General features: G+C 62.0%; 45 protein-coding genes and 3 pseudogenes (1 of these 48 running past the window's edge). 24 read left to right on the top strand and 24 right to left on the bottom strand.

The window, feature by feature from the left end; genetic code table 11:
* From BLO80_RS14460 to BLO80_RS30635, 5 genes and pseudogenes are all read left to right on the top strand, one after another.
* A protein-coding gene (locus tag BLO80_RS14460; protein WP_092328535.1) for a DUF1631 domain-containing protein crosses the window boundary here: on the top strand, window positions 1-280 show its end. It extends 1,934 nt beyond the left edge of the window; 280 of the gene's 2,214 nt are visible here — the last part of the coding sequence; its start codon lies off the left edge, out of view; its stop codon occupies window positions 278-280.
* A 64-nt stretch (window positions 281-344) separates the two neighbouring features.
* Window positions 345-905, top strand: a complete 561-nt coding sequence (ampD, locus tag BLO80_RS14455) for a 1,6-anhydro-N-acetylmuramyl-L-alanine amidase AmpD (RefSeq protein ID WP_092328533.1) — start codon at window positions 345-347, stop codon at window positions 903-905.
* Window positions 902-1,738, top strand: coding sequence for a regulatory signaling modulator protein AmpE (ampE, locus tag BLO80_RS14450; protein ID WP_092328530.1), 837 nt, complete (start codon window positions 902-904; stop codon window positions 1,736-1,738). The genes ampD and ampE overlap by 4 nt, the downstream gene beginning before the upstream one ends.
* Window positions 1,739-2,049: 311 nt before the next feature.
* Window positions 2,050-3,189, top strand: a pseudogene (locus BLO80_RS30640) (HAMP domain-containing protein); the annotation flags it as partial.
* Between the two features lie 285 nt (window positions 3,190-3,474).
* A pseudogene (locus BLO80_RS30635) lies at window positions 3,475-4,047 on the top strand (methyl-accepting chemotaxis protein); the annotation flags it as partial.
* A gap of 119 nt (window positions 4,048-4,166) precedes the next feature.
* Here BLO80_RS30635 and BLO80_RS14440 read toward each other — a convergent pair.
* Both BLO80_RS14440 and cra read right to left on the bottom strand, forming a co-directional pair.
* Complete coding sequence (locus tag BLO80_RS14440; RefSeq protein WP_092328523.1) at window positions 4,167-4,943, bottom strand: TatD family hydrolase; 777 nt, start codon at window positions 4,941-4,943, stop codon at window positions 4,167-4,169.
* 20 nt (window positions 4,944-4,963) lie between these two features.
* A complete protein-coding gene (cra, locus tag BLO80_RS14435) occupies window positions 4,964-5,959 on the bottom strand; it encodes a catabolite repressor/activator (RefSeq protein ID WP_092328521.1) in 996 nt (331 codons plus the stop codon).
* Between the two features lie 289 nt (window positions 5,960-6,248).
* Here cra and ptsP point away from each other — a divergent pair, with 289 nt between their 5' ends.
* The 4 genes from ptsP (at window position 6,249) to BLO80_RS14415 (ending at window position 13,567) form a co-directional block, all read left to right on the top strand.
* Window positions 6,249-9,113, top strand: coding sequence for a phosphoenolpyruvate--protein phosphotransferase (gene ptsP, locus BLO80_RS14430; RefSeq protein WP_092328518.1), 2,865 nt, complete (start codon window positions 6,249-6,251; stop codon window positions 9,111-9,113).
* Window positions 9,113-10,054, top strand: coding sequence for a 1-phosphofructokinase (gene pfkB, locus BLO80_RS14425; protein WP_092328516.1), 942 nt, complete (start codon window positions 9,113-9,115; stop codon window positions 10,052-10,054). Before ptsP ends, pfkB begins: the two co-directional genes overlap by 1 nt.
* A gap of 14 nt (window positions 10,055-10,068) precedes the next feature.
* The gene (locus BLO80_RS14420; RefSeq protein WP_092328513.1) at window positions 10,069-11,811 is read left to right on the top strand and encodes a PTS fructose-like transporter subunit IIB; all 1,743 of its coding nucleotides are present in this window, start codon (window positions 10,069-10,071) and stop codon (window positions 11,809-11,811) included.
* 214 nt (window positions 11,812-12,025) lie between these two features.
* Entirely contained in the window at window positions 12,026-13,567 is a 1,542-nt protein-coding gene (locus BLO80_RS14415) for an alkaline phosphatase D family protein (protein ID WP_092328511.1), read from the top strand.
* Window positions 13,568-13,701: 134 nt separating this feature from the next.
* Here BLO80_RS14415 and BLO80_RS14410 read toward each other — a convergent pair whose 3' ends face one another.
* The 6 genes from BLO80_RS14410 to BLO80_RS14380 form a co-directional block, all read right to left on the bottom strand.
* Complete coding sequence (locus BLO80_RS14410; RefSeq protein ID WP_175459504.1) at window positions 13,702-16,227, bottom strand: PepSY domain-containing protein; 2,526 nt, start codon at window positions 16,225-16,227, stop codon at window positions 13,702-13,704.
* A 330-nt stretch (window positions 16,228-16,557) separates the two neighbouring features.
* A complete protein-coding gene (locus tag BLO80_RS14405) occupies window positions 16,558-17,721 on the bottom strand; it encodes a type III PLP-dependent enzyme (protein WP_072411286.1) in 1,164 nt (387 codons plus the stop codon).
* Window positions 17,722-18,196: 475 nt separating this feature from the next.
* The gene (locus BLO80_RS14395) at window positions 18,197-19,354 is read right to left on the bottom strand and encodes an osmoprotectant ABC transporter ATP-binding protein OsmV (protein ID WP_072411274.1); all 1,158 of its coding nucleotides are present in this window, start codon (window positions 19,352-19,354) and stop codon (window positions 18,197-18,199) included.
* Window positions 19,351-20,004, bottom strand: a complete 654-nt coding sequence (locus BLO80_RS14390; protein ID WP_060739198.1) for an ABC transporter permease — start codon at window positions 20,002-20,004, stop codon at window positions 19,351-19,353. The genes BLO80_RS14395 and BLO80_RS14390 overlap by 4 nt, the downstream gene beginning before the upstream one ends.
* 15 nt (window positions 20,005-20,019) lie before the next feature.
* Window positions 20,020-20,922, bottom strand: a complete 903-nt coding sequence (locus BLO80_RS14385) for a glycine betaine ABC transporter substrate-binding protein (protein WP_092328502.1) — start codon at window positions 20,920-20,922, stop codon at window positions 20,020-20,022.
* Between the two features lie 25 nt (window positions 20,923-20,947).
* On the bottom strand, window positions 20,948-21,664 hold the full coding sequence (locus BLO80_RS14380; RefSeq protein ID WP_092176970.1) for an ABC transporter permease: 717 nt from the start codon (window positions 21,662-21,664) through the stop codon (window positions 20,948-20,950).
* A 331-nt stretch (window positions 21,665-21,995) separates the two neighbouring features.
* Between BLO80_RS14380 and BLO80_RS14375 the strand changes: the two genes are divergently transcribed.
* Both BLO80_RS14375 and BLO80_RS14370 read left to right on the top strand, forming a co-directional pair.
* The gene (locus tag BLO80_RS14375) at window positions 21,996-23,579 is read left to right on the top strand and encodes a peptide chain release factor 3 (RefSeq protein WP_092328500.1); all 1,584 of its coding nucleotides are present in this window, start codon (window positions 21,996-21,998) and stop codon (window positions 23,577-23,579) included.
* Window positions 23,580-24,042: 463 nt separating this feature from the next.
* Window positions 24,043-24,300 carry a hypothetical protein gene (locus BLO80_RS14370; RefSeq protein WP_092328497.1) on the top strand — a complete coding sequence of 86 codons (258 nt, stop codon included), beginning with the start codon at window positions 24,043-24,045 and terminating at the stop codon, window positions 24,298-24,300.
* 137 nt (window positions 24,301-24,437) lie between these two features.
* Here the strand turns inward: BLO80_RS14370 and BLO80_RS14365 are convergent, their stop codons facing one another.
* From BLO80_RS14365 to BLO80_RS14325, 9 genes are all read right to left on the bottom strand, one after another.
* Window positions 24,438-25,418, bottom strand: a complete 981-nt coding sequence (locus BLO80_RS14365; protein ID WP_092328495.1) for a peptide ABC transporter ATP-binding protein — start codon at window positions 25,416-25,418, stop codon at window positions 24,438-24,440.
* Entirely contained in the window at window positions 25,418-26,386 is a 969-nt protein-coding gene (locus tag BLO80_RS14360; protein WP_053118412.1) for an ABC transporter ATP-binding protein, read from the bottom strand. The genes BLO80_RS14365 and BLO80_RS14360 overlap by 1 nt, the downstream gene beginning before the upstream one ends.
* A gap of 10 nt (window positions 26,387-26,396) precedes the next feature.
* Window positions 26,397-27,308: an ABC transporter permease subunit gene (locus BLO80_RS14355; RefSeq protein WP_072411260.1), complete on the bottom strand. Its 912-nt coding sequence runs from the start codon at window positions 27,306-27,308 to the stop codon at window positions 26,397-26,399.
* Window positions 27,309-27,318: 10 nt separating this feature from the next.
* Complete coding sequence (locus BLO80_RS14350) at window positions 27,319-28,329, bottom strand: ABC transporter permease subunit (RefSeq protein ID WP_030139822.1); 1,011 nt, start codon at window positions 28,327-28,329, stop codon at window positions 27,319-27,321.
* Window positions 28,330-28,402: 73 nt separating this feature from the next.
* Window positions 28,403-29,998: an ABC transporter substrate-binding protein gene (locus BLO80_RS14345; RefSeq protein ID WP_092328493.1), complete on the bottom strand. Its 1,596-nt coding sequence runs from the start codon at window positions 29,996-29,998 to the stop codon at window positions 28,403-28,405.
* A 75-nt stretch (window positions 29,999-30,073) separates the two neighbouring features.
* Complete coding sequence (locus BLO80_RS14340) at window positions 30,074-31,489, bottom strand: OprD family porin (protein ID WP_092328491.1); 1,416 nt, start codon at window positions 31,487-31,489, stop codon at window positions 30,074-30,076.
* A gap of 171 nt (window positions 31,490-31,660) precedes the next feature.
* A complete protein-coding gene (locus BLO80_RS14335) occupies window positions 31,661-33,262 on the bottom strand; it encodes an ABC transporter substrate-binding protein (RefSeq protein WP_092328488.1) in 1,602 nt (533 codons plus the stop codon).
* Between the two features lie 397 nt (window positions 33,263-33,659).
* On the bottom strand, window positions 33,660-35,285 hold the full coding sequence (locus BLO80_RS14330) for an ABC transporter substrate-binding protein (protein ID WP_092328486.1): 1,626 nt from the start codon (window positions 35,283-35,285) through the stop codon (window positions 33,660-33,662).
* A 255-nt stretch (window positions 35,286-35,540) separates the two neighbouring features.
* Window positions 35,541-37,142: an ABC transporter substrate-binding protein gene (locus tag BLO80_RS14325; RefSeq protein ID WP_092328483.1), complete on the bottom strand. Its 1,602-nt coding sequence runs from the start codon at window positions 37,140-37,142 to the stop codon at window positions 35,541-35,543.
* Window positions 37,143-38,363: 1,221 nt separating this feature from the next.
* Between BLO80_RS14325 and BLO80_RS14320 the strand changes: the two genes are divergently transcribed.
* Both BLO80_RS14320 and BLO80_RS14315 read left to right on the top strand, forming a co-directional pair.
* The gene (locus BLO80_RS14320; protein ID WP_092334452.1) at window positions 38,364-38,609 is read left to right on the top strand and encodes a hypothetical protein; all 246 of its coding nucleotides are present in this window, start codon (window positions 38,364-38,366) and stop codon (window positions 38,607-38,609) included.
* A gap of 284 nt (window positions 38,610-38,893) precedes the next feature.
* On the top strand, window positions 38,894-39,139 hold the full coding sequence (locus BLO80_RS14315) for a hypothetical protein (protein WP_092334454.1): 246 nt from the start codon (window positions 38,894-38,896) through the stop codon (window positions 39,137-39,139).
* A gap of 129 nt (window positions 39,140-39,268) precedes the next feature.
* Here the strand turns inward: BLO80_RS14315 and BLO80_RS14310 are convergent.
* Window positions 39,269-39,556, bottom strand: a pseudogene (locus BLO80_RS14310) (SIMPL domain-containing protein); the annotation flags it as partial.
* Window positions 39,557-39,765: 209 nt separating this feature from the next.
* Between BLO80_RS14310 and BLO80_RS14305 the strand changes: the two are divergent.
* On the top strand, window positions 39,766-40,182 hold the full coding sequence (locus BLO80_RS14305) for a hypothetical protein (RefSeq protein WP_092334446.1): 417 nt from the start codon (window positions 39,766-39,768) through the stop codon (window positions 40,180-40,182).
* Between the two features lie 587 nt (window positions 40,183-40,769).
* Entirely contained in the window at window positions 40,770-41,162 is a 393-nt protein-coding gene (locus BLO80_RS14300) for a DUF6124 family protein (protein ID WP_092334444.1), read from the top strand.
* Between the two features lie 95 nt (window positions 41,163-41,257).
* Here the strand turns inward: BLO80_RS14300 and BLO80_RS14295 are convergent, their stop codons facing one another.
* Complete coding sequence (locus BLO80_RS14295) at window positions 41,258-41,974, bottom strand: SIMPL domain-containing protein (RefSeq protein WP_092340924.1); 717 nt, start codon at window positions 41,972-41,974, stop codon at window positions 41,258-41,260.
* Window positions 41,975-42,344: 370 nt separating this feature from the next.
* Here BLO80_RS14295 and BLO80_RS14285 point away from each other — a divergent pair, with 370 nt between their 5' ends.
* The 4 genes from BLO80_RS14285 (at window position 42,345) to BLO80_RS14270 (ending at window position 47,010) form a co-directional block, all read left to right on the top strand.
* Complete coding sequence (locus BLO80_RS14285; protein WP_092334287.1) at window positions 42,345-43,604, top strand: ATP-binding protein; 1,260 nt, start codon at window positions 42,345-42,347, stop codon at window positions 43,602-43,604.
* On the top strand, window positions 43,601-44,161 hold the full coding sequence (locus BLO80_RS14280) for a response regulator transcription factor (protein WP_003177957.1): 561 nt from the start codon (window positions 43,601-43,603) through the stop codon (window positions 44,159-44,161). Before BLO80_RS14285 ends, BLO80_RS14280 begins: the two co-directional genes overlap by 4 nt.
* Window positions 44,162-44,257: 96 nt before the next feature.
* On the top strand, window positions 44,258-45,985 hold the full coding sequence (locus BLO80_RS14275; protein ID WP_092334289.1) for an ABC transporter ATP-binding protein/permease: 1,728 nt from the start codon (window positions 44,258-44,260) through the stop codon (window positions 45,983-45,985).
* 278 nt (window positions 45,986-46,263) lie between these two features.
* A complete protein-coding gene (locus BLO80_RS14270; RefSeq protein ID WP_092334291.1) occupies window positions 46,264-47,010 on the top strand; it encodes a FadR/GntR family transcriptional regulator in 747 nt (248 codons plus the stop codon).
* Between the two features lie 218 nt (window positions 47,011-47,228).
* On the opposite strand, the gene BLO80_RS14265 is transcribed toward BLO80_RS14270, so the two are convergent.
* Complete coding sequence (locus BLO80_RS14265) at window positions 47,229-47,585, bottom strand: hypothetical protein (protein WP_092171489.1); 357 nt, start codon at window positions 47,583-47,585, stop codon at window positions 47,229-47,231.
* A 369-nt stretch (window positions 47,586-47,954) separates the two neighbouring features.
* Between BLO80_RS14265 and kdgD the strand changes: the two genes are divergently transcribed.
* From kdgD to BLO80_RS14235, 5 genes are all read left to right on the top strand, one after another.
* Window positions 47,955-48,866, top strand: coding sequence for a 5-dehydro-4-deoxyglucarate dehydratase (gene kdgD / locus BLO80_RS14260; RefSeq protein WP_092334293.1), 912 nt, complete (start codon window positions 47,955-47,957; stop codon window positions 48,864-48,866).
* A gap of 129 nt (window positions 48,867-48,995) precedes the next feature.
* The gene (locus tag BLO80_RS14255) at window positions 48,996-50,441 is read left to right on the top strand and encodes an aldehyde dehydrogenase family protein (protein WP_092334295.1); all 1,446 of its coding nucleotides are present in this window, start codon (window positions 48,996-48,998) and stop codon (window positions 50,439-50,441) included.
* Between the two features lie 86 nt (window positions 50,442-50,527).
* The gene (locus BLO80_RS14250) at window positions 50,528-51,892 is read left to right on the top strand and encodes an MFS transporter (protein WP_092334297.1); all 1,365 of its coding nucleotides are present in this window, start codon (window positions 50,528-50,530) and stop codon (window positions 51,890-51,892) included.
* Window positions 51,893-51,905: 13 nt separating this feature from the next.
* A complete protein-coding gene (gene garD, locus BLO80_RS14245) occupies window positions 51,906-53,459 on the top strand; it encodes a galactarate dehydratase (protein ID WP_092334299.1) in 1,554 nt (517 codons plus the stop codon).
* A 259-nt stretch (window positions 53,460-53,718) separates the two neighbouring features.
* The gene (locus BLO80_RS14235) at window positions 53,719-54,660 is read left to right on the top strand and encodes an AEC family transporter (protein WP_092334303.1); all 942 of its coding nucleotides are present in this window, start codon (window positions 53,719-53,721) and stop codon (window positions 54,658-54,660) included.
* Between the two features lie 135 nt (window positions 54,661-54,795).
* On the opposite strand, the gene BLO80_RS14230 is transcribed toward BLO80_RS14235, so the two are convergent.
* The 4 genes from BLO80_RS14230 to gatB form a co-directional block, all read right to left on the bottom strand.
* On the bottom strand, window positions 54,796-55,176 hold the full coding sequence (locus tag BLO80_RS14230) for a carboxymuconolactone decarboxylase family protein (RefSeq protein ID WP_025211835.1): 381 nt from the start codon (window positions 55,174-55,176) through the stop codon (window positions 54,796-54,798).
* Complete coding sequence (locus BLO80_RS14225) at window positions 55,173-56,234, bottom strand: calcium/sodium antiporter (protein WP_092334305.1); 1,062 nt, start codon at window positions 56,232-56,234, stop codon at window positions 55,173-55,175. The genes BLO80_RS14230 and BLO80_RS14225 overlap by 4 nt, the downstream gene beginning before the upstream one ends.
* Window positions 56,235-56,283: 49 nt before the next feature.
* Window positions 56,284-56,661, bottom strand: a complete 378-nt coding sequence (locus BLO80_RS14220; RefSeq protein WP_092334307.1) for a septal ring lytic transglycosylase RlpA family protein — start codon at window positions 56,659-56,661, stop codon at window positions 56,284-56,286.
* 152 nt (window positions 56,662-56,813) lie between these two features.
* The coding region (gatB, locus tag BLO80_RS14215) for an Asp-tRNA(Asn)/Glu-tRNA(Gln) amidotransferase subunit GatB (RefSeq protein WP_092340922.1) at window positions 56,814-57,671 on the bottom strand (858 nt) is incomplete at its 5' end.

Genomic DNA, 57,671 nt, shown 5'->3' with positions numbered 1-57,671 from the left:
CGGCCTGCTGCAGGTCGACCAGTTGCACTTGGGAAGCTGGGTCGAGTTCCAGGAGGACGATGACAATACCCTGCGTTGCAAGCTGGCGGCGATCATCGAGGCCACCGGCAAGTACGTCTTCGTCAATCGCACCGGCCTCAAGGTGCTGGAGCACAGCCGCACCAGCCTGGCCCTGGAGTTTCGTCGCGGCGCGGCGCGGCTGTTGGACGACACCCTGTTGTTCGACCGGGCGCTGGAGTCGGTGCTGGGCAATCTGCGCCAGCTCAATCGCGGCAAGTGATCGCGCAGCCCGGTCCGATCACGGCATACTGACGACATTCACCGTCGTCATCGAAGGAACCTGTATGCAGTTGGACTCCGCGAGCGGTTGGTGCGAAGGGGTGCGTCATTGCCCATCGCCCAACTTCAATGCGCGCCCCGAAGGCGAAATCTCCCTGCTGGTGATCCACAACATCAGCCTGCCCCCGGCACAATTCGCCACCGGCAAGGTGCAGGAATTCTTCCAGAATCGTCTGGATGTCACGGAACATCCCTACTTTGCCGGTATCGCCGACCTGCGGGTTTCTGCGCATTTTCTGATCGAGCGTGACGGCGCCGTGACCCAATTTGTCTCTTGTCTGGATCGTGCGTGGCATGCGGGCGTCTCGTGCTTCGAGGGGCGTGAGACCTGTAACGATTTTTCCCTGGGCATCGAGCTTGAGGGCACGGATGATCTGCCGTTCACCGACGTGCAATATGTCGCATTGGTGGACCTGACCCGGCAGTTGCAAGCGGCGTTCAGGGCGATCACTGTGCAGCGTATCTGCGGGCATAGCGACATCGCACCGGGGCGCAAGACCGATCCGGGACCGGCATTCGACTGGGCGCGCTATCGCGCGGCCCTGACAGAAGGGGAAGGACAATGAGTTTTCTGGTGTTGCTGCTGGCCGTCTGGATCGAGAAATTCTCGGCCTTGCGCCAGCGGGTCCAGCGCGACGGCGGTTGGCTGCGCGAGCTGAACAAGCTCGAGGCGAACCCACGGTGGGTCAACCGACCCTGGCTGGTGCTGACGGTGCTGGTCCTGCTGCCTGTGGCCGTGTTGGCGCTGCTTTTGTGGGTGCTGGAGCCAGTGGCCTACGGTCTGCTGGCGCTGCCGGTGCATTTGCTGGTGGTGATTTACAGCCTGGGGCGCGGCGATCTGCTGGCCGCCCTCGGGCCGTTTCGCGACGCCTGGCGTCGCGAAGACCTGCAAGCGGCAGCCCATGTGGCCAAGCGCGACCTGGACATTGAGGCCGATGACGGTGAGCAATTGCTGGAGCGGGTCCAGGGGCATTTGTTGTGGCAGGCCTACCAGAGCTTTTTCGCGGTGATTTTCTGGTACTTCGTGTTGGGCCCGGTCGCGGCCTTGAGCTATCGACTGCTGGCGCTGGCCGCCGAGCACAGCCAGAACCCTGGCGTGGCCGAGCGGGCCGCGCAAATGCGCCATGCCTTCGATTGGGTGCCGGTGCGGTTGCTGGCGGCAAGCTTCGCCCTGGTGGGCAATTTCGTCGCGGTCAGCCGGGTCATGCTGCATGAGCTGTTGAACTGGAACATCAGCGCCACCGACCTCATCGACAAGGTCGGCCTGGTGGCTGGCGAAATTCCCAAGCCTGTCGCGGGGCCGGATGGCATCAATAGCTTGGACCGGCTGTGGGAATTGCTGCTGCGTGCGGCGGTGCTCTGGTATGCCGGGTTTGCGTTGTGGACGGTCTTGGCCTGACAGCTGTCGTCAAGGTGCTTTCTGTGGCGAGGGAGCTTGCTCCCGCTCGGTTGCGCAGCAACCGCAAACCTGGGCAAGCGATTTTCCTGAAGGCACTCGGGGGGCCTGCTTCGCAGGCCAGCGGGAGCAAGCTCCCTCGCCACAACCAGGCTCGTTAACCTTAAGTTACAAATCTCCCCGCCGATTTAGGCTATACAGGGACAGCGCCCGAATAGTGGCTTTCTGCTGTCTCTGTGCGCGAGCTCATAACAATAAGAACACTACCGGGAGGCTTCCTTGTGAAGAGTTTGCTCTGGCCCGCCGTCGCACTGATGAACCGCCTGAGCTTCGGCATGAAGTTCAGCCTGATCAGCGTGCTGTTCCTGCTACCCATGCTGGTGACCAACTTCTTTCTGGTGCGTGATTCCTATCGGGAATTCCAGGGCACCCAGGTGGAGCTGCAAAGCCTCGACCTGCTGGGCAGCAGCCTGGCCCTGCGCCGGGACCTGGAAACCCTCAACAACCTGGTGCAGATCAACGCCAGCCTGGGGCAGTCCGGCAAGGCTGGTGATGTCGAAGCGAAGATCGGCAGCCTGGAGCAACAGGTCCTCACGCGCTTGCAAGGCATGACCGCCATGGCCATCGAGCCCGAGCAGGTCAGTGCCTTCGAGGCCAAGCGCGATGAGATGATCGGTGCTTTCAAGGCCCAGCAGGCGGAAAGCTCCCTGCAGAGCAAAAGTGCGCTGATCGGCAAGTTGCTCAACAGCGCCCAGATGTTCAGCCAGATCATCGCCAGCCAGGCGGGGCTGAGCCGCGACAACCAGAGCGACATCCGCCAACTCAGCGAATTGATCATCGGCACCACCCCCAAGGTCACCCAGATCCTCGGCGATGGCCGGGCGCTGGGGGCGTCCTCGTTGGGGCTGGGGTTCCTCAATTCGGCATCGAGCACCCGCTTCGACGAGTTGCTGGCGCAGATCGAAAAGCTCCAGGGCGAGTATGACTTGAAACTGCAGGACGCCCTCGGCTCCAGCAAGGCCGCCGGGCAAACCCTTGGCGCCCAGGCCGACGGTAGCAAGAACACCCTCAAGAAAGCGTCGGAGCTGATCGAGGAGCAAGTGGTGATGGCCGACACGCTCGATGCACCGTGGCCGGCGTTCTTCGAGCAGATCAGCGGCCTGATGGAGCAGACTTATCGGCTGAACGAAGCGACCCAGGGCTTTCTCGGTGTGCAGTTGCAGCAGCGGCTTGAGCAGAATCGTAGCCATATGGTGCTGCAGGCCGTGGCGCTGGTGGCGGTGTTCCTGTTGATTTTTTACCTGTACGCCGGCTTCTACGCGTCGACCCGCACCACCCTCCAACACCTGGGCCAGATGATGGACAAAGTGGCGGCGGGGGACATGACGGTCAATTTCGTGGCGCGCAGTAAGGATGAGCTGGGCGAACTGGGTGAAGTGTTCAACGGTACGGTGGCGAAGATCCATGACCTGATCGAACAGGTCAGCCGCACCGTCGCGGAAGTCGAACGCCAGGCCGGGCGGGTGGAAACGGTATCGGCCCAGAGCAACCAGGCCGTCGCCGGCCAGCGCAGCCAGATCGAACTGGTGGCCACGGCGATGAACCAGATGTCGGCCACGGCCCAGGAAGTGGCCCGCAGTGCAGCCGCTGCCGTAAGCAGTGCCCACAGCGTGAACGACGAGACCCTCAGCGGGCGCGGGCTGGTGGAGTCGCAGCAGGGCAGCATCGCCCGCTTGGCCAGTGAGATCGATCAGTCGGTGCAGGTGATCAACCAACTGGCGACCGACAGCCAGGCCATCAGCCGCGTGCTGGATGTGATCAAGAGTATCGCCGAGCAGACCAACCTGCTGGCCCTCAATGCCGCCATCGAAGCCGCCCGTGCCGGTGAACAGGGGCGGGGTTTTGCGGTGGTGGCCGATGAAGTGCGGACCCTGGCCAAGCGGACCCAGCAATCGACCGAAGAAATCGAAGCGATGATCGCCCGCCTGCATGGCGGTGTCGGTGCCGCCGTCAAGGCGATGGGCACCAGTCATGAGATGGCCAGTGGCACGGTCGGTCAATCGGAGAAGGTCCAACAGGCCCTGGAAAATATCCTCGGTGCGGTCGGCATGATCGTCGACCAGAACCAGCAGATCGCCGCTGCCGTGGAGCAGCAGACGGCCGTGGCCCACGACATCGACCAGAACATCGTCGAGATCAACCGCGCCGGCGAACGCACGGCCGAAGGCGCGCACCAGACCGAAAACGCCAGCCGTGAGCTGTCTGCCCAGGTGGTGCAGCTCAAGCAACTGATCAATGCGTTTCGGGTGTGATCGCTATGTCCGCCACGGATCCCATGTGGGAGCGGGCTTGCTCGCGAAGGCCGAGTGTCTGCCAATGATGTTCTGACTGACACACCGCCTTCGCGAGCAAGCCCGCTCCCACAGGTTTTTTACCAGTTGAACAAATCGCGGGCGTTGGCGGTGCTGGCCTCGGCCAGTCGCTCGGGCGTCACCGCCATGATCCCGGCCAGCGCCTCGCAAATCGCCGGCAAGTGCGCCGGGCTGTTGCGCTGCCCCGCAAACATCGCCGGGGCCATGTCCGGTGAGTCGGTTTCCAGCACCACCGCATCCAGCGGCAGTTTCGCCAGCACCCGGTGCATGCGCAGGGCCTGAGGCCAGGTCGCCGCACCGCCAAGGCCAAGCTTGAAGCCGAGCTTGAGGTATTCGCGGGCCTCTTCAAAACTGCCGGCGAAGGCATGGATGATCCCCGCCCGGGTGGGGCGGATGCGCTTGAGGGTCGCGATCACGGCGGCATGGCTGCGGCGCACGTGGATCAGTGCCGGCAGTTCGAACGCCACGGCCAGTTCCAGTTGCGCTTCGAACAGCGCTTGCTGGCGGTCACGGTCCAGGGTCTCGATGTAATAGTCCAGGCCGATCTCGCCCACTGCACACAATTGCCGGTGCCCGGCCAGGCGGCTCAGCCAGTCGCGCAACAGCGCCACGTCGTCGGGTCGATGCTGGTCGAGGTACACCGGGTGCAGGCCCAGGGCGGCATGCAGGTCCGGGTCGCTTTGCACCAGGTCCCAGACCCGCTGCCAATTGTCCCGGTACACGCCCAGCACCACCATCTGCCGCACGCCCAAGGCGCGGCTTTCGGCCAGCAGCGCCGGGCGGTCCGCGTCAAAGTCCGGGAAGTCCAGGTGGGTGTGGGTGTCGATCAACTCCATGCATCAATCCTGAGGAAACGTCAGCCCTGGTGGATCCGCTGCTTGAACGTCCGGGCGATGGCCTGCACGCCAGGCTGGTAGTCATCGTTTTCGATGGCTGCCAGGGCCAGTTCTAGGGCCTTGGCGGCGATCAACTGATGTTGTTGGGACATGGCATTGACCGGCAGCGGCAGGAAATCCAGCAACTGCGTGTCACCAAACGTGCCCAGGCGTAATGGCCGCGACTTGAGCGGGAAATCATGCAGGGCATCGAACACCCCTTGCAGCAGCACATAGGACGTGGTGATCAGCGCATCGGGCAGATGCCCCAGGCGCGCGAGCATTTCATCCATCAACTGACGGCCGCATTCACGGCTGAACGACTCGCCATGCTCGATCAACACCTGGCCCTCGAACCCGGCCAAGGCTTCGCGAAAACCTGCGGCCCGTTCCTGGCTGATGCTCAATTCGGGGCGGGCGCTGATCAAGGCGATTTGTCGAGGGTGGGTCTCCAGCAGGCTGCGCGTCAGGTGCAGGCTGGCCTGGCGGTCGTCGCTGATCACCGAGCAGAAATGCGCCGGTTCCATCACCCGGTCGATGGCGATGATCGGAATGCCCTTGGCCTGCAACTGCAGGTAGCTGTCGTCGCCGGCCGGCAGGCAACTGGCGACGATCAGCGCATCGCAGCGCCGGGCGCGGAACAATTGCAACAGCTGCCGTTCACTGTCGGGCGCATCATCGGAGCTGGCGATCAGCAACTGATAGCCCCGAGCCCGGGCGCCTTGTTCCAGCAACTTGGCGATGCGTGCGTAACTGGGGTTTTCCAGGTCTGGCAGGATGAAACCCAGGGTGCGGGTGTGCCGGCTGCGCAGCCCGGCGGCCTGGGGATTGGGCGTGAAGCCATGTTCCTCGACCACCGCCCGCACCCGTTCGACGGTGGCGCTGCTGATGCGTTGCTGTTCGGCCTTGCCGTTGATGACATAGCTGGCGGTGGTGACGGACACACCGGCCAATTGAGCAATATCACTGAGTTTCAACCCGGTATTCCTTGTTTTTTCGAGTGAGTCCCGAGGATTAGGGCCATCCTACCCGATTCAAGCTGACGGTTACCGCCCAAGCGCTTACGACAAGTTGCACTTCAACGATGAGAGATTATCGAGTAACGTGCCAATCTTTCTAGATTAAACGTTTCAGCAAGCGTATTTTCAAGGCTATCAGGATTTTTGGCCGTGCTGCCGCGATACCGCCAAAAACCGTCCTGTAACGCTAAGCTGATTCATTCAAAACAATACCTGGCGCCAACCCGGACGCCAAAAAGGAGAAAGCATGCTCGAGCTCACTCTAGAGCAGATATCCATGGCGCAGACGGCCGTGGATAAAGACGCTGCGCTGCAACTGCTTGCCGACAAACTGGTGGCCGATGGCCTGGTAGCCGAGGGCTACCTCGCTGGCTTGCAGGCCCGTGAAGCCCAGGGTTCGACCTTTCTTGGCCAAGGTATTGCCATCCCCCACGGCACCCCGCAGACCCGCAACCTGGTCTATTCCACCGGCGTGCGCCTGCTGCAATTCCCCGACGGCGTGGACTGGGGCGATGGTCAGATTGTCTACCTGGCCATCGGCATCGCCGCCAAGTCCGATGAACACCTGCGCCTGCTGCAACTGCTGACCCGCGCCCTCGGCGAGACGGACCTGGGCCAGGCCTTGCGCCGCGCCGGTTCCGCCGAAGCGTTGCTGAAGCTGCTGCAAGGCGCGCCGCAGGAACTGGCCCTGGATGCCCAGATGATCGGCCTCGGTGTGTCGGCTGACGATTTTGAAGAACTGGTATGGCGCGGCGCTCGCCTGTTGCGCCAGGCCGACTGCGTGAGCAATGGCTTTGCCGGCGTGTTGCAGCAAGTCGAGGCGCTGCCCCTGGGCGATGGCTTGTGGTGGCTGCACAGCGAACAGACCGTCAAGCGCCCGGGCCTGGCGTTCGTCACCCCGGACAAACCCATCCGTTACCTGGGCCAACCGTTGAGTGGTCTGTTCTGCCTCGCCAGCCTCGGCGAGGCCCACCAGGCCTTGCTGGAAAGGCTCTGCGCCTTGCTGATCGAAGGCCGCGGCCACGAACTGGGCCGCGCCACCAGTAGCCGCAAGGTCTTGGAAGTGCTCGGCGGTGAATTGCCCGCCGACTGGCCCAGCGCGCGCATCGGCCTGGCCAACGCCCATGGCCTGCATGCACGCCCGGCGAAGATCCTCGCCCAGTTGGCGAAAAGCTTCGACGGCGAAATCCGCGTGCGCATTGTCGACGGCCAGGACAGCGCCGTGTCGGCCAAGAGCTTGAGCAAACTGCTGAGCCTGGGCGCCCGTCGCGGCCAGGTCTTGGAGTTCATCGCCGAACCGAGCATTGCCAACGACGCGTTGCCGGCACTGCTGGCCGCCATCGAAGAAGGCCTGGGCGAAGAGGTCGAACCGTTGCCGCCACCGAGTGCGCCACGGGAAACCGTGATGGCCGAGGTCGCGACCGTCATGCTGGCGCCCGAATCCGGCAGCCTGATCCAGGCCGTCGCCGCCGCCCCGGGCATCGCCATCGGCCCGGCGCACATCCAGGTATTGCAGGCCATCGACTATCCGCTGCGCGGTGAATCGGCGGCCATCGAGCGCGAGCGCCTGCAGAACGCCTTGAACCAGGTGCGCCGTGACATCCAGAGCCTGATCGAGCGCGCCAAGGCCAAGGCCATCCGCGAAATCTTCATCACCCACCAGGAAATGCTCGACGACCCGGAACTGACCGACGAAGTCGACACCCGCTTGAAGCTGGGCGAGAGTGCGCAAGCGGCGTGGATGGGCGTGATCGAAGCCGCCGCCAAGGAGCAGGAAGCCTTGCAGGATGCCTTGCTGGCCGAACGGGCCGCCGATCTGCGAGACGTCGGCCGTCGGGTGCTGGCGCAACTGTGTGGCGTCGAAACCCCGAACGAGCCCGATCAACCCTACATCCTGGTCATGGACGAAGTCGGCCCGTCCGACGTGGCCCGCCTGGACCCGACCCGTGTGGCGGGGATTCTCACCGCCCGTGGCGGCGCCACCGCCCACAGCGCCATCGTCGCCCGTGCCCTGGGCATTCCGGCGCTGGTGGGCGCGGGGGCGGCGGTATTGCTGCTGGCGCCGGGCACGTCCTTGCTGCTGGATGGCCAGCGCGGTCGCCTGCACGTGGACCCTGACGCCGCCACGTTGCAGCGCGCCAAGGAAGAACGCGACACCCGCGAACAGCGTCTCAAGGTCGCGGCCGAGCAGCGCCACGAACCGGCGCTGACCCGTGACGGGCATGCCGTGGAAGTGTTCGCCAACATCGGCGAAAGCGCCGGCGTCGCCAGCGCGGTGGAGCAGGGCGCCGAAGGCATTGGCCTGTTGCGCACCGAACTGATTTTCATGGCCCACAGCCAGGCGCCGGACGAAGCGACCCAGGAAGCCGAATACCGCAAGGTGCTCGATGGCCTGGGCGGGCGGCCGCTGGTGGTGCGCACCCTGGATGTGGGCGGCGACAAACCGCTGCCGTACTGGCCGATCGCGAAAGAAGAGAACCCGTTCCTCGGCGTGCGAGGCATTCGCCTGACGTTGCAGCGCCCGCAGGTCATGGAAGCGCAACTGCGGGCCCTGTTGCGCTCGGCGGACAGCCGGCCGCTGCGGATCATGTTCCCGATGGTGGGCAGCGTCGACGAGTGGCGCCAGGCCCGGGACATGACCGAGCGCCTGCGCCTGGAAATCCCCGTGGCGGACCTGCAACTGGGGATCATGATCGAAGTGCCGTCCGCCGCGTTGCTCGCGCCCGTGCTGGCCAAGGAAGTCGACTTCTTCAGCGTCGGCACCAATGACCTGACGCAATACACCCTGGCCATCGACCGGGGGCATCCGACCCTTTCGGCCCAGGCCGATGGCTTGCATCCGGCGGTGCTGCAACTGATCGACATCACCGTGCGCGCCGCCCATGCCCATGGCAAATGGGTCGGTGTGTGTGGCGAATTGGCGGCCGATCCGCTGGCGGTGCCGGTGCTGGTGGGCCTGGGCGTGGACGAGCTGAGTGTCTCCGCCCGTAGCATTGCCGAGGTCAAGGCGCGGGTTCGCGAACTGAGCCTGGCGCAAGTCCAAACCCTGGCCCAAGCGGCCTTGGCCGTGGGCAGCGCCGATGACGTGCGCGCATTAGTGGAGGCGCTGTAATGGCGAAGATTTTAACCCTGACCCTCAACCCGGCGCTCGACCTTACGGTGGAACTGGCGCGCCTGGAACCAGGGCAGGTCAACCGCAGTGACGACATGCACACCCATGCCGCCGGCAAAGGCGTGAACGTGGCCCAGGTGCTGGCAGACCTCGGTCATACGCTGACGGTCAGTGGCTTTCTGGGCGAAGACAACGCCCAGGTGTTCGAGACGCTGTTCGTCCAGCGCGGGTTTGTCGACGCCTTTATCCGTGTCCCCGGCGAGACCCGCAGCAATATCAAGCTGGCCGAGCAGGATGGGCGCATCACTGACCTCAACGGGCCAGGCCCGGTGGTCGATGCCGCCGCACAGCAGGCCTTGCTGGCGCGTTTGGAGCAGATCGCCCCCGGCCACGACGTGGTCGTGGTGGCGGGCAGCTTGCCCCGGGGCGTCAGCCCGCAATGGTTGCAGGCATTGATCGCACGCTTGAAGGCACTCGGCCTGAACGTGGCCCTCGACACCAGTGGCGAAGCCTTGCGCGTTGCCCTGGCGGCGGGGCCTTGGCTGATCAAGCCGAACACCGAGGAACTGGCCGATGCGCTGGGGTGCGAGGTGGTGAGCGAAGCGGCCCAGGCGCAAGCGGCGCAGCGCCTGCATGCCCAGGGTATCGAGCATGTGGTGATTTCCCACGGTGCCGATGGCGTGAACTGGTTCAGCGTCGGTGCGGCGTTGCATGCCTCGCCGCCCAAGGTCAGCGTCGCCAGTACCGTGGGCGCCGGGGATTCGCTGCTGGCGGGCATGCTCCATGGGCTGCTTAGCGCCGACACCCCGGAACAGACACTGCGCACTGCCACGGCCATCGCCGCCATGGCGGTCACGCAGATCGGTTTTGGCATCCACGACACCGCAGTGCTGGCGTCGCTTGAACAGGGCGTGCGCGTGCGCCCCCTGACAGAACAATAAGAGGGTTCGCAAGAATGAAACTAGCCATTGTGACGGCCTGCCCGAACGGCATGGTTACCAGTGTGTTGTGCGCCCGCCTGCTGGACGCCGCGGCGCAGCGCCAGGGTTGGAGCACCAGCGTCGAGGTCCATGACGCGGCCCATCCGGAACGCCAGTTGTCGGCGGCGACCCTCGAAGCGGCGGAGTGGGTGTTGCTGGTCGCCAGCGGCCCGGTGGACCTGTCGCGGTTCGTCGGCAAGCGGGTGTTTCGCAGCACACCGGCCCTGGCCCTCCAGGACGTTGATGCGGTGTTGCGTCGTGGCGCCGTAGAGGCTGAGGTTCTGGGCGAGGCAGACCTGTTCGCGCAAGAGCCGGCGGCGTCGGCCGAGCGGGCCCCGCGCCTGGTCGCCATCACGGCATGCCCAACGGGCGTCGCCCATACCTTCATGGCCGCCGAGGCCTTGCAGCAGGCGGCGACGAAGCTTGGCTATGACCTGCAAGTGGAAACCCAGGGTTCGGTGGGGGCGCGCAATCCGTTGAGCGCCGAGGCCATCGCCGAAGCGGACGTGGTGTTGCTGGCGACCGACATTGAAGTCGCCACCGAGCGGTTTGCCGGCAAGAAGATCTACCGTTGCAGCACGGGCATCGCTTTGAAACAGGCTGAAGCGACGCTGAACAAAGCGCTGGTCGAAGGTCGCCAGGAAAGCGCGTCGAGCGGCGCCAGCGCCCCGGCCAAGTCGGAGAAGACCGGCGCCTACAAGCACCTGCTGACGGGCGTGTCGTTCATGCTGCCGATGGTGGTGGCCGGTGGTTTGATGATCGCCTTGTCGTTCGTGTTCGGCATCGAGGCCTTCAAGGAGCCTGGAACCCTGGCGGCCGCGCTGATGCAGATCGGCGGCGAGACCGCGTTCAAGTTGATGGTGCCGTTGCTGGCCGGCTACATCGCCTATTCCATCGCCGACCGGCCGGGCCTGGCGCCCGGCATGATCGGCGGGATGCTGGCGAGCACCCTGGGCGCCGGCTTCATTGGCGGGATCATCGCCGGTTTCCTGGCCGGTTACGCGGCCAAGGCGATCAGCCGCTACGCGCGCTTGCCCCAGAGCCTGGAAGCGCTCAAGCCGATCCTGATCATCCCGCTGCTGGCGAGCCTGTTCACCGGCCTGGTGATGATCTACATCGTCGGCAAACCGGTGGCGGGCATGCTCGACGCTTTGACCCACTTCCTCGACAGCATGGGCACCACCAATGCGATTCTGCTGGGCGTGCTGCTGGGGGCGATGATGTGCGTCGACCTCGGCGGACCGATCAACAAGGCCGCCTATGCGTTTTCGGTGGGGCTGCTGGCTTCGCAGAGTTATGCACCGATGGCCGCGACCATGGCTGCCGGCATGGTGCCGCCCATTGGCCTGGGCATCGCCACGTTCATCGCCCGGCGCAAATTTGCCCAGACCGAGCGCGAGGCCGGTAAAGCGGCACTGGTGCTGGGACTGTGCTTCATCTCCGAAGGCGCGATCCCGTTCGCGGCCAAGGATCCGCTGCGGGTGATCCCGGCGAGCGTCGCCGGCGGTGCGTTGACCGGTGCGTTGTCGATGTACTTCGGCTGCAAGCTCATGGCCCCCCACGGCGGCCTGTTCGTGATGCTGATCCCCAACGCCATCAACCATGCGTTGTTGTACTTGCTGGCGATCGTGGCGGGGAGCCTGCTGACGGCAGTGGTGTACGCGCTGCTCAAGCGGCCTGAGGTGGTGGAGATGGCGTTGGAGCCGGCGAAGGCCTGATCGCTTCTTTGAAGCAATGAAGTCCCCCGGTGGGAGCGAGCTTGCTCGCGATAGCGGTGTATCAGTCGACAACTGGGTTGCCTGACACTCCGCCATCGCGAGCAAGCTCGCTCCCACATTGGTTTCCCACATTGGTTTTGGGCGTGCATGAAATCCCTGTCACACCCACTTCACACAGCCATGCTTAAGTTTTCCCATTTCAAGGGAGAACACCATGAGCGAATTCGACTTGGGCCGTCGTCGGGTGATGCAAGCCGTGGGGGCGGGGTTGTTGTTGCCGGGGCTGGCGCCGGCGGTGATGGCTTCGGTCAAGGATCGCCCGGTGCTCACCGACGGTGTGCAGTCTGGCGACTTGCAGGGCGACCGGGCGATGATCTGGAGCCGCAGCGACCGTCCGGCGCGGATGGTGGTGGAGTGGGACACCCGCAGCAAGTTCACCAATCCCCGTCGCTTCGTCTCGCCCGTGGCCGATGCCCGCAGTGATTTCACCGCCCGGGTCGAGCTCACCGGGTTGCCCCGCGACCAGGCGATTTTCTACCGTGTGCACTTCGAGGACGCCCAAAGCGGGGTTGCCAGCGAACCCTGGCTCGGCCACCTGCGCAGCGTGCCGCAGTTCAAGCGCAACATCCGTTTTGTCTGGAGCGGCGACACCGTCGGCCAGGGTTTCGGGATCAACCCGGACATTGGCGGCATGCGCATCTACGAAGCCATGCGCCTGCGCCTGCCGGATTTCTTTATCCACAGCGGCGACACCATCTACGCCGACGGCCCGGTGCCGGCGCAAATCACCGCCGAGGGTGGACGCATCTGGCGCAACCTCACCACCGAGGCCAAGAGCAAGGTCGCCGAAACCCTGGATGAGTATCGCGGCAACTATCGCTACAACCTGATGGATGAAAACGTACGCCGCTTCAATGCCGAAGTGCCACAGATCTGGCAGTGGGACGACCATGAGGTGGTCAACAACTGGTCGCCGGGCAAGCAATTGGACGAGCGTTACCAGACCAAGGATATCCAAAGCCTGGTGGGGCGCGCGCGACAGGCCTGGCTGGAATACTCACCGATGCGCCAGCAGAAGGCCGACGGCGGCGGCCGGATCTACCGCAAGCTCGGTTACGGGCCACTGCTGGATGTGTTCGTGCTGGACATGCGCAGTTACCGCGAAGCCAACGACGCCAACCTCGGCGCGGCCAAACCGTTCCTGGGGCGTGAGCAATTGAATTGGCTCAAGCGCGAGTTGAAGCAATCCCGCGCCCAGTGGAAAGTCATCGCCGCCGACATGCCCATCGGCCTCGGTGTGCCGGATGGTGAGGTCAGCCCCGGCGTGCCGCGTTGGGAAGCGGTCGCCAACGGTGACCCGGGCGCGGCCCAGGGGCGTGAGCTGGAGATCGCCGAATTGTTGGGTTACCTGCGCAAGCATCAGGTGCGCAACTACGTCTGGCTCACCGCCGACGTCCACTATTGCGCCGCCCATCACTACCACCCCGAACACGCCGCGTTCCAGGATTTCGAACCGTTCTGGGAGTTCGTCGCCGGGCCATTGAACGCCGGTAGCTTCGGGCCCAATGCCCTGGACAAGACCTTCGGCCCGGAAGTGGTGTTCCAGAAAGCCCCCCCGGCCCAGAACACCTCGCCGTTCGCCGGGTATCAATTCTTTGGCGAGGTGAACATCGATGGGCCGAGCGGGGAGATGAGCGTGGTGTTGCGGGATCTGGAAGGGGTGGCGGTGTTCGAGAAGAAGTTGCAGCCGGTTTGAATCTGAAGTCCGCCACAAAACCAATGTGGGAGCGAGCTTGCTCGCGATAGCAGTGTGTCAGTCAATGAAGTGTTGACTGAAGATTCGCTATCGCGAGCAAGCTCGCTCCCACAGGGATGATGTTGCGGCCAGGATCAGTAGACATCCCGCCGATACCGCCCCTGCTCGATCAGTCGCTCCACTTCCTCGCGCCCCAGTATGTTGTTGAGCACGTGATCCACCCCGGATGCCATGCCCTGCAAGCTGCCGCAGACATAGATCGCCGCGCCGTCGGCCACCCACTGCTTGAGCAGCGCGGCCGATTCCAGCAGACGGTCCTGGACGTAGATCTTCCGCTTCTGATCCCGGGAGAAGGCCAGGTCCAGGCGTTCCAGGTCGCCGGAGGTCACCCATTCCTGCAACTCATCGCGGCAGTGGAAATCGTGCTCGCGGTTGCGCTCGCCAAACAGCAGCCAGTTGCGCTGCATGCCCTCGGTGACGCGGGCCTTGAGCAGGCTGCGCAGGCCCGCCAGGCCGGTGCCGTTGCCCAGCAGGATCATCGGCACGCCCTGGGGCGGCAGATGGAAGCTGCTGTTGCGACGCAGCCGCAGGCTGATGGCGCTGCCCAGCGGTGCGTGTTCGGTCAGCCAGCCGGAACCGATGCCCAGGCTGCCGTCGACGTGACGTTCCTGGCGCACGATCAGCTCCAGCACGCCGTCGGCCGGGATCGAGGCGATGGAGTATTCGCGCATGGCCAGCGGTGCCAGCGCCTCCACCAGCGCCTGGGCATGCAGGCCGACCAGGTGGGCGCGGTTTTGCGGCAGTTGGCGGGTCGCCAGGGCCTGATTGAGGCTCTGGGGCAGGCCATCGACTTGCACGCGCGCCTGGCCGGAGAGGCCGAGGCCATCGAGGAAGTGCTCGATGGCCCCCAGGTCATTGCGCGGCAGGATTTCCACCAGGTCACCGGCCAGCCAACTGCTCGGCCCGGGGGCGGTGAGGCCCAGCAGGTACACGCCCGAGCCGCTGCTGTCGGGGTTGAGCAGGGTACGTTGGCTGAGGGTCCAGTTTTCAAAACTGGGAGGCTGCCAGGTGTCGGCAGGCGCCTGTCCGGTCAGTTCGGCCAGTTGTTGTTGCCAGTGACGCAGGGCGTAAGGGTCGCCGCTGTCGACTTCCACCGGCGCGAACAGGGTCTTGCCGCCGTGCTCCGCCAGCCAGGCGTGCAGGCGCCGGGCGAAACCGCAGAAGTGTTCATATTGCCGGTCGCCCAGGCCCAGCACCGAATACTGCAAGCGCTCCAGGCTCAAGGCCTGGCCCAGCACCTTGCGTTCGAAGCCGCGGGCGCTGTCCGGCCCTTCGCCGTCGCCAAAGGTGCTGACGACAAACAGCGCGTGGCTGGCGTTGTTCAGGTCTTGCTCGCGAACATCGGCCAATGGCTGGACCTTCACCGGCAAGCCGGCGGCCTGGAGTTGGCCGGCAGTCTGCCAGGCCAGTCGCTCGGCGAAACCGCTCTGGCTGGCGAAACCGATCAGCCAGGCCGGCGCATCGGTCGGGTTGGCGCTCAGGGCCTGGCGGGCGTTTCTGGCCTGGCGTTTCTTGCGGCGACGGTCCAGGTACAGCAACCAGCCGGTGATGAAGAACAGGGGCATGCTCAGCGCGGCGACGGTCACCAGGATCCGCCCGACCAGGCCGAAGTAGCTGCCGATATGCAGGGCATAGACACTGGTCAGCAACTGCGCCTTGAGGCTCTTGTCGCTGTAGCGGCTATGCCGGCTGATGACACCGGTGGCCGGGTCGAGGATGAGCTGGTTCAGCGCCCGGTCGTGAGGTGAGTTTTTCAGCAGGTAGAGCACGGTCGCCGGCTGCCCGGCCACGGGCGGCATGCGCACGTTGTAGGCGGACAGGCCCGGGCCGGCGGCGCTGTAGATGCTGCTCCACATGGCCCGGTAATCGGCCACGGGCAGTGGGCCGCTTGGCGCCGGGCCGCGATTGCGCACCCGTTCCTCTTCCGGCGAATCGGAAAGCAGGCGGGTCACGCCTTTGTTGTACCAGTCGTAGGACCAGGTCAGCCCGGTCAGTGCCGCCAGCAGATAGAACACCAGGCACCAGGTGCCCGCCACCGAGTGCAGGTCCCAATTGAAGCTACGGCCTTTTTTCCCCCAGTCGAGGGTCAGCCAGGCGCGCCAGCTTTTCCATTGGCGTGGCCAACGCAGGTATAACCCGGACAGGCAGAAGAACACCAGGATCAGCGTGCAGGCCCCGGTGATTTGCCGACCCACGTCATCCAGGGTCAGGACGCGGTGCAGCCTGAGCATCAGGCCAAAGAAATCCTGGCCGGTCACCTCTCCCATGAACTGTGCGGTGTAGGGGTCGAAATAGCGCATGGCATCACGTTTTCCCCCGGGGGGCGCCGCGAAGATCACCCGCGCGGCGTTGCCGCTGTCGGTCTCGACCCAGAGCATGGCGACGGTCTTGCCGGAGGCGGCTTCGATCTGCTCCACCAGCTCGGCGGGCGGCAAGACGCCGGCCGGTTGCTTCTCGACCGTCAGCACCTGCGGGTTCAAGGCCCGCAGGATTTCATCCTGAAACGACACCACCGCCCCGGTAACGCCCATCAATGCCAGGACCAGCCCGGCACTGATGCCGAAAAACCAGTGCAACTGGAACAGGGTTTTCTTCAACACGTCGCCCGCCTTGTTCATCTAGTACTGTTCATCACGGTGCGCATTATGCCGTGTGTTATCGAGAAGCATTCATAAACACACCTAAAAGGTGCCGATCAGTGATGAGGTGAGCGACAAAATCCTGTGGGAGCGAGCTTGCTCGCGATAGCGGCCTGTCAGCCAGATCACTGTCGGCTGACTCACTGCTATCGCGAGCAAGCTCGCTCCCACAGGGGAAACGCGGTCTCATCGAGAACAAAAACAAAAAACGGCGCTTTCCATTTCTGGAAAAACGCCGTCTTCTATTACGCAACAGGGCTCGAACGATGGACGTTCAAGCGCCCGAACGCATTACACGTAAAACGATTTCAGCGGCGGAAAGCCGTTGAATTCCACCGCGCTATAGCTGGTGGTATAGGCCCCGGTCGACAACCAGTACAGGCGATCGCCAATGGCCAGGTTCAACGGCAGACCGTACTTGTAGTTCTCATACATGATGTCGGCGCTGTCGCAGGTCGGGCCGGCGATGACCACTTCTTCCATCTCGCCTTTCTTCTCGGTCCAGATCGGGAACTTGATGGCTTCGTCCATGGTTTCGATCAGGCCGGAGAACTTGCCCACATCCGTGTACACCCAACGCTCGACAGCGGTACGGGACTTACGCGCCACCAACACCACTTCGCTGACCAGGATACCGGCGTTGGCGATCAACGAACGGCCCGGCTCCAGGATGATTTCCGGCAGGTCGTCGCCGAAGTCTTCCTTGAGGAAGCGGATGATTTCCTCGGCGTAGGTGTCCAGGCTGTTGGTGCGGGTGATGTAGTTGGCCGGGAAGCCACCACCCATGTTGATCAGCTTCAAGACGATGCCGTCTTCTTCCTTCAGACGCTCGAAGATCACCTTGACCTTTGCGATGGCCGCGTCCCAGACGCTGATGTCGCGCTGTTGCGAGCCGACGTGGAACGAAATGCCGTATGGCACCAGGCCCAGGTCGCGGGCCAGGATCAGCAGGTCCATGGCCATGTCGGTCTGGCAGCCGAACTTGCGCGACAACGGCCAGTCAGCGGTGGTCGAGCCTTCGGTGAGGATCCGCACATAGACCTTCGAACCCGGCGCGGCCTTGGCGATGTTGCGCAAGTCGGCTTCGGAGTCGGTGGCGTACAGGCGCACGCCCTTCTCGTAGAAGTAGCGGATGTCGCGGGATTTCTTGATGGTGTTGCCGTAGCTGATCCGGTCCGGGCCCACGCCACGGCTCATGACCTTGTCCAGCTCATAGATCGAGGCGATGTCGAAGTTCGAGCCTTTGTCCTTGAGCAGGTCAATGATTTCCACCGCCGGGTTGGCCTTGACGGCGTAGTAGACCTTGGCGAATTCGAAACCGGCGCGCAGGTCGTCATAGGCCTGGGAGATCATCGCGGTGTCGATCACCACGAACGGGGTTTCCTGCTTGTCGGCGAACGCTTTCATTTTCTGGAAAGTTTCGCGCGCAAAATAATCTTCGACCTGGATCGACATACTTGGGACTCCTACTGGCAAACATCAGGATCAATGGGTGTGAGGGCAATCAGCCCTCGTGAACGTCCTCCGTATCCCCACTTTGGTTCGCCTACTTCCCAAGGCATGTCGCCGAAAGCAAAAAGGCCATGGGATACATGATTCCCTTGGCCTTGCTGTCTCGTCGTCAGTACTTGAGCCGGATGGATCGTTTCCAGCATGGACGTTCGGCGCGAACTTTAGGGCGTGAGGGGCCTGAGATCAACTAAAAATGTCGCGTTTTTGCACACATCCGTCGTGCGGCCCGCGACAGCTCATGATGTAACCGACCTGCGTGACAGATTGATGTTCAATTGGATCGGTTTTCAGGCCGCCGGATGTGCCTTTGTGGCGAGGGAGCTTGCTCCCGCTTGAGTGCGAAGCGCTCATCGCTTTTGGGGCCGCTTCGCGACCCAGCGGGAGCAAGCTCCCTCGCCACAAAAGCTGTTGTGCCCGGTCAGGCAGAGGCCGTCTCGGCCGGCGAGACAATGCTGGTCTTGCCGCCGCGCGAGCGCCCGGAGCTGAGGTATTCGGCGATGGATTCCTGGGTCACCTCGCCGAGGAACACCCGCTCGGCGTCCATCACCGGCAGCCACGAGCGGTTGAACTCGTACATGCGCGACAGCAGGATCCGCAGGTGTTCGTCGTAGGCCGCGGTGGCGTTGAATTCCCGCAAGTACTGCGCGCAGGTGCCGCTCTGACGGTACAGGTCGCGCCGTCGCACATAGCCCAGGGCCTTGTTCTCGGCGCAGGTGACCACCACGTAGCGACGGTCATGTTCGTCCATCAGCTCCAGCGCCTCGCTCACCGGGGTTTCGGGGCTGACCGACGGGGCGTTGTCGGCGGCGTCCTCGGCCTTGACCAGCAACAGGCGCTTGAGCGTGCTGTCCTGGCCGACGAAACTGCTGACGAACTCGTCGGCCGGATGCGCCAGCAGGGTATCCGGATGATCGAACTGGACCAGCTTGCCGGCGCGGAAGATCGCAATCTTGTCCCCCAGCTTGATCGCCTCGTCGATGTCGTGGCTGACCATGATCACGGTCTTGTTCAACGCCCGTTGCATCTCGAAGAACTCGTTCTGGATCATCTCGCGGTTGATCGGGTCCACCGCGCCGAACGGTTCGTCCATCAGCAACAGCGGCGCATCGGCCGCCAGGGCCCGGATCACGCCGATCCGTTGCTGCTGCCCGCCCGACAGTTCACGGGGGTAGCGGTGCAGGTACTGCTTGGGCTCGAGCTTGATCATGCTCATCAGTTCGCGGGCACGGTCGTGGCACTTCTGCTTGTCCCAGCCCAGCAGGCGCGGGACCACGGTGATGTTTTCCTCGATGGTCATGTTCGGGAACAGGCCGATCTGCTGGATCACGTAGCCGATGTTGCGGCGCAGGGTCACTTCGTCCAGGCCGGTGGTGTCTTCGCCGTTGATCAATACCTTGCCCGAGGTGGGCGGGATCAGCCGGTTGATCATCTTCAGCGTGGTGCTTTTGCCGCAGCCCGACGGCCCGAGGAACACGCAGATCTCGCCTTCGTTGACGATCAGGTTCACCGAGTCCACGGCCTTGACGTCTTTGCCGTTGCTCTTGAAGGTTTTGCTGAGGTTCTGAAGTTCGATCATTTCAATAGTCCTTTTGGGGTCAGCGAGCGTTGCAGCCATTGCAGAAGCAGGTCGGCGAAGATGGCCAAAAGACTGACCAGCACGGCGCCGACGATCAGCATCGACATGTCGCTGCGGCTGATGGAAGCGAGGATGAGCACGCCCAGGCCACCGGCGCCGATGGTGGCGGCGATGGTCATGACGCCGATGTTCATGACCACGGCGGTGCGTACGCCGGCCAGGATCACCGGCACCGCGATGGGCAGTTCGACCATGCGCAGGCGCTGGGCGAAGGTCATGCCGATGCCGCGGGCGGCTTCACGGATGCCCGGTTCGACGCCGGTCAAGGCCAGGTAGGTGTTGCGCATGATCGGCAACAACGAATAGAGAAACACCGCGGTGATCGCCGGCATCGGGCCCAGGCCCTGGCCGAACTTGGAATAGAACGGCAACAACAGGCCGAACAGCGCGATCGACGGAATCGTCAGCAGCACCGTGGCGCTGGCCTGCAAGGGGCCGGCGAGCGCCGGGAAGCGGGTCATGAAAATGCCCAGGGGCACGCCGACCACAATCGCCAGGGTCACGGCGATGCCCACCAGGGTGATGTGCTGCCAGGTCAGGTGCAGCACCAGCGGCCAGTCCAGATGGGAAAAGGCGTCAAGAAAATCCATGGCTTTTCCTCCAGGTCATTGGGTTGAGAGCAGCGAATGTTGGCGCAGGAAATCGGCGGCAACGGCGGAGGGGCTTTCATGGTTGACGTCCACGCGGGCGTTGAGCTGGCGCATGGTTTCATCGTCGAACAACTCGGCCAGGGGCTTGAGCTGCGCGGCCAGTTGCGGGTGCGCGTCGAGGAACGCCTGGCGCACCACCGGCGCGGCGGTGTAGTCGGGGAAGTAGTGCTTGTCGTCTTCCAGCAGCTTCAACTTGAACGCGTTCAGCCGGCCGTCGGTGGTGTACACCAGGCCGGCGAACACCTGGCTGTTGCGCAGGGCGGTGTAGACCAGGCCCGCGTCCATCTGCCGGATATTCTTGCGGGTCAGGTTCATGCCGTACTGCTCCACCATGCCCGCCAGGCCGTCGGAACGGTTGGCGAATTCGGTGTCCAGGGCCACCAGATGATTGTCATCGGCTTCGGCCTGCAACACCGTGTTCAACTGGCTGATGGAATTGATCTGCGGATATTGCTGCGCGACTTTTTCCGGCAGCGCCAAGGCGTAGGTGTTGCTGAATTTCGACGGTGCCAGCCAGGCCAGGCCCTTTTTGGCGTCGAGTTCTTTCACCCGGGCGTAGGACTGGGCGCTGTCGAGTTTTTCCGTGACGTGGTTGTAGGCCACCAGCGACACGCCGGTGTATTCCCACAACAGGTCCAGTTGCCCGGTTTCATGGGCGCTGCGGGCCAGGTTGCTGCCCAGGCCGCCGGTGATCTGCGCGTCGTAGCCTTTGCTGCGCAAGTATTGCGCGGTGATTTCCGCCAGCAGTGTCTGCTCGGTGAATACCCGGGCGCCGAGGCGGATCAGCGGTTTTTCCGCGGCTTGGGCGAACCCTGCGAACAGCAGGACACAGCCCAGTATCAAGCTCAACTTCTTCATAAACGATTTCCTTTTTCCAGCCGGCTTATGACGGTCGCAGACCGCGTTCTAGCCAGAGGCGGCTGGCCAGTGTCACCAGGCCGTCGAGCAGCAGCGCCAGCAGGGCGGTGCAGGCCGCGCCGAGCAACAGCTGCGGCTGGTTGTTCAAGGCGATGCCGGGGAAGATCAGGCTGCCGAGGCTGTTGGCGCCGATCAGGAACGCCAGGGGCGCGGTGCCGACGTTGATCGCCAGGGCCACGCGCACGCCACCGACGATGATCGGCACGGCGTTGGGCAACTCGACTTTCCACAGCACCTGGCGTGGGGTCATGCCGATGCCGACGGCGGCTTCCTTGAGGGAGCCCTGGACATTCTTCAGGCCTTCATAGGTGTTGCGCACGATGGGCAGCAGCGAGGCGAGGAACAGGGCGAAGATGGCAGGCCCGCTGCCGATGCCCAGGATGCCCAGGGCGATGGCCAGCACGGCCAGGGGCGGTACGGTATTGCCGATGTTGAACACTTGCATGAAGCGTTCGGCGCGCCCGACCAGGCCGGGGCGGCTGAGGGCGATGCCGGCGGGGATGCCGACAACCAGGGCCGCCAGCATGGAGGCCAATACAAGCATCAGGTGCGCTTGCAGGTAAAACAGCAGATCGTCGCGGTAGCGTTGGATCGTATCGATGCCGATCCAGTGGATCAACAGGGCCAGGAGCGCGACGACGACCGCACCCCCGATAAGCCCTTTGCCATAGCGGATAGCCACAGGCGGACTCCTTTGTCTTTCAGTCGGCGCACGCTTTCCCGGGCGGCAAACCATTACTGGTTGCCGGAAAAACGTTCGCGAGAAGCAGCTCTTTTCGAGGCCGGTAAACGGTTGTCGAAGTGAGCCATGAGCGCAGCCCCGTCAGGCTAACTTGCTGATTTTCCAGACCCTGACGGTTGCTCGTATCAGGGGGGTGGACGCCTCCACGCGGCAAAAGGTTCCCATGGAAGGGATGATCTGGCCACCCCGGATGTGCTCAACGGTTCGGTTCCTGGCACAAGTTGAGCTATAATCGCCGCCCTTTTTTGAATCACCTGCCAGGCGATTTCCCATGACCAAACAGGCCGCCGAAGTCGCGAAACGCCGCACTTTCGCCATTATTTCCCACCCCGATGCCGGTAAGACCACCATCACCGAGAAGCTCTTGCTGATGGGCAAGGCGATTGCGGTCGCCGGCACGGTGAAGTCTCGCAAGTCCGACCGCCATGCCACCTCCGACTGGATGGAAATGGAAAAACAACGGGGTATCTCCATTACCACGTCGGTCATGCAGTTCCCGTATCGCGATCACATGATCAACCTGCTCGACACCCCGGGACACGAAGACTTCTCCGAAGACACCTACCGCACCCTGACGGCAGTGGACTCGGCCTTGATGGTCCTCGACGGCGGTAAAGGCGTCGAGCCACGGACCATCGCGCTGATGGATGTCTGCCGCCTGCGGGACACGCCGATCGTCAGTTTCATCAACAAACTCGACCGCGACATCCGCGACCCGATCGAACTGCTCGACGAGATCGAAGCGGTCCTGAAGATCAAGGCGGCGCCGATCACCTGGCCGATCGGTTGCTACCGCGACTTCAAGGGCGTGTACCACCTGGCCGACGACTACATCATCGTCTACACCGCCGGTCACGGGCACGAGCGCACCGACGTCAAGATCATCGAGAAGCTCGACTCCGACGAGGCCCGCGCGCACCTGGGCGATGAGTACGATCGTTTCGTCGAGCAACTGGAACTGGTGCAGGGCGCCTGCCACGAGTTCAACCAGCAGGAATTCCTCGACGGCCAACTGACCCCGGTGTTCTTCGGTACCGCCCTGGGCAATTTCGGCGTGGACCATGTGCTCGACGCCGTGGTCGATTGGGCCCCGCGTCCGCTGCCACGCATCGCCAACGAGCGCACCGTGGAACCGGTGGAAGAGAAATTCTCGGGCTTCGTGTTCAAGATCCAGGCGAACATGGACCCCAAGCACCGCGACCGTATCGCCTTCATGCGCATCTGCTCCGGCAAATACGACAAGGGCATGAAGATGCGCCACGTGCGCACCGGCAAGGACGTGCGCATCGGCGACGCCTTGACCTTCTTCTCCTCGGAGCGCGAGCAACTGGAAGAAGCCTTCGCCGGTGACATCATCGGCCTGCACAACCACGGCACCATCCAGATCGGCGACACCTTCACCGAAGGCGAAACCCTGGGTTTCACCGGCATCCCGCACTTCGCCCCGGAACTGTTCCGCCGCGTACGCCTGAAGGACCCGCTCAAGTCCAAGCAACTGCGCCAGGGCCTGCAGCAACTGGCCGAAGAGGGTGCCACCCAGGTGTTCTTCCCGGAGCGCAGCAACGACATCATCCTCGGCGCCGTCGGGGTGCTGCAGTTCGATGTGGTCGCCAGCCGCTTGAAAGAGGAATACAAGGTCGAGTGCTCCTATGAGCCGATCACCGTGTACTCCGCCCGTTGGGTGGAATGCGGCGACAAGAAGAAACTCGAGGAATTCTCCAACAAGGCCGTGGAAAACCTCGCGTTGGACGGCGGCGGTCACCTGACCTACCTGGCCCCGACCCGGGTCAACCTGGCGCTGATGGAAGAGCGCTGGCCGGACGTGAAATTCCGCGCGACCCGTGAGCATCACTAAGCGCTGAGTGGCAGTACCCAAACCCCGCTGTGAGAGCAACGGGGTTTTTTATTGCCGCTCACTTTCCAACGGTGGGAGCGGGCTTGCTCGCGAAGAGGTCAGTACATTCACCATCTTCATTGGCTGTCACACCGCCTTCGCGAGCAAGCCCGCTCCCACATCAGATCTTCAGCGAATCCAAATCTGCATCCGACCTGGGTCCCCTGTGGCAGCGAGCTTGCTCGCGATGGCGGTGGGTCAGCTTGCCTGGATGTGGGATGTGCTGCCCATCGCGAGCAAGCTCGCTCCCACACTGGGGTTTGGCGTTAGTTGGATTGGAGATAACCCTTATTCGAAACCAATCTGTCGAGCAGCGGCATTCTGGCTGTTAGGCAGCGTCCTATCTGGTGAACCGACCTGTTCAGAACTCGATTTCTTGAGCGCCGTCAGGCCTCGGCTTCATCCGGAAAAGAAGGAGTTGGCTATGAACAAGCTTCTACGCATGATGTTTTTGCTGAAGGTTTTGGTGATGCTGTCCCTGGGCTCTACCGCCGCATGGGCCGAATGCGATGAGCATGAGCAGCACGCGTCGAGTGGGCAGGTGGCGCAAGGCGAGATGATGCTTGCCGCGACCACCACAGAGGAACCGGGTGATCAGGATGATGATGACTCGACCATCGACCAGGAGCCCGACGACGGTGGAGATAGTGGTGAGGGCGACGAAGGCGATAGCCAGACGTAGAGTCGAGACCAATAAAAAACCCTCCTGCCCGGCTATTGCTTCGTAGGGCGGAGGGTTTTTCAGGTGTTCAGTTTGATGCATTACCTGTGGCGAGGGAGCAAGCTCCCTCGCCACAAGTGCTCTATCTGCCTTTTGCTTTACGCCGCGCCTTCGAGGAACCGCTCGGCGTAGTGACACGCCACCAACCGGTTATCGAGCGGTCGCAAGGCCGGTTCTTCGGTCTTGCAACGCTCGGTGGCGTACGGACAACGCTTGTGGAAGGCGCAGCCGGGCGGCGGGTTGAGCGGGTTGGGCAGTTCGCCGACGATCTTGATCTTCGGCTTGTTCGGGTCCGGGTGGATGGTCGGGGTGGCCGACAGCAGCGCCTGGGTGTACGGGTGCAGCGGGCGGCTGTAGATGGACTCGTTGGGGCCCATCTCCACCGGGCGACCGAGGTACATCACCATGACGTCGTCGGCCACGTGTTGCACCACCGCCAGGTTGTGGGAAATGAACACGTAGGCGGTGTTGAATTCCTGCTGCAAATCCATGAACAGGTTGAGCACCTGGGCCTGGATCGACACGTCCAGCGCCGATGTCGGTTCGTCCGCCACCAACACCTTGGGTTGCAACATCATGGCGCGGGCCAGGGCGATGCGCTGGCGCTGGCCGCCGGAGAACATGTGCGGGTAGCGCTGGTAATGCTCGGGACGCAAGCCCACCTGCTTCATCATCGCCTGGACTTTCTCGCGCCGCTCGGTGGCCGACAGGTTGGTGTTGATCAGCAACGGCTCGGCCAGTTGATCACCGATTTTCTGCCGTGGGTTGAGGGACGCATAGGGGCTCTGGAACACCATCTGCACGTCTTTGCGCAATTGCTTGCGTTCGGCCTTGTTGGCGCCGGTCACTTCCTGCCCGGCGATTTTCAGGGAGCCGGAGGACGGTTCTTCGATCAGCGTCAGGGCCCGGGCGAGGGTGGATTTGCCGCAACCGGATTCACCCACCACGGCCAGGGTCTTGCCGGCCTCCAGTTCGAACGACACACCGTTGAGGGCGCGCACGGTCGCATGGCCCTTGAACATGCCTCGGGACACTTCGTAATGACGGGTCAGGTCACGGGCGGTAAGTACGACGGCCATCACGCCACCTCCTGGTTCAACGGGTAGAAGCAGCGGGCGAGGCTGTTGGATTTCGGATCGAGGGCCGGGCGTTGTTGCCGGCAGTTGTCCTGCACATACGGGCAGCGCGGCGACAACAGGCAGCCTTGCGGACGGTCGTAGCGGCCGGGCACGATGCCCGGCAGCGTGGCCAGGCGCTCGGCGCCCATGCTGTGCTCCGGAATCGCCGCCAGCAGCGCTTCGCTGTACGGGTGGGCCGGAATGTCGAACAGCTCGGGCACCTGGCCCACTTCCACGGCTTGGCCGGCGTACATCACGCACACGCGCTGGGCGGTTTCAGCCACCACGGCCAGGTCATGGGTAATCAGCACCAGGCCCATGTCCTGTTCTTTTTGCAGGGCCAGCAGCAGGTCCATGATCTGGGCCTGGATGGTCACGTCGAGGGCGGTGGTCGGTTCGTCGGCGATCAGCAACTTTGGCTCGCCGGCAATCGCCATGGCAATTGCCACGCGCTGGCTCATGCCGCCGGACAACTGATGCGGGTAGGCGTCCATGCGGCTGGCAGCGCCCGGGATCTCGACTTTTTCCAGCAGTTCGATGGCGCGCTTGCGGGCGGCCTTGCCGGACATCTTCAGGTGCAGGCGCAGCACTTCTTCGATCTGGAAACCCACGGTGTAGCTGGGGTTGAGCGCGGTCATCGGGTCCTGGAAGACCATCGCCAGGTCTTTGCCGACGATCTGCCGGCGCTGGCGGTTGCTCAGCTTGAGCATGTTCTTGCCGTCGAAGTTCAGCGCATCGGCGGTGACGATGCCGGGGTGCTCGATCAGGCCCATCAGCGCCATCATGGTCACGGATTTACCCGAGCCCGATTCGCCGACGATCGCCAGGACTTCGCCTTTTTCCACGCTCAGGTCCAGGCCATCGACCACCGGCACGGCGGTGGCATCGCCGAAGCGAACGTTGAGATTCTTGATTTCTAGCAGTGACATGGGAATCTCCTCAGGCGGCATTCTTGAGTTTCGGGTCCAGCGCATCGCGCAGACCGTCGCCCATCAGGTTGATTGCCAGCACGCTGAGCAAAATGGTCAAGCCAGGCAGGCTCACGACCCACCAGGCGCGTTCGATGTAGTCCCGGGCCGAGGCCAGCATGGTGCCCCACTCCGGGGTTGGCGGCTGTACGCCGAGGCCGAGGAAGCCCAGGGCGGCGGCGTCGAGGATCGCCGAGGAAAAGCTCAAGGTTGCCTGCACGATCAGCGGTGCCATGCAGTTGGGCAGCACGGTGATGAACATCAGGCGCGGCAGGCCGGCACCGGCCAGGCGCGCGGCGGTGACGTAGTCGCGGTTCAGTTCGCCCATTACGGCGGCGCGGGTCAGGCGCACGTAGGACGGCAGCGAGACGATGGCGATGGCGATCACGGTGTTGATCAGGCCAGGGCCGAGGATGGCGACGATCGCCACGGCCAGCAGCAGCGAAGGCAGGGCGAGCATGATGTCCATCAGGCGCATGATGGTCGGGCCGAGGATACGCGGGAAGAACCCGGCAAACAGGCCCAGCAGGATGCCCGGGATCAGCGACATGACCACCGACGACAAGCCGATCAGCAGCGACAGGCGCGAACCCTGGATCAGGCGCGAGAGCAAATCGCGGCCCAGCTCATCAGTGCCCAGCAGGAACTGGATCTGCCCGCCTTCAAGCCAGGCCGGCGGCGTCAGCAGGAAGTCGCGGTACTGCTCGCTCGGGTCATGGGGCGCGACCCACGGGGCGAAGATCGCGCAGAACACGATCAGGATCATGAACAGCAAGCCGGCCACGGCGCCCTTGTTGCGAGAAAACGCGTGCCAGAATTCTTTGTACGGGGACGGGTACAGCAGGCTTTGATCGACTGCTACCGCGGTAGTTGGAGTACTCATGGTTTTGATCTCAGCGCTGGTGACGGATGCGTGGGTTGGCAAAGCCGTAGAGGATGTCCACGACGAAGTTGACCAGAATCACCAGGCAGGCGATTAACAGGATGCCGTTCTGCACCACGGGGTAGTCCCGGGCGCCGATGGCTTCGATCAGCCACTTGCCGATGCCCGGCCAGGAGAAGATCGTTTCGGTCAGGACCGCACCGGCCAGCAGCGTACCGACCTGCAGGCCGACCACGGTCAGCACCGGGATCAGTGCGTTGCGCAGGCCATGCACGAACACCACGCGCGACGGCGACAGGCCTTTGGCCTTGGCGGTGCGGATGTAGTCTTCACGCAGCACTTCGAGCATCGAAGAACGGGTCATGCGGGCGATCACCGCCAGCGGAATGGTGCCCAGCACGATGGCCGGCAGGATCAGGTGGTGCAGGGCATCGAGGAACGCGCCCGGCTCGTCGGCCAGCAGGGTGTCGATCAGCATGAAGCCGGTTTTCGGCTCGATGTCGTAGAGCAGGTCGATCCGTCCCGACACCGGCGTCCAGCCCAGGGACACCGAGAAGAACATGATCAGGATCAGGCCCCACCAGAAGATCGGCATCGAATACCCCGCCAGGGAGATGCCCATCACCCCATGGTCGAACAGGGATCCTCGCTTGAGTGCCGCGATCACCCCGGCCAGCAGGCCCAGGATACCGGCGAACAACAGGGCGGCCATGGACAGTTCCAGGGTCGCGGGAAATAGGGAGCTGAACTCGGTCCATACGCTTTCACGGGTACGCAGCGATTCGCCGAGATCGCCGTGGGCCAGCTTGCCGATGTAGTCCAGGTACTGGGCATACAGCGGTTTATTGAGGCCAAGGCGTTCCATTGCCTGTGCATGCATTTCGGGATCGACCCGACGTTCGCCCATCATCACTTCCACGGGGTCGCCGGGGATCATGCGAATCAACGCGAAGGTCAGCAAGGTGATGCCGAAGAACGTGGGGATCAATAATCCCAGTCGGCGGGCAATAAAACTAAACATCTTCAGGTGTACCTCATCAGCCGGTTAGGCGTGCCCGGCAGCCCTCGATAAAGGATGCCGGGCGTTTTCTTATCTACTTCACCTGGGTGTTGGCGAAGTTGTTGGTGGTGAGCGGGCTAATCACATAACCCTCTACGTTGTTGCGCATGGCCGTGAACATGCGGGTGTGGGCCATGCTGATCCACGGTTGGTCCTGGTTGAAAATCACCTGGGCCTGTTCATAGAGCTTGATACGTTCCTCGGGGTTCACGGTGGCGCGAGCCTGGTCGATCAGCGCCTGGAATTTCTCGTTGCACCAGCGCGCGTAGTTTTCGCCGTTCTTGGCCGCTTCGCAACTGAGCATAGGCGTCAGGAAGTTATCCGGGTCGCCGTTGTCGCCCGCCCATCCGGCGGAGACCATGTCGTGCTCGCCGTTTTTCGCGCGCTTGAGCATTTCGCCCCATTCCATCACGCGGATGTCGACCTTGATCCCGACCTTCGCCAGGTCCGCCTGCATCATCTGCGCGCCGAGCATCGGGTTGGGGTTGGTCGGGCCGCCGCCGTTGCGGGTGAACAGGGTGAACACGGTGCCTTCCGGCACGCCGGCTTCCTTGAGCAGCTCGCGGGCCTTGTCGAGGTTGCGGGGTGGGTTCTTCAGGTCGTGGTTGAAGCCCAGCAGCGTCGGCGGGTACGGGTTGACCGCCACGGTGGCGTTGCCCTTGCCGAACAGCGCGTTGACATAGGCTTCCTTGTCGAAGGCCAGGTCGATGGCTTTGCGCACCCGCACGTCGCTCATGTATTTGTGGCTGGTGTTCAGGGCGGTGTAGGAGACGGTCATCGCGTCCAGTTCAGCGACCTTCAGGTTCGGGTCTTTCTTGATGCTGGGGATGTCATCGGGTTTGGGGTACAGCGCGATCTGGCACTCATTGGTCTTGAGTTTTTGCATGCGCACATTGTTGTCGGTGGCGATGGCCAGCACCAGGGCATCGGCCGGTGGCTTGCCACGGAAATAATCCGGGTTGGCCTTGAAGCGCACCTGGGCGTCCTTGTTGTAGCGCTGGAAGACGAACGGCCCGGTACCGACCGGCTTGCTGTTGAGGTCGCCGGCCTTGCCGGCCTTGAGCAACTGGTCGGCGTATTCGGCCGGGTAGATCGAGGAGAAGGCCATGGCGATGTCGGCCAGAAATGGCGCTTCGCGGCGGGTCAGGCTGAACTTGACCGTGTGCTCGTCGACTTTCTCGACGCTTTTGAGCAGTTCCTTGAAACCCATGCTTTCAAAGTAGGGGAAGCCCACGCTCGACAGTTTGTGCCACGGGTGGTTCGGGTCCAGCTGGCGCTGGAAGCTCCAGACCACGTCGTCGGCGTTCATGTCGCGGGTCGGCTTGAAGTATTCGGTGGTGTGGAACTTGACGCCCTTGCGCAGGTGGAAGGTGTACGTCAGGCCATCGTCACTGATGTCCCAGGATTCGGCCAGGGCCGGAATCACCTCGGTGGTGCCGGGCTTGAAATCGGCCAGGCGATTGAAAATGGTTTCCGCCACGGCATCGGCGGTGACTGCAGTCGTGTACTGGACCATGTCGAAGCCTTCCGGGCTGGCTTCAGTGCAAACCACCAGGGGTTTGGCCGTGGCGCCAACGGCGACGCTCAGCAATGCGGCGGCGATGGCGGCGCGTAAGGGAATCATGTTCATCGTCAATCCTCTGCAATCGGGTCAGTGGCAAAAGACCGGACGGTCAACCTTGTGAGTCGACCGCCCGGTGGCAGTTTAGAGAATGTTGAACGGAATGGTGGTGACCAGGCGGAACTCGTTGAGGCTGCCGTCGGCCTGGTTTTCGCTGGCGCGGTGTGCGGTGTAGGTGGCACGGATCGCGGTGGCTTTCAGCGGGCCGCTCTGTACGGCATAGGACGCACCGACGCCGTATTCGTAGTGGTGCTCACCGTCCATCGCCCGGACGTCGCTGTAACCGGTGCTGTTGTAGTGCGTACCGTCGATACCCCAGCCGCGCGCCTGGTAGATGTTGAACTTCAGGCCTGGCACGCCGTATTCAGCCATGTTCAGGCCGTAGGCGATCTGGAAGGATTTCTCGTTCGGGCCGTTGAAGTCCGACAGCAGGGAGTTGGCCAGGTAGATGCCGTTGGTTTCGTGCAGGTAGTCGAAGTACTCGTTACCGTTCACTTCCTGGTACGAGAACGTCAGGCTGTGGGCCTGGTGCGTCAGGCCGAACGACAGGGAATAGGTGTCGTTGTCGATTTCGCCCAGCTTGCTTTTGCCCGAGTCCACGGTCTTGTAGTAGTTCAGGCCGGTGGTCAGGCTCAGCACCGAGCTGTCGCCCAGCTCATGGGTGGCGCCGAAGTAGTACTGGTTCCACATGTCCTCGGCCTGGGTCGCCCAGAGGCTGGTCTTCAGGCTGGCCAGTGGCTGGTAAGTGATACCGGCGGTGTTGACGTGATCGGTCTCGACGCTGCTGTCACCGTATTCGGAGCGGAACTTGCGCAGGCTCTCTTCGGTACGCGGCGAGTTGCGGTCGAAGGTGGCGATGTCAAACGCCAGGTTTTCGAACTCTTCGCTGTGCAGGCTCACACCCTGGAAGCTGGAGGGCAGGGCACGGTTGCCGATGACGTCGACCATCGGGCTGCTGAAATTCTGGCGGCCGGCGGTCAGGGTGGTATTGGAAATGCGAGCCTTGAGGTTGGCCAGGCCCAGTTTGCTCCACTGGCCCACGGCGTCGCCGCCTTCGCGGGTCAGGGTACGGTTGTTGCCGGCGCCAGGACGGGTGGTCGGTGCACCGCCGTTGTTGGACGCCAGGTCCTTGCGGTCCTGGTCCAGGGCGATGGCGTTGTAGGCGGCCAGTTCGGTGCTGAAGCCCACGGTGCCCTCAGTGAAACCCGAGTTGTACTTGATGATGGTGCCTTGCAGCCAGTTGATCCGGCGATCGGTCTCGCGAGCTTCACCGTTCTTGCGATAGGTGAGTTTCGTGCCGCGCTTGAATTGCTCGTTGGCGTACCAGTTGCGCGTGGTGCCAGTGATGGACTGGCCGTCGATGAAACCCTTGGCTTCGCTTTGCTCGCTGGTGGTCTTGAGGGTCACCGGGGTGACCGCCTGGCTCTGGGATTCTGCAAACGCTGTTGCGCTAATGCTGCTGATGGCCAAGGCCAGTATCGCGGTATTGCTCAGTTTCATCGGTAACGCTCCTTTTCTTTCTTTTTAATGCCGTTCTTTTTTGGTGATACGGCTATCGGTTTTACAACTCATTCACAGCTTGCAAACGTTTGCCTGGTGCCTGATCGGCGAATTGCGGCAAGACGTCTGCGTGGGGCTTCCAAAGGAAGCCCGCGCTGTGTGGCTAGACGGTTATGGGTTCAGGCTGACGCCCGAAAAAACGTTGCGACCGAAGGGGCTGACTTTGAACCCTTCGACTTTGGCACTCAGCGGCTGGTTGACCGTGGAGTGGGCAACAGGGGTGATCGGCACTTGCTGCTTGAGCAACTGCTGGGCCTGTTTGTAGAGCACGGTGCGCTGGTCGCGGTCGGTGACGACCTTGGCCTGCTTGATCAGCTTGTCGTAGTCCTGGTCGCACCACATGGAGTAGTTGTTGCCACCAATGGCGTCGCAACTGTACAGCGTGCCAAGCCAGTTGTCCGGGTCCCCGTTGTCACCGGTCCAACCGATCAGGCTGACGTCGTGCTCGCCATTCTTGGTGCGCTTGATGTACTCGCCCCATTCGTAGCTGACGATCTTCACTTTCAAGCCGATCTTCGCCCAGTCGGCCTGGAGCATCTCGGCCATCAGCTTGGCGTTGGGGTTGTACGGACGTTGCACGGGCATGGCCCAGAGGGTGATTTCAGTGCCTTCCTTGACCCCGGCGGCCTTGAGCAACTCCTTGGCTTTTTCCGGGTTGTAGGCGACGTCCTTGATGGTGTCGTCGTAGGACCACTGCGTCGGCGGCATGGCGTTGACCGCCAGTTGTCCCGCGCCCTGGTACACCGCATTGAGAATGCCTTGCTTGTTCACTGCCATGTCCAGCGCCCGGCGCACTTCGACCTGATCGAACGGTTTGTGGCGGGTGTTGTAGGCGATGTAGCCCAGGTTGAAGCCGGGCTTCTCGATCAACTGCAGCTTGGGGTCGTTCTTCAAGGCCGGCACGTCGGCGGGACGCGGATGCAGGGTGATCTGGCATTCGTTGGCCTTGAGCTTCTGCACCCGCACCGAGGCGTCGGTGTTGATGGAGAAAATCAGGTTGTTCAGTTTCACCCGCTCCGGCGCCCAGTACTGCTGGTTGGCAACGTAGCGGATGTTGGAGTCTTTCTGGTAGCTCTTGAACTCGAACGGCCCGGTGCCGATTGGCTTCTGGTTGATGTCGCTCGGCTTGCCGCTCTTGAGCAACTGGTCGGCGTATTCGGCCGACAGGATCGCGGCGAAGCTCATGGCGATGTTCTGGATGAACGCGGCGTCCACGCTGTTGAGGGTCATGACCACGGTCAATGGCCCGGTCGCTTCCACCTTGGCGATGTTCTTGTTCAGGCTCATGCCGTTGAAGTAGGGGAACTCGGTGGGGTAGGCCTTGCGAAACGGATGCTGCGGATCAAGCATGCGGTTGAAGGTGAACAGCACGTCGTCGGCGTTGAAATCCCGGGTCGGCGTGAAGTAGTCGGTGGTGTGAAATTTCACCCCTTCGCGCAGGTGGAAGGTGTACTTCAAGCCGTCTTCGGAAATGTCCCAGCGGGTTGCCAGGCCTGGGACCACGTTGGTCGCGCCTTTTTCGAACTCGGCCAGGCGGTTGTACAGCGGTTCGGCGGCATCGTTGTCGGTGGCCGTGGTGTATTGCGCGGTGTCGAAACCGGCGGGGCTGCCTTCGGAACAGAACACCAGGCTACCGCCGGCGGCCTGGGCCGCGGACGTCGCGGCCAGCAGGCCGGTGCCCAGCAATGCGGATAAAACCAAGGTATGGCGCATGACGCTCCCTCTCTCGTTCGGGGTGTTTTAACAGTGAACCGACGTCCTTCCGGGACAGGTCCGGGGCACTGAGCTCATTCCATTGCGTAGCGATGCCGCAGGGCTGGCAAGTCGCCCAAGTGCCGACGGTATGAGCCGTGGGCCGGGCGGTAAATGCGTAATGCCTGAAAGACTTGTGGGAAAAGGCGATACGTCCCAAACCAACTGCTGTGGTACGCAGTGCTTTTGGATGTAGGCATTTTCCTGGGTCTTGGCGTAAAGCAACGGTATGCCGTGGGAGCGAGCCCTGCTCGCGATGGCGTTGTTGGTACACCGCCATCGCGCTCATAAAAGGGGCCGCTACGCCCGAAGCGTCGGACCGGCCCAGCGGGAGCAAGCTCCCTCGCCACAGGTCACCTTATTTGCTGACGCTGACGCCGTAGAAGGAGTTCAAGCCAAAGGGGCTGATCTTGAAGTCCTGCACGTTGGCGCGCATGGGTTGATACACCGTCGAGTGAGCGATAGGTGTCATGGGCACGGCATCCTTGAGGACGTGTTGTGCCTGTTTGTACAGTTCGGTGCGCTTGGCCTGGTCGGTGGTGCGCTTGGCTTCCTTGACCAGACCGTCGAATTTCTTGTCGCACCATTTGGAGAAGTTGTTGCCGGCCAGCGAGTCGCAACCGAACAGCACGTTGAGCCAGTTGTCCGGGTCACCGTTGTCACCGCTCCAGCCGATGATCATCGCCTGGTTCTCGCCACCCTTGGAACGCTTGATGTACTCGCCCCATTCGTAGCTGACGATGTTGACGTTCAGGCCGATTTTCTTCCAGTCGGACTGCAGCATCTCGGCCATCAGCTTGGCGTTCGGGTTGTACGGACGCTGGACCGGCATCGCCCACAGGGTGATGTTGGTGCCTTCCTTGACGCCGGCTTCCTTGAGCAGCTCCTTGGCTTTCTCAGGGTCGTACTTGGCGTCCTTGATGGTGGTGTCGTAGGACCATTGGGTCGGCGGCATGGCGTTGACGGCCAGTTGGCCTGCGCCTTGGTAGACCGAATCGATGATCTGCGGCTTGTTGACCGCCATGTCCAGCGCCTGGCGGACCTTCAGGTTGGCCAGTACGTTCGGCTCGTTGCTGCCCTTGATCTTGTCCATGACGTTGTAGGCGATGTAGCCCAGGTTGAAGCCAGCCTGGTCAGGCATCTTCAGCGTTTTGTCTTCTTTCAGGGCCTTGAGGTCGGCCGGGCGCGGGAAGAGAGTGATCTGGCACTCGTTCTTCTTCAGCTTCTGCATGCGCACCGACGGGTCGGTGGTGATGGCGAAGATCAGGTTGTCGATCTTCACGTCTTCAGGCTTCCAGTAGTCCTTGTTCCCGGTGTAGCGAATGTTGGAGTCTTTCTGGTAGCTCTTGAACACGAACGGGCCAGTGCCCACCGGCTTCTGGTTGATGTCCGGGGCCTTGCCTTCCTTGAGCAGCTGGGCGGCATACTCGGCGGACTGGATCGAGGCGAAGCTCATGGCCATGTTCTGGATGAACGCGGCATCGACGTCCTTGAGGGTGAACTTGACCGTGTGGTCGTCGACTTTATCGATCTTGGTGATGTTGGTGTCCATCCCCATGTCGGTGAAGTACGGGAATTCGGTCGGGTACGCCTTACGGAACGGGTCGTCCTTGTTGATCATGCGGTTGAAGGTGAACAGCACGTCATCGGCGTTGAATTCGCGGGTCGGCTTGAAGTACGGGGTGGTGTGGAACTTGACGCCTTCACGCAGGTGGAAGGTATAGGTCAGGCCGTCGTCGGAAATATCCCACTTGGTCGCCAGGCCAGGAGTCACAGCGGTGCCGCCGCGTTCGAACTGGGTCAGACGGTTGAACATGGTCTCTGCAGAGGCGTCGAAGTCGGTTCCGGTGGTGTACTGACCCGGGTCAAAACCGGCCGGGCTGCCTTCGGAGCAGAACACCAGGTTAGTCGCGGCTTGGGCGAAAGGTGCGCTGGCTAATAAGCTTGCGCCGACTAAAAACGGAATGACCGCTTGTTTAAGCATGTTGGCCTCATGATTTGTTGTCATTTTTGGATTTGAGGGCGACCTCGTGAGTCGTCCTGCGGATACTTATGCAGGCCTCATACCCAATGCAAGTTCCAGAGCGGTCACAAGTCCGAAACAGTGGCACGAACGTACCTTAATGTCGCATCCGTGTAACTTCCGACGCATTTGATCGTTTGCGCGCGTTTTTTAGGGGCGAGTCGCGCCCTTTTCCGGTGCGAAGCGGCGCTTCGATGCGCCGGAAAAGGGCGGGTATTACTTCTTCAAACCCACGCCGTAGAAGGGTGTGAGGCCGAATGGGCTGAGTTTGAAATCCACCACTTTCCTGTTTATTGGCTGGAAGACCGTGGAGTTGGCGATGGGCGTGATCGGCACCTGTTGCTTGAGGATTTTCTGCGCTTGCTGGTACAGATCGATCCGTTGCTGGCGGTCGGTGGACACCTTGGCCTGCTGGATCAAGCGGTCGTAGGCCGGGTCGCACCACTTGGCGTAGTTGCTGCCCTTGACCGCCGCGCAGCTGTACAGCACCCCCAGCCAGTTGTCGGGGTCGCCGTTATCGCCGGTCCAGCCGTAGATCATTGCGTCATGTTCGCCATTTTTTGCACGCTTGATGTACTCGCCCCATTCATAACTGACGATGTTGGCCTTGATGCCGATCTTGGCCCAATCCTGCTGGATCATCTGTGCCGACATTCGTGCATTGGGGTTGGACGCGCGTTGCACCGTCATCGCCCATAAATTGACGGTGGTACCCGGCGCAACCCCGGCCTCCTTGAGTAGCGCCTTGGCCTTGGTCATGTCGTGGGGCGCGTCCTGGATGCTCGGGTCGAACGACCACTGGGCCGGTGGCAAGGCGTTCTGCGCCAGTTGACCGGCGCTCTGGTACACGGCCTTGATGATCGCCGGCTTGTCGATGGCCATGTCCAGCGCTTGCCGGACCTTGAGCTGGTCCAGGGGCGGGTGTGTCACGTTGTAGGCCAGGAAACCCAGGTTGAAGCCGGGCTGCTTGAGCACCTGCAGGTTCGGATCCTGTTCGATCACCTCGATGTCGGCCGGGCGTGGGTAGCCACTGACCTGGCATTCACCGCGCTTGAGCTTTTGCAGACGCACGGCGGCGTCCGGGGTGATGGAGAAAATCAGGTTGTCGAGTTTCACGTCCTCGGGTTTCCAGTACGCCGTGTTGGCGGCGTAGCGGATCTGCGAGTCCTTCTGGTAGCGCTTGAACACGAACGGCCCGGTGCCGACGGGTTTCTGGTTGAGGTCGCCGGCCTTGCCTTCCTTCAACAACTGCGCTGCGTATTCGGCGGACTGCACGGAGGCGAAACTCATCGCCAGGTTTTGCACGAAGGCGGCGTCGACGTTGTTCAGGTTGAAGCGCACGGTGTGCTCGTCGACTTTCTCGACGCTTTTGATCGTGGTGTTCAGGCCCATGTCGGTGAAGTACGGCGACTCGGTGGGGTAGGCCTGGCGGAACGGGTGCTGCGGGTCGAGCAGGCGCTGGAAGGTGAACAGCACGTCGTCGGCGTTGAAATCGCGGGTGGGGATGAAGGAGTCGGTGGTGTGGAATTTCACGCCGTTGCGCAGGTGGAAGGTGTAGGCCAGGCCGTCGGGCGATACGTCCCAGCTCGTGGCTAATCCGGGTTCGACCTCGGTGCCACCGCGCTTGAATTGGGTGAGGCGGTTGAAGACGGTTTCGGCCGAGGCGTCGAAGTCGGTGCCGCTGGTGTATTGGCTGGGGTCGAACCCGGCGGGGCTGGCTTCGGAGCAGTAGACCAGGGTGGTGGCGGCTTGGGCCATTGGGGCGCTGCTGATCAGGGCCACGGCGAGCAGGAGAGGCTTGAGGGTGGTTCTGTCCATGAAATCCCTTGGAGGGTGGTGAGGTTTTCAGGAGAGTAGCGTTGCGGGTGGGGGTGTTGGAAATATCGAAAAGTGAGGGGGACCGTTGGGTTTGGGTATAGCGCTTTGGACGAGGCGGCCTGATAGCCGACCTGTCTTTCCTGGGTGTACTTCGATCCAAACTGTGGGAGCGAGCTTGCTCGCGATGGCGGCCTGACAGCCGGCCAGGATTTTGTTGACCGGGTACAAATTCATTGCTGCGGTAACGGCCACTTAGGGTTCCGCCCTGACGGCGGGTCACTTTCGAAAAGCGCGAAAGTAACCAAAGCGCTTCATGCCCCACCACTCGGCACCTCGCCTAGGCTCGGTGTGCCCTCACTCCGGCATTGTTCCGTGGGCCCGCCGCGAAGGGCCATCCATGGCCCAGCGCGGCTATCCCGGCATTCATGCCGGGATGCCCACTCCACAATGCCTGCGTTCGGCCAGCGTGGTTAACGGGGCGCCGAGATCAACGTCCACCGCGAGGCGGCCTTATAGCCGACCTGGTTCTTGATGGGGACCGCGTTTCCCCTGTGGGAGCGGGCTTGCTCGCGAAGGCGGCCTGACAGCCGGCCTGATTCCTTCGGGTGTACCCGATTCACTGGTTGAAGCAATACACCTCCGTCTCGTCGAACAGCTAACCCCGTGGCGAGGGAGCTTGCTCCCGCTGGGGCGCGAAGCGGCCCCAAAAGCAGCGACTCCATTCATCTGACACAACCCGGCGCTTGGGTTGGGGCTGCTGCGCAGCCCAGCGGGAGCAAGCTCCCTCGCCACGGGGTTTGCGGTGGGTCGGAAGGCTGTATAAATCATTCAGAGGTGTCGGACGGATCTGCTCCTCAGAACGAAAGATCCGACAAGCTTTTAAGGTTGTCCCTCGGAAGTGGGCTCTCTAACCTTTCGCCTGTCGCTGCGAAACAGCGGCCGGGAGAGTTGTGCCAGTTGCTGGTGGACAAGGCGTTGGATCAGATCGAAGCGCCGGCCAGCTCAGCCTGCCCGCCCACTTAAGGTCGGGCACCGTCTTGTGGCGAGGGGATAAGTCTCCTCGCCACAGAGGATGCTCGATTCTCCGTAGGTTCTACTGTGCGGGCATACACCTGATACTTCTGACAGTAGATTTTTGGAGGCATGGTTATAAGGTGGTTACAGGCACGCTGCTCTTGAGTAGCGATCCGTACTGACCTAATCCATGGAAGAGGTGTGACGATGGCCGCTAGAGAAATCCGCATTTCAATTGAAGACCTTGATCGTGACAGTAGCCCGGAGGTTCTGTTCGAGTTCTATACCGGTACAAAGGTGGACTTTGCTACCTCTGTTTCTTCTTCTTCGAAGAACGGAAAGTATGACAAAGTGGATGTGAAAGGTGATGCCGACGGTGATGGTGATTTCGATGCACAGGACGATGAACTGTTCATCAACCTCGCTCGGTCAGTCGTAGCGCTGCTGAAGTAAGAACAGCTAACGTCTGGCGATGTTGCGAGTCTTCCTCGCTTTTTCAAACGTGCCATCCTCCCATTGACGAATGGCGAAGTCTGGAATAACGCCGCTGGACTGGCAAGTGGCCCGGCGGCTTGGTGTTTCGTTAAGTCCCGTTGCCACAAAGGCGCGGCTCTACTGTTGCCGGTACACCTGCCACTTCTGGCGGTAGGTTTTTGGAAACATGGTTATAACGTGGCAACAGGCGCGCCACTAAGCGCCGATGCCGTATTGAGCCAATCCATGGAAGAGGTGTAGCGATGGCCGCCGAAGAAATCCGTATATCGCTTAAAGACTTCGATAAAGACGAAAGCCCGGAGGTTCGGCTCGAGTTTTTTCGTGACAACAAGAGTTACTTGCTCACCTTTGTCGCATCCTCCTCGAAGGATGGGCGCTACGACAAGGTGGGTATAAAAACCGATTTAAATGAAGATGGCGCACGGGACGGGCGAGATATTGAGTTGCTCACTCAACTCGCGCAGGCGGCTGTGCCTTTGCTGAAGTAAAGACCGTTTGATCGTTCCCACGCTCTGCGTAGGAACGCAGCCCGGGACGCTCTGCGTCCCTTTCCAAAGCCGAACGCGGAGCGTCCGTGGAGGCATTCCCACGCGGGAGCGTGGGAACGATCAGGCGGGTTACTGCAACAACACCTCAACCACCCCATCCGCCGTCATCGGCACCTTGCTGGTGCCCGCTTCCACGTCAGGTGTCACCGACTCAGCATCCATGGACGCGCCTTTCATCATCATTTGCGGGCGCATGTACGGTTGTGGGTAGCCGTTGGTGTTGAAATTCAGGTTGACGATCTTGTAGCCCTTGCCGCCCAGGGCTTCGGTGGCGAGTTGAGCGCGGGCCTTGAAGGCGTTGACGGCGTCTTTGAGCAGGGCGTCTTCGCTGCTCTGGCGGGTGGCGGTGGCGATGGCGGAAAAAGGGGACAGATTTATTTTTAAATGCTCTGCTACGCTGAAAGCTTCCACGGATAGAGGGTTCTTATATGCCCAGAATGTTTTACCGGAGGCGGCCGAGAGTTGAGTCGGGAAAATAAATCTGTCCCCTTTTTGCGTGCGGCGATAGGCCAGATGTTGGATTATGCGTCTAAATTGCATCCGGATGATTTTAGGAAAAAGTAGTGATGAGCTTCGAACTGTTGGGTTTTGGTGATTTAGGTCCGGTGCACGTCGGTATGACTCGCGATCAATCGCGGGCGATATTGGGGGGGGATTTTGACGAGTTCTTCAAAACGACAGACTCTACAGTTCCGACTGACGCCTACGATGATTTAGGAGTACATGTTTATTTTGATGAGAGTTTCGCCATCATCGGCTTGGAGTTCTTGAAATGGAGCGACCTCAGCTGGCGCGGACAGCGTTTGTCCGGTGCGGATGTACTTGAAGTTCGGCAGCATTTGGTTGCGCAAGGTGAGGTCCTGAACTTTAATAATTCGGGATTTGATGTGGACGGATTGGGTCTTAGGGTTTATGCGCCTGATATTGGTGAAGAGGACGCTGTGATACAGGCGGTTTATGTCAGCTTTGTGAAAAACAAATAAGCTTGCTGAGAGGAACGACTCCCGAGCTTCATCAGGTGTTGGGAAAAGGTGCGTTTGGTGCGGGATAAATGAGCTTGGGTGGGTTGCTCCTGTGATTGGGAATAAGGCACACAGTTGACGGTGCATTAGCCCGGTCGAATTCGCCCGCTCCATATCGCACACCGAGTCGTCAGGTTTGGGGCTGCTGCGCAGCCCAGCGGGAGCAAGCTCCCTCGCCACGGGGTTTGCGGTGGGGCGGAAGGCTGCATAAATCATTCAGGTGCGTAGGAAGGATCCGCTCTTCAGAACGAAAGATCCGACAAGCTTTTAAGGTTGTCCCTCGGAAGTGGGCTCTCTAACCTTTGAACGTCGCTGCCTAATCAGCGACCGGGTGTGGAAACCTGAACCTTTTAGCAGTGGCATGGCTGAACATCGTGTTGCCGACGTCTCGTTTCGTCTGCAAACTGCGTCTTGGCGGCTGTGCGTGGGCAGACTTCGGTCTGGCCGGGTCCTGCTAACCGGTATTTCCACCCCGCGTACCGCTGCCACCTTATTGTCGCGTGGAAACGACACAGGGATGGCTCCAATTTTAAGCAGGAGAATTAGATATGGATAAGCCAGTCCCCGACCCACCCTTCAACAAAACCAATCCCCTTTCCGGCTTCGACGCCATCGAAGACCTCTTAAAAGACCGCGCCGCCGCCGAGCGCGCCCTCGATCATTACCTGAATCCAAAAAAACCAGAGCCAAGCACCGATCAGCGCATCGATAGCCTGTTCTCAGTCACCGCCAAAGCCGACACCGATACGCTGCTCACCAGCACTTCGGAAACCCTGGCCTCGATAAAAGCCATGGCCGAGGATCTGGCATTCGAAGTGGAGGGCACGCGCCGGAGCGTGGCGTTGGGGATTCATCAGTTGGTAGAGTTGTGCCAGTTGCTGGTGGACAAGGCGTTGGATCAGATCGAAGCGCCGGCGAGCTCGGCCTGCCCGCCCATTTAAGGTCGGGCACCGCCCTGTGGCGAGGGAGCAAGCTCCCTCGCCACAGGGGCGCGGTGAGGCATTCCCACGCCGGAGCGTGGGAACGATCAGGCGGGTTACTGCAACAACACCTCAACCACCCCATCCGCCGTCATCGTCACCTTGCTGGTGCCCGCTTCCACGTCAGGTGTCACCGACTCCGCATCCATGGACGCGCCTTTCATCATCATCTGCGGGCGCATGTACGGTTGTGGGTAGCCGTTGGTGTTGAAGTTCAGGTTGACGATCTTGTAGCCCTTGCCGCCCAGGGCTTCGGTGGCGAGTTGAGCGCGGGCCTTGAAGGCGTTGACGGCGTCTTTGAGCAGGGCGTCTTCGCTGCTCTGGCGGGTGGCGGTGGCGATGGCGAAGTCCATGCCGCCCATTTTCATGTCCCCCAGCAGCTCGCCGGTGAGTTTGGACAGGGCGGCGAAGTCGGCGCTTTCCAGGCGCAGTTCGGCGCGTTCACGCCAGCCGGTGATTTTCCCGCCTTTGTTGTCGTAGATCGGGTAGCTGTTACGGCTGCCCTGGCGCAGGGTGATGTCCTTGACCTCTTTGGCCTGGCCGATGGCTTTGTTCACCGTGGTGCTGATCGCGGCGGCGAGTTTGGCCGGGTCGGTGTTTTGTTCTTCGGTGTAGAGGGTGACGATCATCAGGTCTCGGGCGACTTCCTGGCTGGCTTCGGCGCGCAGGGAAATCTGGTTGTAGTGAAGCTCGTCGGCGGCCAGGGCCGGCAGGCTGGCGACGGTGCCGAGGCTGAAGGCGAGCAGGGCGGCGGGGCGACTGAACGTGTGCATGAAAGCTCCTTGGGATGAGGCGCAGGGGTGAGGTCCGGGCCTGCGTGAAGGATAAGACTCTAGCTTTTATGGGTGGGTTCGCACAGTTACAACTTCTATACAGATACCTGAAGCCAATGAAGAACTCCGTGGCGAGGGAGCTTGCTCCCGCTGGGGCGCGAAGCGGCCCTAAAAGCAGCGACTCCATTTATCTGACACAACGCGGCGCCGGGGTTGGGCCTGCTGCGCAGGCCAGCGGGAGCAAGCTCCCTCGCCACAAGGGGTATATGCAGCATTGAGAGCTGTGGCGCTTTGCCGCATAGCTGCCGCTGCAACCCGCGCCTTGGTTATACTCCGTGCGATCCGCCTGGAGCGCTCATCAGGAGAGCTCATGCTCGCCCCTTTGCAAATGACTTCCGCTTCCCGCCAGAACCTCTGGCGCCTGACGTTTATCCGTATTCTGGTCCTGGCGGCCCAGGCCGGCTCCGTGGGGCTCGCTTATTGGTTCGACTTGCTGCCGCTGCCCTGGCTGCAGTTGGCGATCACCCTGGTCTGTTCCAGCGTGCTGTGCGCGCTGACGGCGATTCGCCTGCGTGCCTCGTGGCCGGTGACCGAGCTGGAATATGCGGTGCAACTGGCGTGTGACCTGTTTATCCACAGCGCGCTGCTGTATTTCTCCGGCGGCTCCACCAACCCCTTCGTCTCTTATTACCTGGTGCCGCTGACCATCGCCGCCGTGACGTTGCCGTGGCGGTTTTCGCTGATTCTTTCCGGCATCGCCCTGGCCCTGTACACACTGTTGCTGGTGCGCTTCTACCCGCTGGAAACCTTTCCCATCGCCCGGGAGAACCTGCAGATCTATGGGATGTGGCTGAGTTTCGCCCTGGCGGCGGCGGTCATCACGTTTTTTGCCGCGCGCATGGCCGAGGAGCTGCGCCGCCAGGAAGAGCTGCGGGCTATCCGCCGTGAAGAAGGCCTGCGGGACGAGCAACTGCTGGCCGTGGCGACCCAGGCCGCCGGCGCCGCCCATGAACTGGGTACACCGCTGGCGACCATGAGCGTGCTGCTCAAGGAAATGCGCCAGGACCATCACGACCCGGCGCTGCAGGACGATCTCAGCGTGCTTCAGGACCAGGTCAAGCTCTGCAAGGAAACCCTGCAATACCTGGTGCGTGCCGCCGAGGCCAATCGGCGGCTGGACATCGACATGCAGGCGGTCACCTTCTGGCTCGATGATGCCCTGAACCGCTGGCACCTGATGCGCCCGGAAGCCAGTTATCGCTTCCAGTGCCTGGGCAAGGGCGTGGTGCCGTGCATGGCGCCGCCGCCAGACCTGACCCAGGCGCTGTTGAACCTGCTGAACAATGCCGCCGATGCCTGTCCCGACAATCTGGAAGTGGCGTTGGACTGGAACGCTTATGAACTGACCATCTGCATTCGCGACCACGGCGCCGGCGTGCCGCTGGCGATTGCCGAGCAGATCGGCAAGCCGTTCTATACCACCAAGGGCAAAGGTTTCGGCCTGGGCCTGTTCTTGAGCAAAGCCAGCGTGACACGCGCCGGCGGCTCGGTGAAACTCTACCCCCATGAGGAAGGCGGCACGCTCACCGAGCTGCGCCTGCCCCATGCCGACCGAGGAGACGAAACATGAGTGACGAGATCCAAGTCGACGGCGAAGAACTGCCGCACCTGTTGCTGGTGGATGACGACGCCACGTTTACCCGCGTCATGGCCCGGGCCATGTCCCGTCGCGGCTTTCGCGTCAGCACCGCCGGTTCCGCCGAGGAAGGCCTGACCATCGCCCAGGCCGACCTGCCGGACTACGCCGCCCTGGACCTGAAAATGGACGGCGATTCCGGCCTGGTGCTGCTGCCCAAGTTGCTGGAGCTGGACCCGGAAATGCGCGTGGTGATCCTCACCGGTTATTCGAGCATCGCCACCGCGGTCGAAGCCATCAAGCGCGGCGCCTGCAATTACCTGTGCAAACCGGCGGATGCCGATGACGTGCTGGCGGCGCTGTTGTCCGAGCACGCCGACCTCGACACCCTGGTGCCGGAAAACCCCATGTCGGTGGATCGCCTGCAATGGGAGCATATCCAGCGGGTGCTGACCGAGCACGAAGGCAATATCTCCGCCACCGCCCGTGCCCTGGGCATGCACCGGCGGACCTTGCAGCGCAAATTGCAAAAGCGTCCCGTGCGTCGCTGAACCTGCGCTGAACAGGTGTTGTCCACCCTCGCGACACATCGGGCCGTTGCTTTATGATCGGCCCGAGTCTGTTCTTTTCTTTATCGAGCCTTAACCATGAATCAGAACGCTGAATATTCCGCGGTCAATGACGCGGTGCGCGGGCAGTTTTTCCGCCGTGTCTGGCAAATGACCACGCCGTACTGGCGCAGTGAGGAGAAGGGCAAGGCCTGGACGCTGTTGATCGCCGTCATCGCGCTGTCGCTGTTCAGCGTGGCGATTTCGGTGTGGATCAACAGTTGGTACAAGGATTTCTACAACGCCCTGCAGGAGAAGAACAGCGCGGCATTCTGGCAGTTGATCCTGTATTTCTGCGGCATCGCGGCGGTGGCGATCCTCGGCGCCGTCTATCGCTTGTACCTCACGCAGATGCTCACCATTCGTTGGCGGGCCTGGCTCACCGAGCAGCATTTCGCCCGCTGGCTGGGCAACAAGAATTACTACCGGCTGGAGCAGGGCGGCTATACCGACAACCCGGACCAGCGGATTTCCGAAGACCTCAACAGTTTCACCACCAATACCCTGGGCCTGGGGCTGGGATTGCTGCGCACCGTGGTCAGCCTGGTGTCGTTCTCGATCATCTTGTGGGGCGTGTCCGGCAGCATCGAAGTGTTCGGCTACACCATTCCCGGCTACATGTTCTGGTGCGCCCTGGTGTATGCGGCGGTGGGCAGTTGGCTGACGCACCTGATCGGCCGACGCCTGATCGGGCTGAACAACAACCAGCAACGCTTCGAAGCCGACCTGCGTTTCTCCATGGTCCGGGTGCGTGAAAACGCCGAGAGCATTGCGCTGTACAACGGCGAACCGAACGAGAACCGCCGCCTGAGCGGGCGCTTCGGCCTGGTCTGGCATAACTTCTGGGACATCATGCGGGTGTCCAAGCGCCTGACGTTCTTCACCTCCGGTTATGGCCAGATCGCGATCATCTTCCCGTTCATCGTTGCCGCGCCGCGCTACTTCGCCGGCAAGATCCAACTGGGCGAGCTCATGCAGATCAACTCGGCCTTCGGCAATGTGCAGGAGAACTTCAGCTGGTTCATCAGCGCCTACGCCGACCTTGCCGCATGGCGCGCCACCTGTGATCGTCTGTTGAGTTTCCGCCAGGCCATGAGCGACAACGAAGACCGCGTGCCGGCCATCGATGTGCAGAACCAGGGGAGCGCGTTGGCGGTTCATAACCTCGGCTTGGATCTGGCCGACGGTCGTCATCTGCTCGACAACGCCGATATGAACGTGGCGCCGGGCGAGCGAGTCATGCTCAGCGGTCGTTCCGGCAGCGGTAAATCGACCCTGTTTCGCGCGATGGGGCATTTGTGGCCTGCGGGACACGGGACGATCCGGCTTCCGGCGGCGCGTTACCTGTTCCTGCCGCAGAAGCCCTATCTGCCCATTGGCAGCCTGCGGGAAGTGTTGAGTTATCCACAGGCCGGCGACGTCTACCCCAACGAACGTTATGCACAGGTGCTGGAAACCTGCCGCCTGCCACACCTGATCCTGCGGCTGGATGAAAGCAACCACTGGCAGCGCATGCTCTCGCCTGGCGAGCAACAACGCCTGGCCTTTGCCCGCGCATTGCTTTATGCACCGCAATGGTTGTACATGGACGAAGCCACGTCGGCGATGGACGAAGAAGACGAGGCGACGCTGTATCAGGCGCTGATCGACCAGTTGCCGGGCCTGAGCATCGTCAGCGTCGGCCATCGAAGCAGTTTGAAACGTTTCCATCCGCGACATGTGCGTATCGAAAATGGCCAACTGGTGGAGCGCACCGTGACCGCTTAAACACTGCAAAACCTGTGGGAGCGGGCTTGCTCGCGAAGGCGGTGGGTCAGTTGATATTGATGTATCTGGCACACCGCTTTCGCGAGCAAGCCCGCTCCCACACTGGATTTGTGTTGATCATGATATTTAAGTACGCAACCGATCCAATGTGGCAGCGAGCTTGCTCGCGATGAAGGCGACTCGGCGTCAGCACCCGACTCGCCACCGCGCCCACGGTGATCGTACAACCACGTTGCGCTATGATGATGCCATTCAGCCGCTTGCCGAGACACTGACACATGGAAAACCCGATCGACGTACCCCGCCTTCCCCGCAAGCGCCGCAGCCTGGCGCAGGAGCTGGTGACGGTGCTGACCGAGCAGATTCGCGACGGCCTGCTCAAGCGTGGCGATAAATTGCCCACCGAGTCGGCGATCATGGAAGCCCATGGCGTCAGCCGCACCGTGGTACGCGAGGCGATTTCCCGCTTGCAGGCCGCCGGCCAGGTGGAAACCCGCCATGGCATCGGCACTTTCGTGCTGGATCCGCCCAGCCCGAGCGGTTTTCGCATCGACCCGGCCACGGTAGTCACGTTGCGTGACGTGCTGGCGATCCTGGAGTTGCGCATCAGCCTGGAAGTGGAATCCGCCGGGCTCGCGGCGCAGCGCCGCAGTGACGAGCAGCTGGCGGCGATGCGTGCGGCCCTCGACGCATTGAACGAGAGCGCGGCCCATGCCACCGACGCGGTGGCCTCGGACTTCGCCTTCCACCTGGAAATCGCCCTGTCCACCGGCAACCGCTATTTCACCGACATCATGACGCACCTGGGTACCAGCATCATCCCGCGTACCCGGGTGAACTCGGCGCGCCTGGCCCATGATGACCATCAGCACTACATGAACCGCCTGAGGCGCGAGCATGAAGAAATCTACGAAGCCATCGCCCGCCAGGACTCCGACGCGGCCCGTGCCGCCATGCGCTTGCACCTGACCAATAGCCGCGAGCGACTGCGCCAGGCTCATGAAGAGGCGCAGGCGCAAGGCTGAAGTCGCTCACTGCTCGGGGGGCAAGGAGGCTGTTGTGGCGAGGGAGCTTGCTCCCGCTGGGCTGCGAAGCAGTCCCTTGTATCTGGCATCGGAAATGAGGGGGCCGCTTCGCGCTCCAGCGGGAGCAAGCTCCCTCGCCACATAAAACATCCCTCGCCGAAGAAAACGGTGTTCGGTTTTCGATCTGTTTGCCTGTCTGACAAATCGCAGCGCCAGCCCTACGCGCTGATCCGCAACATTTGCGGCTCGGATGTATCGGGATCCCAGCTCTCGTAGCTAACCTCATAACGAAGCTCAACCAATTGGCCGACGTAAGCTGCCAAGTCGGTATTGGTTAGCGTCATTGTCACATCCTTGCGTGGCGTACCTTCCTCGCCGTCGGTCAGAGGTGTAAACGCGCCTACCGGAGTAGGAGGCGTCGAGCCGACGCCCAGAGTCAGTCGGGCGTTCGAGTACGGGTCGAAAGCTGCATCCGGAATTTTCACGGTTAACGTCTTTGTCTTTGCCAAGCTGATCGTGACTTCCCCGGTGGCTGGAAAATCCTTGAGCATCGGTTTCGCATACGTCTTCGCCATGACGTCACTCCTTGTGAGGCGGCCCTGATCGTTGCGCACGGACGACTCACTTTAAAGATTTCAGAAAAGGACCACAGCCGGGCGTCGCACGGCCACACTGCCGTTATGCCTCCTTCCCGCAATCTCGCCTACTGACAGAGTTGACAGTCTCGATCAGCGGTCCGGGGGACTCGCTCGCCAGTTTCATTGGCTCTCCAATTTCGCCGGATGACCCGATTTACAAGGCTTCGCGACCAACCTCCATGCCCTCACACCTGACGCAGGACGAAATGCAGTTGACGTATGCATTTTAAGTTGTACGATGACCTACAACTTCTGGCCGAAGCTTAACCATCTCATACACATTTTGCGTCCCAGGGTGTTCGAATAATGAATCCACAAGAACTGAAGTCCATCCTCTCGTCTGGCCTGCTGTCGTTCCCGGTCACCGATTTCACGGCCCTTGGCGATTTCAATCGCGACAGCTACATCAAGCGCCTCGAGTGGCTGGCCCCGTATGGCGCCTCTGCCTTGTTCGCAGCGGGCGGCACCGGTGAATTCTTCTCCCTGGCCGCCAGCGAGTATTCGCAGGTCATCAAGACCGCCGTCGATACCTGCGCCACCAGCGTGCCAATCCTTGCCGGTGTTGGCGGTGCCACCCGCCAGGCCATCGAATACGCTCAAGAAGCCGAGCGTCTGGGCGCCAAGGGCCTGCTGCTGCTGCCGCACTACCTGACCGAAGCCAGCCAGGACGGCGTTGCCGCCCACGTTGAAGCCGTGTGCAAATCGGTAAAAATCGGCGTGGTGGTGTACAACCGCAACGTCTGCCGCCTGAACGCCACTCAGTTGGAACAACTGGCCGAGCGCTGCCCGAACCTGATCGGCTACAAGGATGGCCTGGGCGATATCGAACTGATGGTTTCGATCCGTCGTCGCCTCGGCGATCGTTTCAGCTACCTGGGCGGCCTGCCGACCGCTGAAGTCTACGCCGCGGCCTACAAGGCGCTGGGCGTGCCGGTCTACTCCTCGGCGGTGTTCAACTTCATCCCGAAAACCGCGATGAACTTCTACCACGCCATTGCCCGCGACGATCACGAGACCGTCGGCAAAATCATCGACGACTTCTTCCTGCCTTACCTGGACATCCGTAACCGCAAGGCCGGTTACGCGGTGAGCATCGTCAAGGCCGGCGCGAAGATCGTTGGCTATGACGCGGGCCCTGTGCGCACGCCGCTGACCGACCTGCTGCCAGAAGAATACGAAGCCCTGGCCGCCCTGATCGACAAGCAAGGCAAGCAGTAACAGACCCGATAAGGCCGCTGAGTGATCAGCGGCTTTTTACGTAAGGTTTGTTCGTTCCCGCGCTCCACGTGGGAATGCCACTAGGGACGCTTCGCGTCCCTAGACAGCTTTTGTAGAAGGAGTAGCTCCGTGGCAGATTCAAAGCGTTTCGATAACTACATCAACGGTCAGTGGGTGGCCGGTGCCGACTATTGCACCAACATCAACCCGTCTGACTTGTCCGATGTCATCGGTGAATACGCCAAGGCTGACGCAGCGCAAGTCAATGCCGCCATCGAAGCCGCCCGCGCCGCGTTCCCGACCTGGTCGACCTCGGGCATCCAGGCCCGTCACGATGCGCTGGACAAAGTCGGCAGCGAGATCCTCGCCCGCCGCGAAGAACTCGGCCAATTGCTGGCCCGGGAAGAGGGCAAGACCCTGCCTGAAGCCATCGGCGAAGTGACCCGCGCCGGTAACATCTTCAAATTCTTCGCCGGTGAATGCCTGCGCCTGTCGGGCGATTACGTGCCGTCGGTGCGCCCAGGCGTCAACGTCGAGGTCACCCGTGAAGCCCTCGGTGTGGTCGGCCTGATCACCCCGTGGAACTTCCCGATCGCCATCCCCGCGTGGAAGATCGCCCCGGCCCTGGCCTACGGCAACTGCGTGGTGATCAAGCCCGCCGAGCTGGTGCCGGGCTGTGCCTGGGCCCTGGCCGAGATCATTTCCCGCGCCGGTTTCCCGGCCGGAGCGTTCAACCTGGTGATGGGCAGCGGCCGCGTCGTCGGTGAAGTCCTGGTCAACAGCCCGAAAGTCGACGGCATCAGCTTCACCGGTTCCGTGGGCGTGGGCCGGCAGATCGCGGTCAACTGCGTGTCGCGCCAAGCCAAGGTGCAGTTGGAGATGGGCGGCAAGAACCCGCAGGTCATCCTCGACGACGCCGACCTCAAGCAAGCCGTCGAACTGGCGGTGCAGAGCGCGTTCTACTCCACCGGCCAACGTTGCACGGCCTCCAGTCGCCTGATCGTCACCGCCGGCATCCACGACACGTTCGTTGCGGCCATGGCCGAGCGCATGCAATCGATCAAGGTCGGTCATGCGTTGAAGGCCGGCACCGACATCGGCCCGGTGGTTTCCGAAGCCCAGCTCAACCAGGACTTGAAGTACATCGACATCGGCCAGAGCGAAGGCGCGCGGCTGGTCAGCGGTGGTGGTTTGGTGACGTGCGATACCGAAGGTTACTTCCTGGCGCCGACCCTGTTCGCCGACAGCGAAGCGTCGATGCGCATCAGCCGCGAAGAGATCTTCGGCCCGGTGGCCAACGTCGTGCGCGTGGCCGACTACGAGGCCGCGCTGGCGATGGCCAACGACACCGAGTTCGGTTTGTCCGCCGGTATCGCCACCACCTCGCTGAAGTATGCCAACCACTTCAAGCGCCATTCCCAGGCGGGCATGGTGATGGTCAACCTGCCCACCGCCGGCGTGGATTACCACGTGCCGTTCGGCGGGCGCAAAGGTTCGTCCTATGGTTCGCGTGAGCAAGGTCGCTACGCGCAAGAGTTCTACACCGTGGTTAAAACTTCTTACATCGGATCGTAAGTGCGACACCGCCAGGGCCGGTGATCCCCGCCCTGGCGTCACAATCTGCTGACCCGCATAAAAATAAATAGTGGGAGTACATCTACATGCAAGCGACCAAGCCGACACACGTCCGCTATTTGATCCTGCTCATGCTGTTCCTGGTGACGACGATCAATTATGCCGACCGTGCCACCATCGCCATCGCAGGCTCCAGCCTGCAAAAAGACCTCGGCATCGATGCCGTCACCCTCGGTTATATCTTCTCCGCTTTCGGCTGGGCCTATGTGGCCGGGCAGATTCCCGGCGGCTGGTTGCTCGACCGTTTCGGGTCGAAAAAAATCTATGCCTTGAGCATTTTCACCTGGTCGCTGTTCACCGTGCTGCAAGGCTATGTGGGTGAATTCGGCCTGTCCACGGCCGTGGTTGCGTTGTTCATGCTGCGCTTCCTGGTTGGGCTGGCCGAAGCGCCGTCCTTCCCGGGCAACGCACGGATCGTCGCCGCCTGGTTCCCCACCGCGGAGCGCGGCACCGCCTCGGCGATCTTCAACTCGGCGCAGTATTTCGCCACCGTGCTGTTCGCACCGCTGATGGGCTGGATCGTCTACCGCTTCGGCTGGCAGCACGTGTTCATCGTGATGGGTGTGATCGGCATCGTGTTCTCGCTGATCTGGCTGAAAGTGATCCACAGCCCGCGCCAGCACCCGATGATCAACGAAGCCGAGTTCAATCACATCGCCGCCAATGGCGCGATGGTCGATATGGACCAGGACAAAGGCAAGGATAAGAAAACCGACGGTCCGAAGTGGGATTACATCCGCCAGCTGCTGACCAACCGCATGATGCTCGGTGTCTATCTGGGCCAGTACTGCATCAACGGCATCACATACTTCTTCCTGACCTGGTTCCCGGTGTACCTGGTGCAGGACCGCGGCATGACCATCCTCAAGGCCGGTTTCATCGCGTCCTTGCCGGCCATCTGCGGTTTTATCGGCGGCGTGCTGGGCGGGGTGATTTCCGACTACCTGCTGCGCAAGGGCCATTCGCTGACCTTCGCCCGCAAAGCACCGATCATCGGCGGCCTGCTGGTCTCCAGCAGCATCGTGGCCTGCAACTACGTGGACATCGAATGGATGGTGGTGGGCTTCATGGCCCTGGCGTTCTTCGGTAAAGGCGTCGGCGCACTGGGCTGGGCCGTGGTGTCCGACACGTCGCCAAAACAGATCGCCGGCTTGAGCGGTGGTCTGTTCAACACTTTCGGCAACCTGGCATCGATCACCACGCCAATCGTCATTGGCTACATCATCAGCGCCACCGGTTCGTTCAAGTGGGCACTGGTGTTCGTCGGTTGCAACGCGCTGGTGGCGGTGTTCAGCTACCTGGTCATCGTCGGGCCGATCAAGCGTGTGGTACTCGAGGAACCGACGGCCAAGGATGTCGAGATTTCCAGCCTGTCTGAAGCGAAATCCTGAAGGAGCGGCATCAATGCAACTGATTGAACATGCCGATTCGCCGCGTTACATCCGCTTGCATGAGCGGGACAACGTAGTAATCGTCGTCAATGACCAGGGCGTACCGGCCGGGACCGAGTTCCCGGACGGCCTGGTCACCGTGGACTTCGTACCCCAGAGCCACAAGGTCACCCTGGAGGATATTCCCGAGGGTGGCGAGGTGATTCGCTACGGCCAGGTCATTGGCTATGCGCTGCAGCCGATTGCTCGTGGCAGTTGGGTCAAGGAAGACCAGTTGCGCATGCCCACCGCGCCGCCGTTGGACAGCCTGCCGCTGTCCACCGACGTACCGGCGGCCGATGCCCCGCTGGAGGGTTACACCTTCGAAGGTTATCGCAACGCCGACGGCACCGTCGGCACGCGCAACATCCTGGGCATCACCACCACGGTGCAGTGCGTGACCGGGGTGCTGGACCACGCGGTCAAGCGCATCAAGGATGAGCTGCTGCCCAAGTACCCGAACGTCGATGACGTGGTGGCGCTGACCCACAGCTATGGCTGTGGCGTGGCGATCACCGCCACCGACGCGTATATCCCGATCCGTACCGTGCGCAACCTGGCCCGCAACCCGAACCTGGGCGGCGAGGCACTGGTGATCAGCCTGGGCTGCGAGAAATTGCAGGCTGGGCAGGTGATGCATGAGGGCGACAGTTCGGTGGACCTCAGCGAGCCGTGGTTGTATCGCTTGCAGGATTCCAGTCACGGTTTCACTGAAATGATCGAGCAGATCATGGAATTGGCCGAGACCCGCCTGAAGAAACTCGACCTGCGCCGTCGTGAAACCGTGCCGGCCTCGGAACTGATCCTGGGCATGCAGTGCGGCGGCAGCGATGCGTTTTCCGGCATCACCGCCAACCCGGCGTTGGGTTATGCCTCGGACCTGTTGCTGCGGGCGGGGGCGACGGTGATGTTTTCCGAAGTCACCGAAGTGCGCGATGCGATCTACCTGCTGACCTCCCGGGCGCAAACCCGGGAAGTTGCCCAGGAGCTGGTGCGGGAAATGGACTGGTACGACCGCTACCTGGCCAAGGGCGAGGCCGATCGCAGTGCCAACACCACGCCGGGCAACAAGAAGGGCGGGTTGTCGAACATCGTCGAAAAATCCCTGGGCTCGATCGTCAAGTCTGGCAGCAGCGCGATCAACGGCGTGCTTGGCCCAGGCGAGCGCTTCAAGCAAAAGGGCCTGATCTTCTGTGCCACGCCGGCCAGTGATTTTGTCTGCGGCACCTTGCAACTGGCGGCGGGGATGAACCTGCATGTGTTCACCACCGGCCGGGGCACGCCGTACGGCTTGGCCATGGCCCCCGTGGTGAAGGTCTCGACCCGCACCGAACTGGCCCAGCGCTGGCCTGACCTGATCGACATCGATGCCGGCCGGATCGCCACCGGACGGGCGACCATCGAAGAGTTGGGCTGGGAGCTGTTCCACTACTACCTGGACGTGGCCAGCGGCAAGAAGCAGACCTGGGCCGAGCGGCACAAGCTGTACAACGACATCACCTTGTTCAACCCTGCGCCGATTACCTGATGATGTCTTGATCGTTGGAGACCAGTGTGGGAGCGGGCTTGCTCGCGAACGCGGTGGTTCAGCCAGCAGTGATGTTGGATGAGCCGCCGTCTTCGCGAGCAAGCCCGCTCCCACAAGGATGTGGGCTACATGTGGATTCTTTGCCCGGCGCAGAATAAATGTGGGAGCGAGCCTGATCGCGATAGCACTTCACCAGACGCCAATGCCGTGAGTGGCTTATCATTAGCCACCTAACGACACCCCTCCCAAGGTCCCCGGCATGCTGGCAATTTTCCTCGAAACCCTGAACATCACCGCGCCGGTGTTTGCCATGCTGTTTCTGGGGGTGTTGCTCAAGCGCATCGACTGGATCAACGACAATTTCATCCACATCGCCTCGTCCCTGGTGTTCAACGTCACCATGCCGGCGCTGTTGTTCCTCGGCATCCTGCACGCGGACCTGCATGCGGCGTTGCAGCCGGCTCTGTTGATCTATTTCTCTGTCGCTACCCTGGTGAGCTTTGCGATGGCCTGGGGCTGGGCGATCTGGCGTTGCCCGCGGGAAGATCGCGGCATCTATACCCAAGGTGCGTTTCGCGGCAACAACGGGGTCATCGGCCTGGCGCTGGCGGCGAGCATGTATGGCGACTACGGGATTTCCCTGGGAGCGATTCTCGCGGCGCTGGTGATCCTGTTCTACAACACCTTGTCGACCATCGTGCTGGCGGTCTACAGCCCGGTGATCAAGTCCGACCCGTGGAGCATCTGCAAAAGCGTGATCAGCAATCCGCTGATCATCAGCGTGATCGTCTCCGCGCCGTTCGCCTATTGGCAGATTGGCGTGCCGAACTGGTTCGAGACCTCGGCCAAGTACCTGTCGCAAATGACCTTGCCCCTGGCGCTGATTTGCATCGGTGGCACGCTATCGCTGGCGGCCCTGCGCAAGAGCGGCAAGATGGCCCTGAGTTCGAGCCTGGTGAAGATGGTCGGCCTGCCGCTGGTGGCCACCCTCGGTGCCTGGCTCTGGGGTTTTCGCGGGGCGGAACTGGGGATCCTGTTCCTGTACTTCGGCAGCCCCACCGCCGCCGCCAGCTTCGTCATGGCCCGGGCGGCCGATGGCAACCATGAACTGGCGGCGGCGATCATCGTCATCACCACCTTGATGGCGGCGATTACCACCAACCTGGGGATCTTTGTGTTGCAGTGGGGTGGGTGGATCTAGGCTTGGGTTTGCGGTGTTCCTGAGGTCCAATCGCGAGCAAGCTCGCTCCCACAGGAGGTTTGTGGCGTACACACATTTTGTGTTCAGCGCCGGTCAACTGTGGGAGCGAGCTTGCTCGCGATTGCGATCTAACGGTCACTCCGGTTTTTGATAACTATCGATCACTTCCTGCGCCGCTCGAAACGCATCGATCGCCGCCGGCACTCCGGCATACACCGCGCAATGCAGCAATGCCTCGCGAATTTCTTCCACCGTGCAACCGTTGTTCAGCGCGCCGCGCACATGGCCTTTGAGTTCCTGCGGGCACTTGAGGGCGGTGAGGGCGGCGAGGGTGATCAGGCTGCGGGTCTTCAGCGGCAGCCCCTCGCGTTGCCAGACGCTCCCCCAGGCATGTTCGTTGACGAAATCCTGCAACGGCTGGGTGAACTCGGTGGCGTTGCCCAGGGCGCGGTCGACGAACGCGTCGCCCATGACTTGGCGACGCATGTCCAGGCCGGTCTTTGGAGTGTCGGTCATGGCAAATCCCTCTTGTGGTGTTGGCGGCGCCAGGCGCGCAGGGAGGTGAACAGCAAAAACGCGAGCAGGGCCGGCAGCGCATAGAACAGCATCAGCCGTTCCAGTTGGCCGGCCAGGGGCATGCCGGTGGTGAACGACACCACGTGCAGCCCGTAGGCCAGGTACAAGCCCAGGAACAACAGGCCTTCGGCGCGGGTGACGCGATAACCGGAATAGAACACCGGCAGGCACAGCACCGCCACGCCGAGCATCACTGGCAGGTCGAAATCCAGGGCGTTCGGCGAGACCGACAGTGGCGTGGGCGCGGCGAGGGCGGTGACCCCCAGCACGCCCAGCAGGTTGAACAGGTTGCTGCCGATCACGTTGCCCACCGCGATGTCCCGCTGGCCCCGCAAGGCGGCGATCAGCGACGTGGCGAGTTCCGGCAGCGAGGTGCTGACGGCGACGATGGTCAGGCCGATGATGCGTTCCGAGAGCCCGAGGTCCGTCGCCACTTCCACCGCCGCACCCAGCAACAGGTGCCCGGCGAAAACCAGCATCGCCAGGCCCGACGCGATCATCAACACACTCTTGACCCAGGACAGGTGGGCCACGTCGCCCCCCACCGGGTGCGGTCGCCCCGAATGCCGTGACTGGCGCAGCAACAGCCCGAGGTACACCGCCAGGGCCAGCAGCAGCCAGATGCCGTCCAACCGGGTCAGTTCTTCATTCCAGGCCAGCACGAACACCAGCAGGCTGGCACCGATCATCAGCGGGATGTCCAAGCGCACCAGTTGGCGCGAGACGCGCAGCGGAATGATCAGCGCCGACAACCCGAGGGTGACGAGGATATTGAAGATGCTGCTGCCGATCACGCTGCCCACGGCGATGTCGGCGTTCTGTGCCAGGGTCGCCTGCAGGCTGACGGCCATTTGCGGCGCACTGCTGCCGAAGGCGACGACGGTCAGGCCGATGATCAGCGGTCGTACCTGCAAGCGCGCCGCCAGGCCCACGGCGGCGCGCACCAGCAGTTCGGCGCCGCCGATCAGCAACAGCAGGGCGCCGAACAATTCGATCAGGCTGAGCAGCGGTAGGGCGGTGAGTAGGGTAATGGCCGGGCTCCGTCTATCAATCGTCGAGGGCTTGCACGCGCACCCGTGCGGTGCCGCTACGCAACATGCCCAGCTGCTCGGCGGCTTCGCGGGACACGTCGATCAAACGGCCTCGGGAGTATGGGCCACGGTCGTTGATGCGCACCACCACGCTGTTATTGTTGCCCAGGTTGGTGATTTTCACCCGAGTGCCGAACGGCAACTGGCGATGGGCGGCGGTCAGGCCGTGCTGGTCGAAACGCTCGCCGCTGGCGGTGCGCTTGCCATGGTGCCTGGCACCGTAATAAGAGGCGACGCCGGTCTGGTCGTAGCCGTGTGGATCGACCGTCCCGCTCTGGCTGGCGCAACCGGCCAGCAGGGACAGCAGGGCGCAGGCGCCGAGGAGACGCTTCATTCGAAAGTTTCCAAATACAAATGTGGGAGCGAGCTTGCTCGCGAAGAGGCCAGCACATTCAACATCTGTGTTGACTGACATGCCGCTATCGCGAGCAAGCTCGCTCCCACAAAGGAGATTGGAGCCAGATTTGAAGGCTGGCTCCATGTCCATCAGCCCTCGAGCTTGCTTTTCAGCAGTTCGTTGACCTGCTGCGGGTTGGCCTTGCCCTTGGAGGCTTTCATGGCCTGGCCGACGAAGAAGCCGAACATCTTGCCCCGCTTGGCTTCGTCTGCCGCCCGGTATTGTTCGACCTGCTCGGCGTTGGCCGCGAGCATTTCATCGAGCACGGCGGAAATGGCGCCGGTGTCGGTGACCTGCTTCAAGCCGCGCTTCTCGATGATCTCGTCGGCGCTGCCTTCACCGTTGGCCATGGCTTCGAACACCATCTTGGCGATCTTGCCGGAAATGGTGTTGTCCTTGATCCGCACCAGCATGCCGCCCAACTGCTCGGCCGACACTGGCGACTGCTCGATCTCCAGGCCTTGCTTGTTCAGCAAGCTGCCCAACTCGACCATCACCCAGTTGGCCGCCAGCTTGGCGTCGCCGCCGATGCTCACGACTTTTTCGAAGTAATCGGCCTGTTCGCGGCTGGTGGCCAGGACGTTGGCGTCGTAGCTCGACAGGCCGAACTGCGCCTGGAAGCGCTCGCGTTTCTGCGGCGGCAGTTCCGGCAGGGTGGCGCGCACGTCATTGAGGAACGAGTCCTCGATGACCACTGGCAGCAGGTCCGGGTCGGGGAAGTAACGGTAGTCGTTGGCTTCTTCCTTGCTGCGCATCGGACGGGTCTCGTCCTTGTTCGGGTCATACAGGCGGGTTTGCTGGATGACCTTGCCGCCGTCCTCGATCAGTTCGATCTGGCGCTGGATCTCGCTGTTGATCGCCTTCTCGATGAAGCGGAACGAGTTGACGTTCTTGATCTCGCAGCGGGTGCCGAACTCGACCTGGCCCTTGGGCCGGATCGACACGTT

It is taken from the genome of Pseudomonas sp. NFACC56-3 (assembly GCF_900100025.1).
Classification (GTDB): domain Bacteria; phylum Pseudomonadota; class Gammaproteobacteria; order Pseudomonadales; family Pseudomonadaceae; genus Aquipseudomonas; species Aquipseudomonas fluorescens_AA.
This window is presented reverse-complemented; position numbering and strand designations above follow the sequence as displayed.

Bases quoted from the DNA above. Each gene is read 5' to 3' on its own strand.
- ampD (WP_092328533.1), top strand. From the start codon at position 345: ATGCAGTTGGACTCCGCGAGCGGTTGGTGCGAAGGGGTGCGTCATTGC.
- ampE (WP_092328530.1), top strand. From the start codon at position 902: ATGAGTTTTCTGGTGTTGCTGCTGGCCGTCTGGATCGAGAAATTCTCG.
- BLO80_RS14440 (WP_092328523.1), bottom strand. From the start codon at position 4,943: ATGGAGTTGATCGACACCCACACCCACCTGGACTTCCCGGACTTTGAC.
- ptsP (WP_092328518.1), top strand. From the start codon at position 6,249: ATGCTCGAGCTCACTCTAGAGCAGATATCCATGGCGCAGACGGCCGTG.
- pfkB (WP_092328516.1), top strand. From the start codon at position 9,113: ATGGCGAAGATTTTAACCCTGACCCTCAACCCGGCGCTCGACCTTACG.
- BLO80_RS14420 (WP_092328513.1), top strand. From the start codon at position 10,069: ATGAAACTAGCCATTGTGACGGCCTGCCCGAACGGCATGGTTACCAGT.
- BLO80_RS14415 (WP_092328511.1), top strand. From the start codon at position 12,026: ATGAGCGAATTCGACTTGGGCCGTCGTCGGGTGATGCAAGCCGTGGGG.
- BLO80_RS14405 (WP_072411286.1), bottom strand. From the start codon at position 17,721: ATGTCGATCCAGGTCGAAGATTATTTTGCGCGCGAAACTTTCCAGAAA.
- BLO80_RS14395 (WP_072411274.1), bottom strand. From the start codon at position 19,354: ATGATCGAACTTCAGAACCTCAGCAAAACCTTCAAGAGCAACGGCAAA.
- BLO80_RS14390 (WP_060739198.1), bottom strand. From the start codon at position 20,004: ATGGATTTTCTTGACGCCTTTTCCCATCTGGACTGGCCGCTGGTGCTG.
- BLO80_RS14385 (WP_092328502.1), bottom strand. From the start codon at position 20,922: ATGAAGAAGTTGAGCTTGATACTGGGCTGTGTCCTGCTGTTCGCAGGG.
- BLO80_RS14375 (WP_092328500.1), top strand. From the start codon at position 21,996: ATGACCAAACAGGCCGCCGAAGTCGCGAAACGCCGCACTTTCGCCATT.
- BLO80_RS14370 (WP_092328497.1), top strand. From the start codon at position 24,043: ATGAACAAGCTTCTACGCATGATGTTTTTGCTGAAGGTTTTGGTGATG.
- BLO80_RS14365 (WP_092328495.1), bottom strand. From the start codon at position 25,418: ATGGCCGTCGTACTTACCGCCCGTGACCTGACCCGTCATTACGAAGTG.
- BLO80_RS14360 (WP_053118412.1), bottom strand. From the start codon at position 26,386: ATGTCACTGCTAGAAATCAAGAATCTCAACGTTCGCTTCGGCGATGCC.
- BLO80_RS14355 (WP_072411260.1), bottom strand. From the start codon at position 27,308: ATGAGTACTCCAACTACCGCGGTAGCAGTCGATCAAAGCCTGCTGTAC.
- BLO80_RS14350 (WP_030139822.1), bottom strand. From the start codon at position 28,329: ATGTTTAGTTTTATTGCCCGCCGACTGGGATTATTGATCCCCACGTTC.
- BLO80_RS14345 (WP_092328493.1), bottom strand. From the start codon at position 29,998: ATGAACATGATTCCCTTACGCGCCGCCATCGCCGCCGCATTGCTGAGC.
- BLO80_RS14340 (WP_092328491.1), bottom strand. From the start codon at position 31,489: ATGAAACTGAGCAATACCGCGATACTGGCCTTGGCCATCAGCAGCATT.
- BLO80_RS14335 (WP_092328488.1), bottom strand. From the start codon at position 33,262: ATGCGCCATACCTTGGTTTTATCCGCATTGCTGGGCACCGGCCTGCTG.
- BLO80_RS14330 (WP_092328486.1), bottom strand. From the start codon at position 35,285: ATGCTTAAACAAGCGGTCATTCCGTTTTTAGTCGGCGCAAGCTTATTA.
- BLO80_RS14325 (WP_092328483.1), bottom strand. From the start codon at position 37,142: ATGGACAGAACCACCCTCAAGCCTCTCCTGCTCGCCGTGGCCCTGATC.
- BLO80_RS14320 (WP_092334452.1), top strand. From the start codon at position 38,364: ATGGCCGCTAGAGAAATCCGCATTTCAATTGAAGACCTTGATCGTGAC.
- BLO80_RS14315 (WP_092334454.1), top strand. From the start codon at position 38,894: ATGGCCGCCGAAGAAATCCGTATATCGCTTAAAGACTTCGATAAAGAC.
- BLO80_RS14305 (WP_092334446.1), top strand. From the start codon at position 39,766: ATGAGCTTCGAACTGTTGGGTTTTGGTGATTTAGGTCCGGTGCACGTC.
- BLO80_RS14300 (WP_092334444.1), top strand. From the start codon at position 40,770: ATGGATAAGCCAGTCCCCGACCCACCCTTCAACAAAACCAATCCCCTT.
- BLO80_RS14295 (WP_092340924.1), bottom strand. From the start codon at position 41,974: ATGCACACGTTCAGTCGCCCCGCCGCCCTGCTCGCCTTCAGCCTCGGC.
- BLO80_RS14285 (WP_092334287.1), top strand. From the start codon at position 42,345: ATGCTCGCCCCTTTGCAAATGACTTCCGCTTCCCGCCAGAACCTCTGG.
- BLO80_RS14280 (WP_003177957.1), top strand. From the start codon at position 43,601: ATGAGTGACGAGATCCAAGTCGACGGCGAAGAACTGCCGCACCTGTTG.
- BLO80_RS14275 (WP_092334289.1), top strand. From the start codon at position 44,258: ATGAATCAGAACGCTGAATATTCCGCGGTCAATGACGCGGTGCGCGGG.
- BLO80_RS14270 (WP_092334291.1), top strand. From the start codon at position 46,264: ATGGAAAACCCGATCGACGTACCCCGCCTTCCCCGCAAGCGCCGCAGC.
- BLO80_RS14265 (WP_092171489.1), bottom strand. From the start codon at position 47,585: ATGGCGAAGACGTATGCGAAACCGATGCTCAAGGATTTTCCAGCCACC.
- kdgD (WP_092334293.1), top strand. From the start codon at position 47,955: ATGAATCCACAAGAACTGAAGTCCATCCTCTCGTCTGGCCTGCTGTCG.
- BLO80_RS14250 (WP_092334297.1), top strand. From the start codon at position 50,528: ATGCAAGCGACCAAGCCGACACACGTCCGCTATTTGATCCTGCTCATG.
- garD (WP_092334299.1), top strand. From the start codon at position 51,906: ATGCAACTGATTGAACATGCCGATTCGCCGCGTTACATCCGCTTGCAT.
- BLO80_RS14235 (WP_092334303.1), top strand. From the start codon at position 53,719: ATGCTGGCAATTTTCCTCGAAACCCTGAACATCACCGCGCCGGTGTTT.
- BLO80_RS14230 (WP_025211835.1), bottom strand. From the start codon at position 55,176: ATGACCGACACTCCAAAGACCGGCCTGGACATGCGTCGCCAAGTCATG.
- BLO80_RS14220 (WP_092334307.1), bottom strand. From the start codon at position 56,661: ATGAAGCGTCTCCTCGGCGCCTGCGCCCTGCTGTCCCTGCTGGCCGGT.